The sequence below is a fragment of the Sphingobium sp. MP9-4 genome (assembly GCF_005281675.1).
GTDB classification, from domain to species: Bacteria; Pseudomonadota; Alphaproteobacteria; order Sphingomonadales; family Sphingomonadaceae; genus Sphingobium; species Sphingobium yanoikuyae.
This window is the reverse complement of sequence record NZ_LUFI01000027.1, coordinates 1-56,400: the sequence shown is the minus strand read 5'-3', so window position 1 is coordinate 56,400 and position 56,400 is coordinate 1. Positions and strand designations below refer to the sequence as shown.

General features: G+C 62.3%; 54 protein-coding genes and 1 tRNA gene (1 of these 55 only partly in view). 13 read left to right on the top strand and 42 right to left on the bottom strand.

Annotated elements, in window-relative coordinates; genetic code table 11:
• The 8 genes from A0U87_RS08000 to A0U87_RS07965 all read right to left on the bottom strand — a co-directional run.
• Positions 1-558, bottom strand: the 5' portion of a protein-coding gene (locus tag A0U87_RS08000; RefSeq protein ID WP_048937802.1) for a pyrroline-5-carboxylate reductase dimerization domain-containing protein. Its footprint begins 258 nt before the window's first position; 558 of the gene's 816 nt are visible here — the first part of the coding sequence; it begins with the start codon at positions 556-558; its stop codon lies beyond the left edge, outside the window.
• 23 nt (positions 559-581) lie between these two features.
• Positions 582-1,088 (bottom strand): YbjN domain-containing protein, encoded by a 507-nt coding sequence (locus A0U87_RS07995; protein WP_004211091.1) that lies wholly within the window; start codon positions 1,086-1,088, stop codon positions 582-584.
• A gap of 42 nt (positions 1,089-1,130) precedes the next feature.
• The gene (locus A0U87_RS07990; RefSeq protein ID WP_004211090.1) at positions 1,131-1,442 is read right to left on the bottom strand and encodes an accessory factor UbiK family protein; all 312 of its coding nucleotides are present in this window, start codon (positions 1,440-1,442) and stop codon (positions 1,131-1,133) included.
• Positions 1,443-1,482: 40 nt separating this feature from the next.
• Entirely contained in the window at positions 1,483-2,031 is a 549-nt protein-coding gene (locus A0U87_RS07985) for a TspO/MBR family protein (protein ID WP_048937801.1), read from the bottom strand.
• An 18-nt stretch (positions 2,032-2,049) separates the two neighbouring features.
• Positions 2,050-5,154, bottom strand: coding sequence for an efflux RND transporter permease subunit (locus A0U87_RS07980; protein WP_048937800.1), 3,105 nt, complete (start codon positions 5,152-5,154; stop codon positions 2,050-2,052).
• Between the two features lie 4 nt (positions 5,155-5,158).
• The gene (locus A0U87_RS07975; protein ID WP_048937799.1) at positions 5,159-6,223 is read right to left on the bottom strand and encodes an efflux RND transporter periplasmic adaptor subunit; all 1,065 of its coding nucleotides are present in this window, start codon (positions 6,221-6,223) and stop codon (positions 5,159-5,161) included.
• An 88-nt stretch (positions 6,224-6,311) separates the two neighbouring features.
• Entirely contained in the window at positions 6,312-7,049 is a 738-nt protein-coding gene (locus A0U87_RS07970) for a TlyA family RNA methyltransferase (RefSeq protein WP_048937798.1), read from the bottom strand.
• A complete protein-coding gene (locus tag A0U87_RS07965; protein WP_122928223.1) occupies positions 7,049-9,091 on the bottom strand; it encodes a protein-disulfide reductase DsbD domain-containing protein in 2,043 nt (680 codons plus the stop codon). Before A0U87_RS07965 ends, A0U87_RS07970 begins: the two co-directional genes overlap by 1 nt.
• Positions 9,092-9,166: 75 nt before the next feature.
• On the opposite strand from A0U87_RS07965, the gene A0U87_RS07960 reads away from it, so the two are divergent.
• Positions 9,167-10,834, top strand: a complete 1,668-nt coding sequence (locus A0U87_RS07960; RefSeq protein ID WP_137405430.1) for an alkaline phosphatase family protein — start codon at positions 9,167-9,169, stop codon at positions 10,832-10,834.
• Between the two features lie 37 nt (positions 10,835-10,871).
• Here A0U87_RS07960 and epsC read toward each other — a convergent pair whose 3' ends face one another.
• The 9 genes from epsC to A0U87_RS07915 form a co-directional block, all read right to left on the bottom strand.
• Positions 10,872-11,873 (bottom strand): serine O-acetyltransferase EpsC, encoded by a 1,002-nt coding sequence (gene epsC, locus A0U87_RS07955; RefSeq protein WP_004211082.1) that lies wholly within the window; start codon positions 11,871-11,873, stop codon positions 10,872-10,874.
• A 115-nt stretch (positions 11,874-11,988) separates the two neighbouring features.
• Entirely contained in the window at positions 11,989-13,323 is a 1,335-nt protein-coding gene (locus tag A0U87_RS07950; RefSeq protein ID WP_010337002.1) for an ATP-binding protein, read from the bottom strand.
• On the bottom strand, positions 13,320-14,030 hold the full coding sequence (locus A0U87_RS07945; protein ID WP_004211079.1) for a response regulator transcription factor: 711 nt from the start codon (positions 14,028-14,030) through the stop codon (positions 13,320-13,322). Before A0U87_RS07945 ends, A0U87_RS07950 begins: the two co-directional genes overlap by 4 nt.
• 194 nt (positions 14,031-14,224) lie before the next feature.
• On the bottom strand, positions 14,225-15,073 hold the full coding sequence (locus tag A0U87_RS07940; protein ID WP_010337000.1) for a TorF family putative porin: 849 nt from the start codon (positions 15,071-15,073) through the stop codon (positions 14,225-14,227).
• A 285-nt stretch (positions 15,074-15,358) separates the two neighbouring features.
• Complete coding sequence (locus A0U87_RS07935; RefSeq protein WP_004211076.1) at positions 15,359-16,855, bottom strand: SulP family inorganic anion transporter; 1,497 nt, start codon at positions 16,853-16,855, stop codon at positions 15,359-15,361.
• A gap of 3 nt (positions 16,856-16,858) precedes the next feature.
• Positions 16,859-17,557: a carbonic anhydrase gene (locus A0U87_RS07930; protein WP_004211075.1), complete on the bottom strand. Its 699-nt coding sequence runs from the start codon at positions 17,555-17,557 to the stop codon at positions 16,859-16,861.
• 183 nt (positions 17,558-17,740) lie between these two features.
• Positions 17,741-18,451 (bottom strand): response regulator transcription factor, encoded by a 711-nt coding sequence (locus A0U87_RS07925; protein ID WP_004211073.1) that lies wholly within the window; start codon positions 18,449-18,451, stop codon positions 17,741-17,743.
• Positions 18,451-18,888 carry a hypothetical protein gene (locus A0U87_RS07920; RefSeq protein WP_004211071.1) on the bottom strand — a complete coding sequence of 146 codons (438 nt, stop codon included), beginning with the start codon at positions 18,886-18,888 and terminating at the stop codon, positions 18,451-18,453. Before A0U87_RS07920 ends, A0U87_RS07925 begins: the two co-directional genes overlap by 1 nt.
• 126 nt (positions 18,889-19,014) lie before the next feature.
• Positions 19,015-19,539 carry a hypothetical protein gene (locus tag A0U87_RS07915; RefSeq protein ID WP_048938346.1) on the bottom strand — a complete coding sequence of 175 codons (525 nt, stop codon included), beginning with the start codon at positions 19,537-19,539 and terminating at the stop codon, positions 19,015-19,017.
• Between the two features lie 262 nt (positions 19,540-19,801).
• On the opposite strand from A0U87_RS07915, the gene A0U87_RS07910 reads away from it, so the two are divergent.
• From A0U87_RS07910 to A0U87_RS07900, 3 genes are read left to right on the top strand one after another with little or no spacing between them, the layout of a single operon-like run.
• On the top strand, positions 19,802-20,488 hold the full coding sequence (locus A0U87_RS07910) for a DUF969 domain-containing protein (RefSeq protein WP_048938340.1): 687 nt from the start codon (positions 19,802-19,804) through the stop codon (positions 20,486-20,488).
• Complete coding sequence (locus tag A0U87_RS07905; RefSeq protein ID WP_137405429.1) at positions 20,485-21,423, top strand: DUF979 domain-containing protein; 939 nt, start codon at positions 20,485-20,487, stop codon at positions 21,421-21,423. Before A0U87_RS07910 ends, A0U87_RS07905 begins: the two co-directional genes overlap by 4 nt.
• Positions 21,420-22,409 carry a DUF2891 domain-containing protein gene (locus A0U87_RS07900; RefSeq protein WP_137405428.1) on the top strand — a complete coding sequence of 330 codons (990 nt, stop codon included), beginning with the start codon at positions 21,420-21,422 and terminating at the stop codon, positions 22,407-22,409. Before A0U87_RS07905 ends, A0U87_RS07900 begins: the two co-directional genes overlap by 4 nt.
• Before the next feature lie 8 nt (positions 22,410-22,417).
• On the opposite strand, the gene A0U87_RS07895 is transcribed toward A0U87_RS07900, so the two are convergent.
• Positions 22,418-23,584: a cellulase family glycosylhydrolase gene (locus A0U87_RS07895; protein WP_048938337.1), complete on the bottom strand. Its 1,167-nt coding sequence runs from the start codon at positions 23,582-23,584 to the stop codon at positions 22,418-22,420.
• A gap of 264 nt (positions 23,585-23,848) precedes the next feature.
• Between A0U87_RS07895 and A0U87_RS07890 the strand changes: the two genes are divergently transcribed.
• Complete coding sequence (locus A0U87_RS07890; protein WP_048938336.1) at positions 23,849-24,184, top strand: GIY-YIG nuclease family protein; 336 nt, start codon at positions 23,849-23,851, stop codon at positions 24,182-24,184.
• Between the two features lie 19 nt (positions 24,185-24,203).
• Here the strand turns inward: A0U87_RS07890 and A0U87_RS07885 are convergent, their stop codons facing one another.
• Positions 24,204-25,490: an HD-GYP domain-containing protein gene (locus A0U87_RS07885; RefSeq protein WP_048938335.1), complete on the bottom strand. Its 1,287-nt coding sequence runs from the start codon at positions 25,488-25,490 to the stop codon at positions 24,204-24,206.
• A gap of 247 nt (positions 25,491-25,737) precedes the next feature.
• Between A0U87_RS07885 and A0U87_RS07880 the strand changes: the two genes are divergently transcribed.
• The 5 genes from A0U87_RS07880 to A0U87_RS07860 all read left to right on the top strand — a co-directional run bounded on the left by A0U87_RS07880 (position 25,738) and on the right by A0U87_RS07860 (position 31,863).
• Positions 25,738-26,088, top strand: a complete 351-nt coding sequence (locus A0U87_RS07880) for a YciI family protein (protein WP_048938334.1) — start codon at positions 25,738-25,740, stop codon at positions 26,086-26,088.
• A gap of 171 nt (positions 26,089-26,259) precedes the next feature.
• Positions 26,260-27,510: an NAD-dependent epimerase/dehydratase family protein gene (locus tag A0U87_RS07875; RefSeq protein WP_048938333.1), complete on the top strand. Its 1,251-nt coding sequence runs from the start codon at positions 26,260-26,262 to the stop codon at positions 27,508-27,510.
• Positions 27,507-29,096: a cellulose biosynthesis cyclic di-GMP-binding regulatory protein BcsB gene (locus A0U87_RS07870; protein ID WP_048938332.1), complete on the top strand. Its 1,590-nt coding sequence runs from the start codon at positions 27,507-27,509 to the stop codon at positions 29,094-29,096. The genes A0U87_RS07875 and A0U87_RS07870 overlap by 4 nt, the downstream gene beginning before the upstream one ends.
• Entirely contained in the window at positions 29,096-30,967 is a 1,872-nt protein-coding gene (locus A0U87_RS07865) for a glycosyltransferase (protein ID WP_048938331.1), read from the top strand. Before A0U87_RS07870 ends, A0U87_RS07865 begins: the two co-directional genes overlap by 1 nt.
• Positions 30,964-31,863, top strand: coding sequence for a hypothetical protein (locus A0U87_RS07860; RefSeq protein ID WP_137405427.1), 900 nt, complete (start codon positions 30,964-30,966; stop codon positions 31,861-31,863). The genes A0U87_RS07865 and A0U87_RS07860 overlap by 4 nt, the downstream gene beginning before the upstream one ends.
• 31 nt (positions 31,864-31,894) lie before the next feature.
• Here A0U87_RS07860 and A0U87_RS07855 read toward each other — a convergent pair.
• Positions 31,895-31,971 (bottom strand) — tRNA-Arg (locus A0U87_RS07855).
• Between the two features lie 197 nt (positions 31,972-32,168).
• Here A0U87_RS07855 and A0U87_RS07850 point away from each other — a divergent pair.
• Positions 32,169-32,573, top strand: coding sequence for a hypothetical protein (locus tag A0U87_RS07850; RefSeq protein ID WP_048938329.1), 405 nt, complete (start codon positions 32,169-32,171; stop codon positions 32,571-32,573).
• Here the strand turns inward: A0U87_RS07850 and A0U87_RS07845 are convergent.
• The 20 genes from A0U87_RS07845 to A0U87_RS07745 all read right to left on the bottom strand — a co-directional run bounded on the left by A0U87_RS07845 (position 32,546) and on the right by A0U87_RS07745 (position 54,107).
• Positions 32,546-33,220 carry a heavy metal-binding domain-containing protein gene (locus A0U87_RS07845; RefSeq protein WP_206366586.1) on the bottom strand — a complete coding sequence of 225 codons (675 nt, stop codon included), beginning with the start codon at positions 33,218-33,220 and terminating at the stop codon, positions 32,546-32,548. The two genes, A0U87_RS07850 and A0U87_RS07845, sit on opposite strands and share 28 nt — an antisense overlap.
• A gap of 248 nt (positions 33,221-33,468) precedes the next feature.
• Positions 33,469-33,684, bottom strand: a complete 216-nt coding sequence (locus A0U87_RS07840; RefSeq protein WP_137405425.1) for a hypothetical protein — start codon at positions 33,682-33,684, stop codon at positions 33,469-33,471.
• A gap of 350 nt (positions 33,685-34,034) precedes the next feature.
• Complete coding sequence (locus tag A0U87_RS07830; RefSeq protein WP_137405423.1) at positions 34,035-34,337, bottom strand: hypothetical protein; 303 nt, start codon at positions 34,335-34,337, stop codon at positions 34,035-34,037.
• A 56-nt stretch (positions 34,338-34,393) separates the two neighbouring features.
• Positions 34,394-34,645, bottom strand: coding sequence for a hypothetical protein (locus tag A0U87_RS07825; protein WP_137405422.1), 252 nt, complete (start codon positions 34,643-34,645; stop codon positions 34,394-34,396).
• A 39-nt stretch (positions 34,646-34,684) separates the two neighbouring features.
• On the bottom strand, positions 34,685-42,097 hold the full coding sequence (locus tag A0U87_RS07820; RefSeq protein WP_137405421.1) for a hypothetical protein: 7,413 nt from the start codon (positions 42,095-42,097) through the stop codon (positions 34,685-34,687).
• Positions 42,094-42,555 carry a hypothetical protein gene (locus A0U87_RS07815; protein WP_048938323.1) on the bottom strand — a complete coding sequence of 154 codons (462 nt, stop codon included), beginning with the start codon at positions 42,553-42,555 and terminating at the stop codon, positions 42,094-42,096. Before A0U87_RS07815 ends, A0U87_RS07820 begins: the two co-directional genes overlap by 4 nt.
• A 13-nt stretch (positions 42,556-42,568) precedes the next feature.
• Positions 42,569-43,237 carry a hypothetical protein gene (locus A0U87_RS07810; RefSeq protein WP_048938322.1) on the bottom strand — a complete coding sequence of 223 codons (669 nt, stop codon included), beginning with the start codon at positions 43,235-43,237 and terminating at the stop codon, positions 42,569-42,571.
• Complete coding sequence (locus A0U87_RS07805) at positions 43,234-43,761, bottom strand: hypothetical protein (RefSeq protein WP_137405420.1); 528 nt, start codon at positions 43,759-43,761, stop codon at positions 43,234-43,236. The genes A0U87_RS07810 and A0U87_RS07805 overlap by 4 nt, the downstream gene beginning before the upstream one ends.
• A 327-nt stretch (positions 43,762-44,088) precedes the next feature.
• Positions 44,089-46,458, bottom strand: a complete 2,370-nt coding sequence (locus tag A0U87_RS07800) for a hypothetical protein (protein WP_137405419.1) — start codon at positions 46,456-46,458, stop codon at positions 44,089-44,091.
• A gap of 7 nt (positions 46,459-46,465) precedes the next feature.
• On the bottom strand, positions 46,466-46,708 hold the full coding sequence (locus tag A0U87_RS07795; RefSeq protein ID WP_240700531.1) for a hypothetical protein: 243 nt from the start codon (positions 46,706-46,708) through the stop codon (positions 46,466-46,468).
• 98 nt (positions 46,709-46,806) lie between these two features.
• A complete protein-coding gene (locus tag A0U87_RS07790) occupies positions 46,807-47,223 on the bottom strand; it encodes a hypothetical protein (RefSeq protein ID WP_137405417.1) in 417 nt (138 codons plus the stop codon).
• Positions 47,223-47,642: a phage tail tube protein gene (locus A0U87_RS07785; RefSeq protein WP_137405416.1), complete on the bottom strand. Its 420-nt coding sequence runs from the start codon at positions 47,640-47,642 to the stop codon at positions 47,223-47,225. Before A0U87_RS07785 ends, A0U87_RS07790 begins: the two co-directional genes overlap by 1 nt.
• 70 nt (positions 47,643-47,712) lie before the next feature.
• On the bottom strand, positions 47,713-48,072 hold the full coding sequence (locus A0U87_RS07780) for a DUF3168 domain-containing protein (protein WP_137405415.1): 360 nt from the start codon (positions 48,070-48,072) through the stop codon (positions 47,713-47,715).
• Positions 48,072-48,521, bottom strand: coding sequence for an HK97-gp10 family putative phage morphogenesis protein (locus A0U87_RS07775; RefSeq protein ID WP_137405414.1), 450 nt, complete (start codon positions 48,519-48,521; stop codon positions 48,072-48,074). The genes A0U87_RS07780 and A0U87_RS07775 overlap by 1 nt, the downstream gene beginning before the upstream one ends.
• Entirely contained in the window at positions 48,518-48,841 is a 324-nt protein-coding gene (locus A0U87_RS07770) for a phage head closure protein (protein WP_137405413.1), read from the bottom strand. The genes A0U87_RS07775 and A0U87_RS07770 overlap by 4 nt, the downstream gene beginning before the upstream one ends.
• The gene (locus tag A0U87_RS07765; protein WP_137405412.1) at positions 48,838-49,302 is read right to left on the bottom strand and encodes a hypothetical protein; all 465 of its coding nucleotides are present in this window, start codon (positions 49,300-49,302) and stop codon (positions 48,838-48,840) included. The genes A0U87_RS07770 and A0U87_RS07765 overlap by 4 nt, the downstream gene beginning before the upstream one ends.
• 79 nt (positions 49,303-49,381) lie before the next feature.
• Positions 49,382-50,497 (bottom strand): phage major capsid protein, encoded by a 1,116-nt coding sequence (locus A0U87_RS07760; protein ID WP_137405411.1) that lies wholly within the window; start codon positions 50,495-50,497, stop codon positions 49,382-49,384.
• Positions 50,490-51,209: an HK97 family phage prohead protease gene (locus A0U87_RS07755; RefSeq protein WP_137405410.1), complete on the bottom strand. Its 720-nt coding sequence runs from the start codon at positions 51,207-51,209 to the stop codon at positions 50,490-50,492. Before A0U87_RS07755 ends, A0U87_RS07760 begins: the two co-directional genes overlap by 8 nt.
• 8 nt (positions 51,210-51,217) lie before the next feature.
• Positions 51,218-52,423 (bottom strand): phage portal protein, encoded by a 1,206-nt coding sequence (locus A0U87_RS07750; RefSeq protein ID WP_137405409.1) that lies wholly within the window; start codon positions 52,421-52,423, stop codon positions 51,218-51,220.
• A 7-nt stretch (positions 52,424-52,430) separates the two neighbouring features.
• Positions 52,431-54,107: a terminase TerL endonuclease subunit gene (locus A0U87_RS07745; RefSeq protein ID WP_240700530.1), complete on the bottom strand. Its 1,677-nt coding sequence runs from the start codon at positions 54,105-54,107 to the stop codon at positions 52,431-52,433.
• 82 nt (positions 54,108-54,189) lie between these two features.
• Between A0U87_RS07745 and A0U87_RS07740 the strand changes: the two genes are divergently transcribed.
• Positions 54,190-54,720: a UDP-N-acetylglucosamine acyltransferase gene (locus A0U87_RS07740; protein WP_137405408.1), complete on the top strand. Its 531-nt coding sequence runs from the start codon at positions 54,190-54,192 to the stop codon at positions 54,718-54,720.
• Between the two features lie 15 nt (positions 54,721-54,735).
• Here A0U87_RS07740 and A0U87_RS07735 read toward each other — a convergent pair whose 3' ends face one another.
• Positions 54,736-55,143 carry a hypothetical protein gene (locus tag A0U87_RS07735; protein ID WP_137405407.1) on the bottom strand — a complete coding sequence of 136 codons (408 nt, stop codon included), beginning with the start codon at positions 55,141-55,143 and terminating at the stop codon, positions 54,736-54,738.
• 22 nt (positions 55,144-55,165) lie between these two features.
• Here A0U87_RS07735 and A0U87_RS07730 point away from each other — a divergent pair, with 22 nt between their 5' ends.
• A complete protein-coding gene (locus A0U87_RS07730) occupies positions 55,166-55,477 on the top strand; it encodes a hypothetical protein (RefSeq protein WP_137405406.1) in 312 nt (103 codons plus the stop codon).
• 150 nt (positions 55,478-55,627) lie between these two features.
• On the opposite strand, the gene A0U87_RS07725 is transcribed toward A0U87_RS07730, so the two are convergent.
• On the bottom strand, positions 55,628-56,400 hold a 773-nt coding region (locus tag A0U87_RS07725), incomplete at its 5' end, for an HNH endonuclease (RefSeq protein ID WP_346763658.1).

The window sequence follows — 56,400 nt, the reverse complement described above, 5'->3', positions numbered from 1 at the left end:
CAGCGCATCGATGAAGCGAAACAGGAAGGCCGGGCCGCAGCCCGACAGAGCCGTCACCTGATTGAACAGGGCTTCGCCCCCCATCCATTCGGCCAGGCCCAGCGGCGCGATCAGCGCGGCAATGTCGGCCTTGGCCGCCGCATCCGTCGCCGCATCGGTGTAGAGCGCAACCACCCCCTCGCCCAGCCCGACCGGCAGGTTGGGCATGGCGCAGACGACATCACGCGGCGCCGGGAAATGCCGGCGCAGGTCGGCGATCGGTGTTCCCGCCAGGATCGACACCAGCCGCGTCTCCGCCGTCAGCAACGGCGCAAGCCCGGCCGCGACATCGGCGATCTGATAGGGCTTCATGCCCAGCAGCACGGTGGTGCCGGCCGGCAGCGCGTCGGGATAGGCGGTGACGACGGTCACGCCCTGCGCCACCGGCTTTCCGCTCGGCCGCAGCACGGTGACGCGGGCGGGGTCGAGCCCGCACGCCAGCCAGCGGGTCAGCATCTGCCCGGCCATGTTGCCGCAGCCGACAAGGAAAAGATGTTCGGGCCAGCAGGCAATGGTCATGGTCAGGCTTTCAGGCAGATATGTCAGGCTTCGCCGCGGGTTTCGATCAGGCTCGCGCTGATCGCCTCGCTCGGGCTCTTGCCGCCCCACAGGACGAACTGGAACACCGGATAGAAACGCTCGCACTCGTCGATCGCGGTCTCGATCAGCACCTGCGCCTGGTCCAGCGTCAGCGTGCCGCCCTGCCCCAGCAAGGCGCCATGGCGGAACAGGATGATGCCGCTCGACGACCACAGCTCGAAATGGCCGAGCCAGAGCTGTTCGTTGATCAGGCCCAGCGTCTCGTAGATGACGGCGCGCTTGTCGTCATTGACGCGGATGTCGGGCAGCGCCAGCAGCTGCAGCACCTGATCCTCGTCGCGCCAGATGCCGCGCAGCTCATATTGCGCCCACGACCCCTGGGTGCTCGCGACGATCTCATCCTCGCCGACCTGCTCATAGCTCCAGCCATGCGCCTCGTAAAAGGCCGCCAGCATGTCGATCGGCGCGGCCTCATGGCCGCCATTCTCAAATTCGTCGCTATCCATCATCGGCGCGCCTTTATCACCGCAAGCGGCGAAAGGACAGGGCGCTTACTCGGCGCCCGCATCCTTATCCACAGCTTTCGTCTTGGCGGCGCGCACGGTCTTGGTGACCGGCTCGGGCGCCTTGCCTTCCAGCGCGTCGAGGCGGGCCTTGAGCAGTTCGACTTCCTCGCGCGCGGCGGCGGCCATCGCCTTGACCGCGTCAAATTCCTCGCGGCTGACGAAGTCGACGCCGCCGATCCATTCCTTGGCGCGTTCGCGCGCATTGGATTCGAACTCGCGGGTCATGCCCGCGACCGTGCCGGCAGCGCCGTTCACCAGCTTGGCCAGGTCGTCGAAAAAGCGGTTCTCGCTCTGCATGATCGTCTATCCTCGTATCAGGCGCGTGGATGCGCCGAAATCATATCTGGGTCTGGAGTGCCGGCGCGACAAGCCTGTGCGCATCCGGGTTCAGGCGGCCGACCTCATAGTTGAGGTAGGAGGCAAAGACCAGCCAGACCAGATAGGGCAACATCAACGCACCGGCAAAGGGACGTATCCGCCAGAACAGGGCGGCGGTCAGCGCCACCAGCAGCGCCAGCACCATGATCAGCCCCAGCGCCGCCCCCACCTGATGCGCGCGAAAGAAGAGCGGCGACCAGGCAAGGTTGAGCGCCAGTTGCACCAGGAACAGCGCGACCGCCGCCCCCCGCCCCCTGGCCCCGCGCGCATGCAGCACGATCGCGAAGGCCAGCGCCATTAGTATATAGAGGATCGTCCAGGCGACGCCGAAGGCCCAGCCCGGCGGCATCAGCGCCGGCAGGTTGAGCGAGGCGAACCAGCGATTGCCAAAACCGCTATTGGCGAGCCTGCCCGACAGGAAGCCGAGAAAGACGATCGCGGGCACCGTGACCAACGCCCAGCGCAGATAGGCAAGACGCAACTGACCCTGGGACGCGATCTCGTTCATCGGCAACGCAGCTCCAAGCTATTCGGCGGGTTCGGGCGAATCCTTGAGCGCCGAATCCAGTTTGCGACCAACGGTTTGCGGAGAAACCGTGCGCTTGGCAACGCGCGAATAGAAAATGGGAATGAGGAACAGGGTGATGAGCGTCGCCAGGCTGACGCCGAACACGATGACCACGCCGATCGAATGGCGCGCCGCCGCACCGGCCCCGCCGCGCAGCACCAGCGGCACCGCGCCGATGACGGTCGCTATCGACGTCATCAGGATCGGGCGCAGACGCCGCTTGGCCGCCTCGCGGATCGCCTCGGCAATCTCCATCCCCTCGTCGCGCAGCTGGTTGGCGAACTCGACGATCAGGATGCCATTCTTGGCCGCCAGGCCGACCAGCATGACGATGCCGATTTGGCTGTAGAGGTTGATCGACCCGCCGGTGATCGCCAGGCCCAGCGCACCGCCCGCCACCGCCAGCGGCACCGTCGCGATGATGACTCCGGGATGGATAAAGCTTTCGAACTGGGCCGCGAGCAACAGATAGACGATCAGGATGGTGAGGCCGAAGACGATCCAGATTGACCCGCCGGTCTCACGCAGCGACTGGCTTTCGCCGCGATAGCCGATCGCCAGCACCTCGGGCGACTGACGCGCCTGATCCTCCAGGAAGGCCAGCCCCTGCCCCAGCGACGTCCCCGGCGCCAGCGCGGCGGTCAGGGTGATGGCGCGCAGCTTGTTGTAACGGTTGAGCTGACGCGGCCCGGCCACTTCGCGCACGGTCACGACCGCCGACAGCGGCACCAGCACGCCACTGCGGCTGCGCACCTGGATACGTTCCAGATCAGCGAGCGTCTGGCGCCCGTCCCGCTCCGCCTGCACCAGCACGCGATATTCCTCGCCGCGGTCGACATAGGTGGTGACCCGGCGCGAACCGAGCAGGCTTTGCAGCGCCTGGCTGACATCGTTCACCGACACGCCCAGGTCGCCGGCGCGCTGCAGATCGGTCTCGATCCGCATCTGCGGCTTGGTTTCCTTATAATCGCTGTCGAGGTTGATGAGCCCCGGATAGCTCGCCGCCGCCAGCATGATGCGGTCGCGCGCCGCCACCAGCCCCTCATAGGTGGAGCCGGCCAGCACGATATTGACCGGCAGGCCGCGACCACGGCCCAGGCCCGATCGCGGCGCGGCATTGCCGCGCACGCCCGGCTGGTCGGCGATCACCTTGTTGATGATGGTCGCGACTTCCGCCGTGGTGATGGTCCGGTCTTCCCACGGCCGCAGGAAGGCGATGACATTGCCGTTGTTATAATCGTCGGTGGTGCCGAAGCCGCCGGGTGTGCGGATCACCAGATTCTGCAGCGTGCCATCCTTGCGCAGGAAGGCGAGATCATTCTCGATCTTCTGCATATAGGCCATCATCCGGTCGAAGCCGGTGCCTTCGGGCGCGTTGACATTGGCCTCGACCACGCCGGTATCCTCGGCCGGGGCCAGTTCGGCCGGCAGGCGGGTGAAGAGGAAGAAGGCGACCCCCAGGAAGATCGCGACGCCCAGCAGCGGCATCAGAGGTTTCTTCAAGGTCCAGTCGAGCCAGCGGCCATAGCCATGCTCGATCCGCTGGAAGCGATCATCGACCCAGCGCGCCAGCCGGCCACGCTCGGCATTTTTCAGCAGCTTGGAGCAGAGCATCGGCGCGAGGCTCAAGGAGATGAAGCCCGAAAAGCCGATCGCCGCGATCATCGCGATGGCAAGTTCGCGGAACAAGAGGCCGGTCTGGCCGGCCAGGAACATGACCGGCACGAACACGGCGCAGACGACCAATGTGGTCGAGATGATGGCAAAGCCCACCTGCCGCGTGCCGAGATAGGCGGCGACCAGCGGATCTTCGCCCTGTTCGACGCGGTGATAGACATTTTCCAGCACCACGATCGCGTCGTCGACCACCAGGCCGATGGCGAGGACGAAAGCGAGCAGGGTCAGCAGGTTGATCGACAGCCCCAGCAGCCACATCACCGCGCAGGTGGCGAGCAGGCAGATCGGCACCGTCACGGCCGGCACGATCGTCGCGCGCACCGATCCCAGGAACAGGAAGATGACGAGGATGACGAGCAGAGCCGCCTCGATCAGCGTGTCATAGACATTGTCGATCGCGCGTTCGATGAACAGGGATTCGTCGGTGCCGATGGCCACGCGCATGCCCTTGGGCAGGGTCGGCTCCAGCTCCTTGATCAGCGCCTTGGCCTTCTGCGCCACTTCCAGCGTGTTGGCGCCCGACTGGCGGATGATGCCGATGCCGATCGCCGTGCCCTGGTTGGAACGGAAGCTGCTATAGGGGTTTTCGGCCCCTTCCTCGATCCGGGCGACATCGCCCAGCTTCACCTGATAGCCATCCTCGCCCCGGCCCACGACCAGCTGCGCGAACTGGTCCGGCGTGGCGAAGGGCCGCTCGACGCGCAGCGTCTGGTTCTGATCCTTCGATTCAAAGCGGCCGGCGGGCAATTCGACGTTCTGGGTGCGCAGCGCCGCCTCGACATCGGCCGGGGTCAGGCCGAAGGCGGCCAGCTTTTCCGCGTTGAACCAGATACGCGTCGACGGACGCGCCTCGCCGCCAATGGTGACGCGGGCGACGCCGTCGATCGCGGCGAAGCGGTCGGCAATGTTGCGGTCGAGATAGTCGCTGATCTGGATCGGCGACCAGCCGGGGCGCGAGAAGGCGAGGAACAGAATCGATCGCGCGTCGGAATCCACCTTGCGGATCTCGGGCGCCAGCGCATCCTCGGGCAGATCCTGCGTCACCGACCCGACACGGTCACGCACGTCATTGGCGGCGCTGTCGATGTCGCGCGAGGGATCGAACTCGATATTGATGTTGGACGTGCCGTCCTGCGAGGTCGAGGTGATGGTCTGGATGCCCTGCACGCCGGCGACCGCATCCTCGATCTGCTGGGTGATGCGGGTTTCCACCACCGACGCGGCGGCGCCGGTATAGGTGGTTTCGACCGAGACGATCGGCGGATCGGTATCGGGATATTCGCGGACAGACAGGCTGAAATAGCCGACCAGGCCGACGATGCACATCAGCACCGCAACCACCGCCGAAAAGACCGGCCGGCGGACCGAAAGATCGGAGAGCTGCATCGGCTTAGCCGGCGGCCTTGGCGGCCTTGCCGCCCTTGTCGTCATCACCCTTCTTGTCGCCGGCCAGGCGCACCGGCGCGCCGTCGGTCAGCTTCACCACGCCTTCGGTCACGATCTGCTGGCCCGCCTTCACGCCGCCCAGAATTTCGACCAGGCCGTTCTGGCGGATGCCGGTTTCGACCTTGGTCCGCTTGGCGGTGCGACCGTCCAGCACGAAGACGAAGCGTTCGTCGCCATCGCCGATCACTGCCAGTTCGGGCACGCCCAGAGACTGGCGCTCTCGCGAGAAGACGCTGACGGTCAGCAGCATGCCGGGCTTCAGCGCCTTGTCGGGATTGGGCATGATCGCCCGGACCCGCACGGCGCGGGTAGCGGGATCAATCACCGGGTCGATCGTTGCGATCGTGCCATTGAACGGCCGGTCGGGCCAGGCCGCGGACAGTGCCTTGATCGGCATGCCCTCGCGGATCATCGACAGCCGCGTCTCGGGCACGGTGAAGTCCAGCTTGATCCGTGAAATGTCGCTGACCGTGGCGATCGCGGTGCCGGCGGTGATGACCGCGCCGGGCGAGACCGTGCGCAGGGAAACCCAGCCGCTGAACGGCGCGCGGATGGTGCGGTCGCCGATGCCCGCGCGGGCGAGGTCGGCATTGGCGCGGGCGCTGCTGGCGAGCGCGATCTGCTGCTCGACCGTGGCACCGGTGGCAAAGCCGCGCGACTTGAGCGCCTGGATGCGCTTCAACTGCTGGTCGGCCTGTAGCGCGGTTGCCTCGGCCGCAGCCAGCTCGGCCTTTTCCTGGCCCACGGCCATGCGGGCGATCACCTGCCCCTTGGACACGAAACCGCCATCGGTGAAGTTCAGCAGGTCGATCCGCTCGGTCACCGGCGCGGACAATATCACCTGCTCATTGGCGAGTGCGGTGCCGACCGCCTCGACATTGTCGGTGAAGCGGGTGGGCGCAATCGCCACCGCCTCCACCAGCGCCGGCGGGCGAGCTTTCTTTTCCTTCTCTCCGCCGCAACCGGCAAGACAAAGGGCAACGAGAATGACAGGCAGGGTCGAGCGCATGACGAGGGGCTAACGGGCCTTTGTGACGGACACAACCGCATGGAATGTGTCAAAATGTATCGCAGGGCGGGTAACGAAGCTGGCGCGATTATCCGCCAAGCCGCGCGTGAATCAGAAATTCGACATTTCCTTGCGGTCCGGTGATCGGACTGGTCGTGATTCCAAGCACTTCCCAGCCCTTCTCACGAACCCAGGCAGCGACTTCGTCGCAGACGCGCTGGTGGATGGCGGGATCGCGCACCACCCCGCCCTTGCCCACTTCCTCGCGCCCTGCCTCGAACTGCGGCTTGATGAGGGCGACCAGTTGCGCGCCGGGCCGGGCGAAGCCGATCGGCTTTTCCAGCACCTTGGCCAGGCTGATGAAACTGGCGTCGCACACGATGATGTCGACCGGCTCAGGGATATGGGCGTCGGTCAGGATACGCGCGCTGGTCTGTTCATGGACGATGACTCGATCGTCGGAGCGCAGCTTCCAGGCTAGCTGGTTGGTGCCGCTGTCGACGGCGTAGACCTTTGCCGCGCCCTTGGTCAGCAGCACGTCGGTGAAGCCGCCGGTCGAACTGCCGACGTCGATCGCGACGAAACCGGTGACGTCGATGCCATATTCGTCGATCGCATGGGCCAGCTTGATGCCGCCGCGCGAGACCCAGGGATGGTCGCGGCCGCGCACGTCCAGTTCGGCGTCGTCCGGCACCTGCTGCCCCGCCTTCTCAACCTTCTTGTCGCCCAGATAGACGAGGCCGGCGAGGATCAGCGCCTGCGCCCGCGCCCGGCTTTCGGCGAGGCCATTGTCGACGAGCAACTGGTCAGCGCGAATCTTGGCCATCAGCGCACCAGTCCGGTGAGGGTCGACGGGGTCAATAGCTGCGGCAATGTCTGGGCCTCCTTGCCCGGTGCGTACCAAAGGTAGAGCGGCACGCCCGAACGGCCCTGCGCTTCGAGGAAGCGGGTAATCGCCGGATCGGCATTGGTCCAGTCGCCCATCATGACGGTGACGCCCGCCTTCTCGAACGCTGCACGCACCTCCGCCCGCTCGATCGCGGCGGCCTCATTGGCCTTGCAGGTCAGGCACCAGTCGGCGGTAAAATAGAGGAAGACCGGCTTGTTCGCGGCGCGCAGCCCGTCGAGCTTTTCCGCGTCGAAGGCGACGACGCCCCCCTCTCCCGCTGCCGCAACGGCCGGCGCGCGCGCGGGCAATGCCATCGCGGCACCGACCAGCAGGATCGCCGCGCCGACGCCGACCTGCAACCAGCCGCCACGCCCCGTGCGCTGGCGCATGCCCAGCCACCAGAGCAGCAGCACCAACGCCAGCGCCGCGCCAAGGCCGATGGTCATGCCACCGACCCCGCGTTGCTGACCCAGCAGCCAAGCAAGGCCCAGCGCGGTGAGGAACATGGGGATCGACAGGATGCGCTGCAACCGGCCCATCCATGCGCCGGGACGCGGCAGGCGATTGCGCAGCGCAGGCAGATAGGCAAGCAGCAGGAAAGGCAGCGCCAGACCAAGGCCAAGGCCGGCAAAGATCGCCAGCGCTGCGCCCAAAGGAAGCACCAGCGCCGTGCCCATCGCCGCGCCCATGAACGGCCCGGTGCAAGGCGTCGCGACAAAGGCGACCAGCGCGCCGGTCCAGAAGGCGCCGACCATGCCGCCCTTGCCCGCCAGCTTGCCACCGCCGCCAAAGGCCGGCAAATCGAACAGGCCAGCCAGGTTGAAGGCGATCGCGCTGACCAGCAGCAGCAGCGCCAGGATGATGCGCGGATCCTGCAACTGGAAGGCCCAGCCGACCGCGCTGCCCGCCGCGCGCAGCCCCAGCAGCAGGCTCCCCAAAGCCAGACAGGCGACGATCACGCCAAGGGTGTAAGCCAGCGCCTCACGCCGCGCCGCCCGCTCGTCGCCACCTGCCTTGGCCAGGCTCAGTGCCTTCAACCCCAGGATCGGGAAGACGCAGGGCATGACGTTGAGCAGCAGCCCGCCCAATATCGCCCCGCCCAGCGCCAGCAATATCGTGCCCGCCAGCCCCTTGGCCGCGATCGCCGCGACCTCGCCGGGCTTGGCGCTCAGCAGGAAGCCGACATGGTCGCCGGTCCGCAGTACCGCCTGCGCAGCGCCGCCCTTGAAACCCTCGCCCGCCTGCGTCTCGACCAGCAGCCGGTCGCCCTCGCGGCTGACCTTCTGCGCGGCGGCGAACCGGGCCAGCCCGTCGCTCAGCGGGAAGAGGTGAACCTCGCGCGCCTGCGCATCGGCGGGGAACGGCACCGACAGGCGCAGCTTGCCATCGACGATCTGATAGATAGCCTCGCTGCCCAGCGGCCGGGGCAGATGGCCGCGCCAGCCATCGAAGCGTGCCTGCATCGCCGGCACCACCTTGCCATCGCCCGCAACCAGTTCCAGCGCCAGTTCACCACTTTCGGGTACGCAGATCTTGTCGGTGCAGGCCAGCCATTCCGCCTTCACCCGGATCGGCAGGCGGGTGCCGGCCGCCACGTCCGGCGCCACGCCCAGATTGGCGAGCACCGCATAGGGGCCTTCATAGACATGGTTCATCAGGCCCGAAATCAGCAGCGTCTCGGGCACCGGATAGCGCAGCGCGCCAATCGTCACGCCCTTGGGCAAGGTCCAGGTCACGGTCATGCCCAGGCCCGCATCGCCCGGATTTTCCCAATAGCCGTGCCAACCCTTTTCCGGCTTCATGGCAAAGGCGATGGTCGTGCCCTTGCCGGGCGCAGGCGCTGTGCTTTCGGCCATCAGCAGCGCGGCGATATGCGCCGGGCCGCCGCCAAAGGCCGCCTGGGCCTGCACCGCGGGAGATGCGATCGACAGCCCCGCCAGCATGGCGAGCGTCACGAATATGACTTGAAAAATCCGCATCGGGCCTCTGGTCGGGTGGATGCAAGGGGGCTAGGTCGCTCCCTATCCGCCGTCAAGGCATGAGAAGGTACCCATATGTTGAAACACGTCGCCGCTGCCCTGTTGCTTGCCACCGCCATGCCCGTCGTGGCGCAGAGCCCCGCTCCTGCACCGGCCGCCCGCAGCATTGCCGCGACTCCGCCCAAGCTGATCGTCGCCATCTCGGTCGACCAGTTTTCGGCCGACCTGTTCAGCGAATATCGCCAATATTATACCGGCGGCCTCAAGCGCCTGACCAGCGAAGGCGCGGTCTTCCCGCGCGGCTATCAGAGCCACGCCGCGACCGAGACCTGCCCCGGCCACTCGACCATCCTGACCGGCAGCCGCCCGTCGCGCACCGGCATCATCGCCAATAACTGGTTCGACCTCGACGCCAAGCGCGAGGACAAGAATCTCTATTGCGCCGAGGATGAAAGCCAGCCGGGCAGCAGCAGCGACAAGTACGACGCCTCGCCCCTGCACCTCAAGGTGCCGACGCTGGGCGGCCGGATGAAGGCGGCCAATCCCGCCACCCGCGTCGTGTCGGTCGCTGGCAAGGATCGCGCCGCGATCATGATGGGCGGCGCGACAGCCGACCAGGTCTGGTGGCTCGGCGGGCCGCAGGGCTATGTCAGCTACAAGGGCGTCGCCCCCACCCCGCTCGTCACCCAGGTCAACCAGGCCTTTGCCCAGCGCCTCGCCCAGCCCAACCCCGGCTTCGAACTGCCCGCCCAGTGCGTGTCGAAGGATTTCCCGGTCCAGGCGGGCAACAGGACGGTCGGCACCGGCCGCTTCGCGCGTGAGGCCGGCGACTATAAGGGCTTCCGCATCTCGCCCGAGCAGGATGCTATGACCCTGGCCTTCGCCGCCGCCGCGATCGAGAGCATGCAGCTTGGCAAGCAGGCGCAGACCGACATCATCTCGATCGGCCTGTCGGCGACCGACTATGTCGGCCACACCTTCGGCACCGAAGGCACCGAAAGCTGCATCCAGGTCGATCGTCTCGACACCGAACTGGGCGCCTTCTTCGACAAGCTCGACAAGGACGGCATCGACTATGTCGTGGTGCTGACCGCCGACCATGGCGGCCATGACCTGCCCGAACGCCACCGCATGAATGCGATGCCGATGGAACAGCGGGTCGACATGGCGCTGACGCCCAAGGCGCTCAACGCCACCATCGCCGAGAAGGCCGGCCTGCCCGGCAAGAAGGTGATCTGGAGCGACGGCCCGTCGGGCGACATCTATTATGACAAGGGGCTGACTGCCGCGCAGCGCGCCAGGGTCGAAACCGAGGCGCTCAAATATCTGCGCGCCCATCCGCAGGTGCAGACCGTCTTCACCAAGGCGGAAATCGCCGCCACCCCCTCGCCCTCGGGTCCGCCCGAAAGCTGGAGCCTGATCCAGGAAGCGCGCGCCAGCTTCTATCCCGGCCGTTCGGGCGACCTGCTGCTGCTGCTCAAGCCGCGCGTCATGTCGATCCCCGAACAGGCGGTGATGGGCTCGGTCGCCACCCATGGTTCGCCCTGGGATACCGATCGCCGCGTGCCGATCCTGTTCTGGCGCAAGGGCATGCAGCATTTCGAGCAACCGCTGGGCGTCGAGACGGTGGACATCCTCCCCAGCCTCGCCGCGCTGATCAAGCTGCCCGTGCCCAAGGACCAGATTGACGGCCGCTGCCTCGACCTGGTCGCCGGCCAAGGCGACAGCTGCGCCGGGCAATAAGCCCTTGCCGATCCTCCCCCCGTCAAAAGGGGGAGGATCAGATATTCTCGCCAATCCCGTCCGTGCTTTCCAGCAGGGCATGAACTCGGTGCGGGGCCGACACCTCGACCCGGCTGGTCACTTCGTGCCGGGCCTTGGCCTGGCGCACATTGCTGTCGGCCGGCACGCTTTCGGTCAGCCAGACATTGCCGCCGATGACCGATCGGCTGCCGATGATGATCCGGCCCAGCACTGTCGCGCCGGCATAGATGACGACATCATCCTCTATGATCGGATGGCGCGGCTGCGCCTTTTCGAGCGCGCCCTTCTCGTCCGAGGGGAAGCTGCGCGCGCCCAGCGTCACGCCCTGATAGAGCCGCACCCGATCGCCGACGATCGCCGTCTCGCCGATGACGACGCCGGTGCCATGGTCGATGAAGAAGCCGTGGCCGATGCGTGCGCCGGGATGGATGTCGATGCCGGTATGGGAATGGGCGATTTCGGAAATGATCCGCGCCACCAGCGGGGCGCCCAGTTCATAGAGGCGGTGCGCCAGCCGATGATGGATGATCGCCAGCATCGAAGGGTAGCAGATCAGCACCTCGTCCACGCTGCGCGCGGCCGGATCGCCCAGGAAGGCCGCCTCGACATCGCTGTCGAGCAATGTGCGCAGCGCCGGCAGGCTATGCGCGAATTCGCCGATGATCCGCGCCGCCGCTGCGTCGACTGCGGCAATCGGGTCATCCTTCATCGCATAGATGAGTTCGAGCCGGATCTGGCCATAGAGGCGGCTGAGCACGGTCTGCAGCGTCTCGGCGACATAGGCGTCCTCATTATGCAGTCGCACGAAGCTCGGCCCCAGCCGCAGCGGGAACAATGCGCCGCACAGCGCGCCGGTGATCTTCACCAGATTGGCGCGCGACGGGAATCCTTCGGCGCCATATTCGGCATGATGCTGCTGTTCCTGCCGCCAGCGACTGCGCGCGGCGGCCAGGTCCGTGACCAGCCGGTCCAGATCCCAATAGCCCACGCCTTCACCCTGCATATCGCCGTCCGCCATTCCCTGCGCCTCTTGTCCGATGGGCAACCGGAATAACCCGCGTCTGCGCGCCAGGATAAACGAGTTTTGCTTGGGGGTAGCGAGATTCTCTTTGCCGAACGCGCCGGAAGGCCGATCAGACCTTGGCTTCCGGCCTGTTCAGATAGAGGCAGATTTCGACGCGCAGCCCGCCCTCGGGCCGATTGGCCAGCGTCAGGCGACCGCCCTCCTGCTCCACCGTCTTGGCGACGATGGCCAGGCCCAGCCCCATGCCCCGCGTGTTGCGCTGGCGCGCCGTATCGAGCCGATGGAAGGGCTTCAGCACCTCCTCCAACCGGTCGCGCGGAATGCCGGGGCCATCATCATCGACGCGGATCAGCACCTCATTGTCATGCCGCGCCACGCTGACCCGCGCACGCACCCCATAATGGAGCGCATTCTCGATCAGGTTGCGCACGGCGCGGCGCAGCGACAGCGGGCGAACCTCCATTTCCAGATGATCGGGCCCGTCATAGATCACATCGTCGCCATGATCTTGGAAGGCGTCGACCACCGTCGCGATCGTGACCGCCACGTCGATCCGCACCGCCGGCTCGGGATTCTTCTCACCGCCCAGAAAGGCCAGCACGGACTCGATCATCTCGCCCATCTCGGCCAGATCCTCGCCCATCGCCTCGCGGATTTCGGGGTCGTCCACCGCTTCCAGCCGCAATTGCAGCCGGGCGAGCGGCGTGCGCATGTCATGGCCGACCGCCGCCAGCGTCTCGGTCCGCTCGTTGATCAGGCGATGGATGCGGGTCTGCATCGCATTGAAGGCGCGGATCAGGTTGCGTACATCATTGGTGCCCGCTTCCGCCACCGCCACCTGCTGCGCGAGGCCGATCCGCTTGGTCGCATGCGTCAGGTCGCGCAGCGGCGCCAGGGTCCGCCGGATCAGCACGCCGCCCGCAATCAGCAGCGCCAGCACCGGGATCAGCGCCAGGCCGAAACGGCCGAAGGTGAAGGCCCATTTGCCGCCGCTATGATGCATGCCGAAATAGAGCCAGCTGCCGTCCGCCAGTTGCAGCCCGCCATTGATCTGCGAGGAACGGCCGGGCGAATTGAGCCGCAGCCACAGCCGCGATTCATGCAGGCTGGGTTCCCAGTCGACGATCTGCTGCCGCATCCGCGCCAGTTCGGGCGACAGCGGCGGCGGCGGCGGCGCGGCCAGCGTCCAGTGGATGTCATAGCGGTCGGTGGTCAGTTGCGCGCTGACCCCGCCGCGCTGGCTGACCGGCGCCTTGGCCACCAGCTTGCGCGCGATCACCAGATGCTCGGCCAGGCGGCGCGCTTCGTCATCCTGCAGTGACAAATGGCTGGCGCGCTCATAGATGAGCGTGCCGACCACGAATTCCAACAGGACGGTCAGCAGCAATATGCCAAAGATGCGGCCGACCAGCCCGAGCGACCGGCTGAACCGCTGTCGTCTCAAGCGCGCGCGACTTCCGCGTTGAACATGTAGCCGACGCCGCGCACCGTGGTGATCGGCGCGGGCCGGTCCTCGGTCGACAGCTTGCGGCGCAGGCGGCTGACCAGCACGTCGATGCTGCGGTCACTGCTGTCACCCATGCGGGTGCGCGACAATTCGATCAGCCGCTCGCGCGCGATCACCCGCTGCGGATGGCTGAGGAAGCTGCCCAGCAGGTCGAACTCGGCGCCGGTCAGATCGACGATCGCGCCGGTCGGCGACCGCAGTTCACGGCGCGGGAAGTTGACGATCCAGCCGTCGAAGCGCGCTTCATTCTCGCGCTGCTCGTCCGGGCCACGCTCCACGCCGACGCGGCGCAGGATGGCGCGGATGCGGGCGATCAGTTCGCGCGTGCCAAAGGGCTTGGGCAGATAATCGTCGGCGCCCAGTTCCAGCCCGACGATACGGTCGGTCTCGCTGCCCTTGGCGCTGATGAAGATGATGGGCACGTCGCTCTTGCGACGGATCTGGCGGCACAGGTCGATGCCGTTGGTGCCGGGCAGCATGACGTCCAGAACGACCAGGTCGACCGGGCCGGCATCGAAGGCCACCCACATTTCCGGACCGGACGAGGCCGGACGGACCTGATAGCCATGTTCCTGCAACGCGCGCGCCGTCAGCGTGCGGAGCGGCGGATCGTCTTCGACAAGGATGATCGAGGGGGCGGTCATGCGCGGAGCAACATCAGGCTGTTCATGATGTTGGGAGATAAGCAGCGACCGGTGGAGGGTCAACCGCAGCTTGCTGCCGAAACAGTTGACGGGGGCCACAGCAACAATTTGTCACGCCGGCGACAGCTCGGCACAAGATAAGGCCCGGAAATACAGCAGATCGGGCCCGCGCGAACGGGCCCGATCCGTAAAGATCAGAAAGCGGCCGAGATCGAGAAGACGACCGTGCTGCGCGCGATCGACTTGCCAAAATTATCGCCGTCCGCGACCTGGAAGTTGGGACGCAGATAATTTTCCTCGACGCGAGCGATGTCGGTGTCGACATAGGCGATGCTCAGCGTCAGCGGCGTGCCCGGCACGGCCAGGTCGGCTCCGACCAGCCAGTCGAGATATTTGCCGGTCGGCGCGACCGACGTGCCGTTCGGGCCCAGGCCGCTATTGCCGTTCGACCAGCCCAGATGCGCCTTCAGGCTAACCGGGGTGTTCGGGATCGCACCGCTGACATCGCCCCAGATGTAGAAATTATCTTCCTTGTCACCCGGCTTGTAGATGGTGCAATCAGCGTCGCTGCACCACTTGCCCAGCGCTTCCTGCTTGGGGGCATAGGCCACGCCGAGCAGCCCCTTGACCGGGCCGACCTGGCTCGACAGCTTCACATAGGGTTCGGCGAAGTCGGTCTTGTCGGCGCCCGACGGGTACATGTACCAGGTCAGGCCGAGGTCCAGCGTCGCGCCGCTGTCGCCCAGAGGAATGGCATAGCCTGCGAACAGGTCCAGTTCCATGTTGGCGCCGCCAAAGGTGCCCCAGCCCGACAGGTTGGAACCCCAGGTGCCGACATAGACGCCGCTTTCATGGGTTGCGGTCAGGCCACCCTGGATCGCCATGCCGCGATCGGACTGCGAAACACCACGGAAGCGATAATCGGAAACCAGGCCGACGCTGCCGGTCACGGTGACCGGGCCTGCGGGTTCTTCCTGGGCGAAGGCCGGCGCACTCGACATCAGAGCCAGAGCGGCACAAGCGATTTGATACTTCATGAACATTCCCCTTTTACGAAAGAATGTTCCGTCCTGCATCCGCGGCCCGAAGATCTGTTGGAATATCGTCTTCCGTACCGGCGGATGACTACTCGACTATTCTCGCCAGCCGTCGGCGCAAACCTCTATCTTCGCATCTGCACAAGGGAAGAGAGGCGCTGTGATATAGCGATCACGGTTTTTTTCTAATTGCCAGCGATATTGTTTCTATTTGATGTCTGAATTGCATCTGAACATGAAAAAGCCGCCGCATCCGGGGATGCGGCGGCTTTTCTGTCATGCTGGCTCCTGTCAGGCGACGAGCTGGCGCATCCGTCCGGTCGCGCCGAACAGCTCCACCTTGGCGCCAGCGCCGGTGCGGCGATCGGCCCATTCGCGCACCATTTCGGCGCAGGTATGGTCGATATGGGTCAGGCGCTCGACATTGAGGATGACCAGTTGCCCCGCCGGCACCGATTCCAGCTTGGCCGACAGCTTGGGCAGGCTCAGGAAGCTCGCCGTGCCGTGCAGCGCCACTTCATGCGCATCGCCGCGGCTGGCTTCCTCGACGCCCAGGCGCAGGCGGCTGGCATGGGGGATCAGTTCGATCAGCGACAGGCCGATGCCCACCAGCACGCCGGTCAGCAGGTCGGTCGCGACGACGCAGATCAGCGTCGCGGCCCACACGATCGCCGGCAGCGGACCATAGAGGTGGAACAGATGCTTGACGTGCGACAGGCTGACCAGACGGAAGCCGGTCACGACCAGAATGCCAGCCAGCGCCGCCATCGGCACTTCGCGCAGCAGCCAGGGCAGCAACGCGACGAAGCCCAGGATCCAGGCGCCATGCAGGATCGCCGACAGGCGGGTCTTGGCGCCGGCCTGGACGTTGGCGGACGAGCGGACGATGACGCCGGTCATCGGCAGCGCGCCAGCCACGCCGCAGAGCAGGTTGCCCACCCCCTGCGCGCTCAGTTCGCGGTTATAATTGGTGCGCACGCCATCATGCATGCGGTCGACCGCAGCGGCCGACAGCAAAGTCTCGGCACTGGCGATGAAGGCGATCGCGATGGCGGTGGTGATGATCGTCGGGCTCATCAGCTGCGCCAGCAGGCCCTGCTCGGGCAGGCTGATGGCAGACAGGATCGATTCCGGCACGACAACACGGGCGACCGGCAGGCCGAGCGCGAAGGCGACCAGCGTCGCGGCGACAACGCCGACCAGCGCCCCCGGCACCAGCTTCATCGATGCGGGGCGGAACTTCTCCCAGCCCAGCATCGCGCCGATGGTGACCAGGCCGACAGCGAAGGCGGTGGCCGCATCCTGATTGGTCAGGCCCAATATCTGGCCCGGCATCGCGATCAGATTGTGCAGACCGCTCGACAGCGGCTTGTCATCGAACAGCACATGGAACTGGCCGACGACGATCAGCACGCCGATGCCCGCCAGCATGCCATGCACGACCGCCGGCGAAATGGCGCGGAACCAGCCGCCGACCTTCAGCAGGCCGGCGACGATCTGGATCGCGCCTGCCAGGATCAGGATGGGGCCAAGGGCGGACAGCCCCTGTTCCCGCACGATTTCGAAGACGATGACCGCAAGACCGGCCGCCGGACCGCTGACCTGCAGCGGCGAACCCGCCAGCAGGCCGACGACCAGGCCGCCGATGATGCCGGTGATCAGGCCTTTTTCCGGCGGCACGCCGGAGGCAATGGCGATGCCCATGCACAGCGGCATGGCCACCAGGAACACGACGATCGACGCCGTGAAGTCGCGGCTGAACGTGCCGCCGGAAAAGGCCTTCAACATGATTTACTCCGCAGCTTGTGCGATGAGCGATTCGCCGGCCAGGCGACGCCCATGCGGCAGCGCCACGGGCAGCTTCTGCCCTTCGCGCAGCACCGAGAAACGGCCGGTTTCACCGTCCAGACCCAGGACCTGGCCGGCATGGATGTCGACATACCAGCCATGCAGGGCAATCTCGCCGCGGGCGATGCCCGACGCGACCGACGGATGGGTGCGCAGGTGCGACAGCTGTACGACGACATTTTCCAGCGCCATGTTGCGCAGCTTTTCGGCGGCATCCAGGTCGGCAGGATAGGATTCGCGGCACAGCTTCTGCGCGGCATGACTGTGGCGCAGCCAGGCGGCGACATTGGGCATGCCGGTCAGGTCGGCGTCGGTGGCCAGCGCCTTCATCGCGCCGCAGTCGCTGTGACCGCACACGATGATGTCGCGCACGCCCAGCACCATGACGGCATATTCGACCGTGGCGGTCACGCCGCCCAGCTGGCTGTCATGCGGCGGCACGATATTGCCAGCATTGCGGCAGACGAACAGGTCGCCCGGCTGGGCCTGCATGATGTGCTCGGGAACGATGCGCGAGTCGGCGCAGGAGATCATCAGCGCCTTGGGGCTCTGACCATGGCTGGCCAACTGATTGTAGAGCGTGCTTTCGTTCGGGAAGACCTTGGTCTCGAAACTGAATACACGACCGATAAGCTCGTTCATGGCTTTCATCCTCTTATTGCTATTGCGTTGCCGGTCAGGGGGCGGACCGGCCTAGCTTGCAAAATACGCAGCAGATTTTGCTGCGGCGCAGCGGAATTGTTAAAAATCATGTCTGGGATGCAAAGCGCCCGACAGGCGCGCCAAATGGCGGAAAACCGCCATCAGCGCGCCTTTTCGGGAGGGTCAGCGCCGGTCGACGACCGCGCTGAACATGTATCCGACGCCACGAACAGTCACGATCGCGGCGGGCCGTCCCTCATGGGACAACTTGCGTCGCAACCGGCTGATCAGCACGTCGACACTGCGATCGGACGAGGGCGCATCGCGCACGCCCGCCAGTTCCATCAGCCGCGCACGGGCAATCACCGCCTGGGCATGATCCAGCAACACGGCGAGCAGCGAAAATTCCGCCGCCGTCAGTTCGACCAGCGCGCCGGCCGGGTCGGTCACTTCGCGCCGGGCGAAATCGACCACCCAGTCGTCGAAGCGCGCCTGGGTCTGACGCCGCAGGCCCAGCGCCCGCTCGCTGCGCCCGCGCCGCAGCACGGCGCGCAGCCGCGCCGCGAGTTCGCGGGTCGAATAGGGCTTGGCCATATAGTCGTCGGCGCCCAGTTCCAGGCCGACCACCCGGTCGACCTCGCTGCTGTCGGCGCCGACCAGGATGATCGGCACGTCGCTACGCTCACGCACGTCACGACACAGGTCCATGCCGTCCGGCCCGCGCAGTCCTGCATCCAGCACGACCGCGCCGACCGGCATCCGGTCCATGGCACTGAATATATCGCTCGACGAGGCCGCAGGCAGAGCGCGAAACCCGCTCTGCTCCAGAAATTCGCGCACCTTGTGCCGCAAATCCTGCTGCGTCTCGGCGACCAGTATCAGCGGTGGACTCATCAGCCCTTCACGGTCAGCGCGCGTACGCTGTCCAGTTCATTCACCAGCACGGCGCGGTCCTGCTGCGCGACCGACACGGCCTCGGCATTGCGGGCGCTGGCATAGCGGGCGACCTCGGCATCCACCTGGCTGCGGGCGGCGGCACAGGTGCCGGCATAGCTGCCCGACAGCGGGGCGAAGCGATGGACCGCCTTGCCGAAGGCCGGCACCGACTGGCCCTGGGCCGCGACGGCGCGGTCGACGCGCACATCGGCCTGCCAGCGGCAGACCGGAATGGCATTGCGGTTGCCGAAGCGCGGCTCGACCTGGGTGAAGCGCACCGACGATGCGGTGTGATAGCTGGCCGTATAGGCCTGGGCGCCGTGAGTCAGTTCGGCGCTGTGGATCGGGGTGGAGGAAGCGGCGAGCGCCGCGACACTGGCAAGGATCGGCAACATGGATGGCTTCCCTTCGAAACAGACAATATCCAGCAATAAGCGGGATCCTTCCGACGGGTTTAGGCAGGGAGAATGTCTCCCCAATATGCCGAACGTTACAAATTATTGCTGTGCCGCAGCATGTCGTCAAGCGACCCTTGCGATTACCGGGCTGGCCTGAAGCGGCCGCGCCGCCCCCGACAGGGCCTCGATCAGCCCGGAAAGCCACAGTGCATCGGCCACGGCGCGGTGCCGCGCGGTATGCAGCGCATCGGCATGGGCCATGGCGGCCGCGATCCGCGGCTCGTCCGCGCCCCACTCATCCAGCAACAATGAGACATGATCGATCGCGAACGGCGCCACCACGGCCTCCGTATCGGCCAGCGTCTGCAGCCAATATTGATCGATCACGCTGTCGGCGACCACGCGGCAGCCGGCAACCGCCGCCGCCAGTTGTGCCAGCACCACGTCCGCCGGCTCGCCCTCCGCCTCGATCCGCGCGCGCGATAGGCCGTGCAGCGCCTCGGCTTCGGCGGTCCAGTCCCAGCCGGCCCAGGCTGCATGAGGTCGAATGATCCAGCTGCGGGCAATGCCGCCGCCCGCTATGCCCACTTCGATCGGGAAAGATCGTCCGTGCCGGGGCAGGCACGACGCCTCGAAATCGATCGCCATGATGGTCAAAGGCTCTCTCCGAATAATTCCACGTCCGCCCCATTTTTGGGTCTGGCCGTCCACGTCTGATACGCCCCTGTCTCCTCCAACTATGTCAGGCCGATGTCATTGGCCATCAGGATTTTCGGAAAAGATGTGAACCGACGGTCCGGTGCGACCGGTGCGACCATCGCACCGGATTTCAACCGCCTATGGCCAGCGGCCTGCATTGCCGCTACCCCATGGCGATGACGGACGGACGACTGCGGGACGCGAACGACTAATGTGGGTGTTGCTGGGCATCGCCCTGATCGTCGCGGGCTTCGTGCTGCGCTTCAATCCGCTGCTGGTGATCCTGGCCTCGGCCATCGCCACCGGCCTTGCCGCCGGGCTCGATCCGCTCACCATCCTCGCCGCCTTTGGCAAGGCGTTCAACGACTCGCGCTATGTCTCGGTCGTCTGGGTGGTGCTGCCGGTGATCGGCCTGCTCGAAGCGCATGGGCTTCAGGAACGGGCGCGCGGCCTCATTGACCGGATGCGCGGCGCTACCACCGGCCGCTTCCTCCTCTTCTACCTGGTCGCCCGTCAGATTTCGGCCGCCATGGGCCTGATCTCGGTCGCCGGCCATGCCCAGACCGTGCGGCCGCTGGTCGCCCCGATTGCCGAAGCCGCGGCCGAGAAACAGGCCGGCGCGCTCGATGAGGAGCAGCGCGACGAGATCAAGGCCTGGGCCGCCGCGACCGACAATGTCGGCGTCTTCTTTGGCGAGGATATCTTCCTCGCCATCGGGTCGATCCTGCTGATCAAGGGGCTGCTGGAGCAATATGGCATATTGCTCGAACCGCTCCAGCTCTCGGTCTGGGCAATCCCGACCGCGATCGCCGCGCTGCTGATCCACGGCTTTCGCCTGTGGCGGCTCGACCGCCGGCTGAACGCGCAGGGCGCCAAGGAAGCGGAGCACACCGCATGATCACCCTCCACTGGGTCTACGCGCTGATGGGCGCGGTGTTCGCGGGCTATGCCCTGCTCGGCGCCGCCGACCGCAGCAACCCGCGTCGATTCACCACCGCCGCCTTCTGGGCGTTGCTGGCGCTCAGCATGTGGGCGGGCGACCGGATCGGTGAGATCGGCAATGGCGTCCTTGTCCTCGGCCTCGTCGCCATCGCCGGCTTCAAGGGGCTGGGTCGCGGCAGCGGCGGCGTGCCGCTGGCGGAGCGGCAGGCGCGCGCCGACCGTCATGGCAATGGCCTGTTCGTCATCGCCCTGGTCATCCCCGTCACCGCGCTGGCCGGCACCTTCCTGTTCAAGGCGTTCCCCGCCTGGATCGATCCCAAGCAGACCACCCTCATTTCGCTGGCGCTCGGCGTCCTGATCGCGCTCGCCATCGGCTGCACCTGGCTGCGCGCCCGGCCAATCGTCGCCCTGCAACAGGGGCGGCAATTGATGGACTCGGTCGGCTGGGTGGGCATATTGCCGCAGATGCTGGCCAGCCTTGGCGCGGTGTTCGCGCTCGCCGGCGTTGGCGATGTCGTCGGCGGCATCGTCCGCCTCGCCATTCCCGATGGCAGCCTGCTCGGCGCAGTGATCGCCTATGGCCTGGGCATGGCGCTCTTCACCATCGTCATGGGCAATGCCTTTGCCGCCTTCCCGGTGATGACTGCCGCGATCGGCATCCCGCTGCTGATCCACCACTATCATGGCGATCCGGCGATCATCTGCGCGATCGGCATGCTCGCAGGCTTCTGCGGCACATTGCTGACGCCGATGGCCGCCAATTTCAACCTCCTCCCCGCCGCGCTGCTGCAGCTCAAGGATGAATATGGCGTGATCCGCCGCCAGGTCGGCACCGCCCTCCCCCTGCTCTGCGTCAACATCCTCCTGATCTATTGGCTGGCCTTCCGATGACCCGACTGACCCAAGATATTGCCGACCGTTTCGCCGCCCTCACCCTGTCCCATCTGGGGCGGCAATATCCCTACAAGATGGACCTGACCTATCAGGGACCGGAGGATGCGCGCATCCCGGCGGACCATCATCCGATCTTCCATGGCAGCTATGACTGGCACAGCTGCGTCCATGGCTGGTGGCAGGTGATGCGCCTGCGCCGCCTCTATCCCGACATGGCCCAGGCCGATGCCATCCGCGCCCGCGCCGACATGATGCTGGTCCCGGACAAGGTTGCGGGCGAACGCGCTTTCCTCACCCGCCCGACCGCCGGCGGGTTCGAGCGCCCCTATGGCTGGGCCTGGCTGCTCGCGCTCCATGCCGAACTTGCCCGGCAGGACGGGCCCTGGGCCGCCGCGATCGAACCGCTGGCGCTCGATTTCGCCGCGCGCTTCCACGCCTTCCTGCCGAAAATGACCTATCCGCTGCGCGTCGGCACCCATTTCAACAGCAGCTTCGCGCTGATCCACGCTTATGACTGGGCCAAGGACCGCGATCCCGCGCTCCAGGCGCTGATCCGCGAGCGTGCCCTTGCCTGGTTCGGCCAGGACCGCGCCTGCCAGGCCTGGGAACCGGGCGGCGACGAATTTCTCTCCTCGGCGCTCACCGAAGCGCTGCTGATGAGCCGGCTGCTCGCGCGCGATGAATTTGCCGACTGGTTCGGCGCCTTCCTGCCCGATCTTCTGACCGGCCAGCCGGCCACCCTGTTCACCCCGGCCACTGTGTCGGACCGCAGCGACGGCAAGATCGCCCATCTCGACGGCCTCAACCTCAGCCGCGCCTGGTGCTGGCGCGGCATCGCCGCCGCGCTGGGTGCCGACACGCCGATCGCGCCGATCGCCGAGCAGGCGGCCCTCGTCCATCTCGACGCCGCGCTCCCCCACATAGCCGGCGACTATATGGGGGAACATTGGCTGACCAGCTTCGCCCTGCTGGCATTGGAGTAGCGCCAGCCTCAGGGCATGTTGGCGAGCAGCAGCTTCATATGTGCCGTCGGCGTGGTCGTGCGCGACTGGAGACGGAACATATAGTCATAGGCCCACCAGGCGCCGCCGCCCCAGGCGGTCCAGCCCAGCACCGCCGACGACGTCTTCAGACGGCGCAGCATGTCGGGATATTCCTTCGCGCATTGCGGCTGGCCCGACGCGGCAATCTCGCCGAAGAACAGCTTCACCTTGTACTTCTCGGCCCAGGTCAGCGCCGCATTCACGCGCTGGCCGGCCTTGACCTCGCACTTGTCGGTGGTGCCGGTCGACCAGGCATCCAGATATTGATGCACTTCAAAGGCGTAATTCTTGCCGGGATCGACGAACTTCACCGCCTGCGCGGCATTGCCCGAACTCACCCAATTATGCGCCCCGGTCCAGGCCGTGCCGGGAATCAGCAGCTTGTTGCTGATCTTCTGGGCACGGATATCCTTGGTCACCTGCCCGGCGATCGCCCACCATTGTGTGACATTCTGCCGGTTCGGCTCGTTCATCAGGCCGATCCAGACATTGGAATTGGAGCGATAGTCCTCCATTATCTTGACCCAGGCGTCGGTGAGTGCCGTCGTCGCCAATGTGCCGCTGCCGACAAGAGCGGTGGCACCCTTCACCTGGCGCGCACCATAATTATGCATGTCCAGGATGACGGTCAGGCCCAGCGCATTGGCCTGGGTCACGACCGACTTCAGCGCCTTGCGATCGACCTCCGACAGAGGACCGTAAAGGTCGGGCTGCAACCGTTCCCAGCGGAACGGCACGCGCAACAGCTTGAAGCCCTGCGCCGCATAGCTGCGCATCTCGGCCGTGCTGGGATAGATATAGTTGCTGCCAAGCTTGCCGCCGGTGCCGCCAAATTCGCCGCCGGAGATATTGATCCCAGGCAGAACCTTGGACGTGCTTGTCGTCGCACCGGCAGGCCCAGCGGCTATCGCAGCGGTAAAGGCCTGCGCCGCCGTTGTCGTCGGCACCGTCGTGCTGCTGCTGACAACCGGCATCGAGCTGGCCGATGACGGGATGGTAATCACCCGTGCTTCGGGCGTACCGGCATCTCCGCCCGATAGCGAAACGGCCGCAAAAACACCCGTCGCGGCAATCGCAACCCCTGCGGCTGCAATGCCGCCCCCCATCTTTTTCATGAAATTATCTATCCTGTCAGACCCAAAGGAGGCGGGCCCTTAGCCAGCATAGTCAGGCAATGTCTTCACCCCGGTTGCACGATTTGGTTAAGCCTCCGGCAGGTTGTTCGAATAATGCGCCATATGGGTTTTCCCTTATGCGAAGCTCTCCATCCGCCAGAGAAATGGGGGTAGACCGACGTTCCCACTACCGTCGAATCGAGCCAAATTGAACCCGGACAAATATCGTTTGAAAATATATCCGGGTAATATTAGACTTATTCCATGACCGAAGAGGAAAAGCGGGCCGCGATCGCCGCCTACAGGGAGCAGAAAGTCGAAAGCGGCATTTACACCCTATATTGCGCGCCCTCGGACCAGCGCTGGGTTGGCAGCGCGCTCAATCTCGCCACGATCCGCAACCGGCTCTGGTTCACCCTGCGACTGGGCAATGATCGGCATCCCGGCCTCCAGGACGCCTGGAATACCCATGGCGAAGACGCCTTCGGTTTCGAGATTCTCGAACGGCTGAAAGCGGATGATCTCGGGGCCGGCCGCGACCGCCGGTTGAAGGAGCGCCTGCTCCAATGGACGGAAGAGTTGCAGGCGACGCGGATCTGACCGAGCCGCCTGCCCTGGTTCAGCTTGCGACTGCCAGCAGCTTGGCACTCATCGCCGGCCATTCGCTCATGTCCCATCCTTCGGGCGTCTCGCGGGTGATGATCTGGTCCGCGCCGAAGCAATTGCCGAGATCGATATCCTCGCTCTTCTCGAACGCCCGGTCGGCGAGCGAATAGAAGGGGCGGACCTTGGGCAGGGTCAGGTCATCGGGATTCTGCTCGACCACGATCGCCAGCCGGTGCGATCGCAGCCGCACCAGCGACCCGATCGGATAGATGCCGACCGCGCGCTGAAACGCCTGGAAGATTTCCGCGTCGAACAGCGCGCCGCCATCCTCGTCGATCTTCAGCAAGGCGCGCGACGGGTCTTCGCCACTGCGGTGCAAGCGATTGGACGTCATGGCGTCATAGCTGTCGCAGATCGCGGCCATGCGCGCGAACATGCCGATCTGCTCGCCGGCCAGGCCATTGGGATAGCCGCTGCCATCCAGCCGCTCATGATGGTTGAGGCACACGTCCAGCACTTCCGCCGGCATTTCGCCGCCCAGGGTCAGGAATTCATGCGCCAGCGTGGTGTGGCTCTTGACCACGTCCCACTCCTCCGGCGTCAGCGGCGCATCCTTGTCCCACACTTCCTGCGGCACATGGGCCATGCCCATGTCCATCAGCAGGCCGGCCAGGCCAGCCTTGCGGATATCGTCGGGCGACAGGTGCATCTGCTGGGCAAGGCCGATCATCAGCGCGCAGACCGACAGCGCATGCTGATACAGATATTCGCCACTATTCTTCATCCGCGTGATCGCCATGAAGGCGTGCGGATTGCGCTGCACGGAACTGGAAATCTCGTCGACCATGGTTTCCAGCTTGGCCGCCTTCACCGCCTTGCCCAGCCGCACATCCTCATAGAGCTTGCGCATGGTGCGACCCGACTTGCGCGCCAGCCGCTGGGCATGGACCATCTCGGCGCGGATCGGCAGCTTGTCCTTGGACAGCGGGTCGAAGGGACGGTCGACCGGCTGGGGCGCGGCGCGGCGCACGATCGTCGGCCCGGCACGGCCGAACACCCGTTCGCGCGGCTCGGCTATCGGCACCACGCGGGATGGCACCGGCTGGGCCGGGGCCACATCCGCACCGCGCGACACGTCGATCGTCACCCACTCGACCTTGCTGGCATGCAAGTCCGCCAGTTGCTCGGGATCGTCGAGCAGCATCTTGCGCTTCCAGAAGGGGTGGGAAAACCACGACCCGTCCAGCTTGTGCAAGAACATCCCCAGTTTCACGTCCTGGGTGCGGATTTTTTTCAGCATTTATACGGCCCCGTAGTCCCCGCTTTCATTTCGCAGGTCGTGCCTTTCCAAAAGGTTAAGATCCCCCTTCCAGCCGCGAAAGTGCAGCTTCGCTTCGTCGCATGCAGGTGCGGCAACTGCTTGAAAGCCGGCAATTCTCTTCCCGGTCGCGGGAGGCAGCCTCCTGTACCGGCCGATGATGTCGCTGCGCCTACCGCAATCGGCCATTTTCGCTTATCCTCCTGCGGTCCGGACAGGGAGGCGATCGATGCGCGTGATGGTGCTGGTGAAGGCGACGCGGGACAGCGAGGCAGGCGGCCCGCCCGACCCGGAGATGATGGCGGCGATGGGCCGCTTCAACGACGAACTGGAAGCGGCCGGCATATTGCGCATGGCCGACGGCCTGCTCCCCTCCTCTCATGGCAAGCGTATCGCCTTCGACGGCGCCGATCGCCGCGTCATCGATGGCCCCTTTCCCCAGGTCGGCGAACTGGTCGCGGGCTTCTGGCTATGGGAAGTGGCCGATATGGACGAAGCCGTCGCCTGGGTGAAACGCTGCCCCAACCCCATGCCCGGCCCCAGCGAAATCGAGATCCGCCCTTTCCACGAATGGGCGTAGCGCCCCTCATATCCTTGCATTGCATTGATCTGATGCCGTTTTTCCCGGCACTCGGTATTTACCCCGATAGCTCTTGGGCCGACTAAGCGGGATCATCCGACCTCCCTTCTTCTCGATTGCCGGCCGCCGCGCACATTTCCGGTGCGGCGCGCGCCAAGGACAGGAGATCGTGTGGCGAAAAAGATTTTCGTGCTCGGCGGCGACGGCTTTTGCGGCTGGCCGACAGCGTTGCATCTGTCCGAACTGGGCCATGAGGTCGTCATCATCGACAATCTTTCGCGTCGCCGGATCGACGCGGAACTGGGCGTCCACAGCCTGACGCCGATCGCCATGGTCGACCAGCGGCTGGATGCCTGGCACCAGGTCAGCGGGCGGACCATCCGCTTCCATTATCTCGACGTCGCCCAGGATTATGCCCGCCTCCTTGCCCTGCTGGCGGAGGAGCGCCCCGACGTGATCGTCCATTTCGCCGAACAGCGCGCCGCCCCCTATTCGATGCGCGGACCGACCGAGAAGCGCTATACCGTCAACAACAATGTCGGCGGCACCCACAATGTCCTGACCGCGCTGGTCGCCTGCGACCTCGACGCGCATCTCGTCCATCTCGGCACCATGGGCGTCTATGGCTATGGCGGTGCCGGCTTCGAAATCCCCGAAGGCTATCTGACCGTCCAGATCCACGACGATGCCGGTGCCCCGCATGACTGGGAAATCCTGTATCCGACCCGGCCGGGCAGCGTCTATCACATGACCAAGTCGATCGATCAGCTGCTGTTCCAATTCTATGCCCAGAATGACCGGCTGCGCATCACCGACCTGCACCAGGGCATCGTCTGGGGCACCCAGACGGCGGAGACGCGACGCCACCCCGCGCTCATCAACCGGTTCGATTATGAGGGCGAATATGGCACCGTGCTCAACCGCTTTCTGGTGCAGGCGGCGCTCGGCCATCCGCTGACCGTCCATGGCACCGGCGGCCAGACCCGCGCCTTCCTCAACATCCAGGACACGGTGCGCTGCATTGCGCTCGCCGTTGCCCATCCGCCGGAGCGCGGCGACCGGGTCAAGATCATCAACCAGATCGCCGAAAGCCTGCGCGTGCGCGACCTTGCCCTTCTGGTATCCGACCTGACCGGCGCGGCGATCGAATATCTGCCCAACCCCCGCAAGGAAGCGGCAGAAAATGACCTCGACGTCAGCAACGCCACCTTCCGCGCGCTGGGCCTCGACCCGATCCTGCTGACCGACGGCCTGCTGGCCGAGACGCTGGAAATTTCCGCCCGTTATGCCGACCGCGTCGACCAGCGCCACATCCCGGCACGCACGGCCTGGACGCGCGAACAGCAGGCGGCGCTCGACCAGGCGGGGTCGATCGAGACGGTCCATCCCGCCCTGTCCGGCGTGGCGGGAGCGGGCCGATGAGATTATGGGTCATCTGCCTTCAGGCGCTGTTGTTCATCGGCCTGCTGATCGCGATCGGCCAGAGCGGCCTGTTCGACACGGTCATGGGCCGCAACGTCCGGCTGGGCGACCCTCTGTTCGAGGATTATCAGCGCGGCTCCATCCCCTTCATCGACGTCGATGGACGCGACGTGTTCGTGGCGCAGTCGCACCCGGACAATCCCCTGATCCTGTCCGGCTTTCCGGCCTATGCCAGCAAGCTCTTCCGCCTGCCGACCGATAGCCGGCCGCTCAGCGGCACCTATAATATCGCCTTCGCGACCGACGCCGTGCCCGATGCCGAAGGTGCGCTGCGGATCAGCATCAACGGGGTCAAGCGCGCCGACGTCGTGCTGAACCAGGGGCGCTTCAAACGGCGCGCCAAGATCGAACTGACCCCCGCCGAACTGGCCTCGGGCCAGTTGGAGGTCAAACTGGCGCTGGTCGGGCGTGGCCCGATGGCCGAATGCACGCCCAATGAAGCGCTGGCCGCCGTCGTCACGATCCTGCCGGAAAGCGGCCTGCACCTCAAACTGGACAAGGCGCCGTCCACCACCCGCGACCGGCTCGCCTTGTGGGGCGACCTGATCCCGGTCAAATGGGACGAGGATGACAAGGCGGCGGATCTCGCCACCCTGCTCGCCGCCGCACGGCTGAGCGAGAAAGGCTATGGCATCTATTTTGGCGAAAGCGGCTATGCCGCCCAGGCGCTGACCGACATCGACAAGGGCGCAGCGATCCGTCCCGGCCGGACGCAGGCGCTGCGCTATCCGGTTAGCCTGGTCAGCGCGATCGAGAATGGCGGCGCGCGCCGTTTCGATCGGGAAACCACCTGGCGCTATCGCTATGATGTCGGGCAATTGCCCAATGGCGAGCTGCCGTCCGCGCTCGACCTGCGCCTGCTGCTCGGGCCGATCGCCGAAACCCGCACCGCGCTGTTCGTGACGCTCAACGATCATCTGCTTTTCACCCGCACCCTGACCGACGAGGATCAGCGCTTCAGCCATTCGATAGCGCTGCCGACCGCCGATCATCTGGATCGCAACCAGTTGGAAATCACCCTGACCGCGCATGAGCGGGAAGAAATGCGGTGCGGCGCGCGCCGTCTGATCGCCGCGGAAATGCTGCCGGAAACCATCTTGCGGGGCGGCGGCGAACGGCTTGTGCCGGCGATCGTCCAGTTGCGGGGCCTGCTTGCGGCCAATCGCCCGGTCGCCTTGAAGGCCGGCGCACTGACCGCACCGCAGGGACAGGCCACAGCCCAGTTGCTGGGTCAGATGCGGCCCAGCGCCCTTGCCTTCGGCACCCAAAGGCCGGGCACCACGATCGAGGTGCTGACGGGCGACATTGCCGGCGCGCTGGCACGGGTCCGCCCCGCCGGACGGCAATGGCTGGTCCACTTCCCCGATGACCGGCGCGAAGGCGTCATGGTGGAACCCTTCGCGCGTGGTGCATCGGCGGCCGGGGCCGCCGTGGCCCTGCTGGTGACGGTCCATCGCCCGGTTCCCGTCCCGCCGCCCGCCACGCCGGCGACCACCCCGCTGCGCGCAACAGCCCCTGCCCCCTGATGCCGCCGCCCCCGGATTATGACCGGACCCAGGCCAATTTCCAGTCGACGGACAGTTTCGCCGGCGGGCTGGCCCGCCCGGTATCGATGTTGCGCGCACCCGCCCTGCTGCTGACCTTCACGACCATCGCCCTGTTCCAGCTATGGCTGTTCGAACTGGGTTTTCTCGACCGCTTCTTCCGCACCCATGATTATGTGTTCGGCCCCTATCTGGGCTTCAGCGCGATCTCGATCCGGACCTTCATCTATTCCTATTTCATCTCCTTCTCGCTCTATGCAGCGGGATCGGTGCGGGCGCGCATCCTGCTCTGCCTCGACCTGTGCCTGCGCTACATGGCGCTCTGCACCATCCTTGACCTGGGCAGCGTGGCGCTGTTCGCCTATGTCGGCACCCCCTTTTCGCTGGCCGCGATCCAGATCATGGCGGGCCTTGCGGGCATGGCGGTCTTCGCCTTCGTCATCATCCGGCGCGGCACCATGCCTGCCCCGGTGCCGGTGCTGCGCGGCCCCCAGCCCAAGGGCCGCGCCCTCTACCGCCTCGCCATTGCCGGCACGATCGCGGCGATCATCGCCATCTGGGCGGCACAGCAACCGATCCTGCTGTTCGAGGAGATGCGCGACATCAGCCTGCTCGGCGGCATCGGTCCGGGCGTCATCCTGTTCGTGCTGCTGACCTTTGCCCAGCTCTACATCGTTGCCGTCGCGGAACGCTATCGCCTGTCGCGCCCCGACTTCGCCGCCCCGGTCAGCGTCATCGTGCCCGCCTTCAACGAACAATATGTGATCGGCCAGACGATCCAGCATATCGACCGCGCCGCCGCCCATTATGGTGCGGAGGTCGAACTGATCGTGATGGACAATGGCTCGATCGATGGCACGGCGGACATCGCCCGCGCCGTGATCGACGCCTGCTCCGCGCTCAAGGGGCGGGTCGTGCATGTCGCGACGCCCGGCAAGGCCCATGCCCTGAACGAAGGCGTGCTGCATGCGCGCCATCCGTTCATCGTGCGGATCGACGCCGACACGCTGGTGGGCGAGGATAATCTGACGCTGGCAATGCAGAATTTTGCCGATCCCGATGCCGGCGCGGTCGGCGGCGTGCCCTTGCCGCCAGGCGGCGCGATCTTCGATGCCGGGCGCCTGGTCGAGGTGATCGTCAAGCATGGCTATTATTCGCCCGCGCTCAGCGTCATGGCCGGGCTGGTCGGCATTCCCGGCATGTTCGTCATCTATCGGGCGGACGCGCTGCGCCGGGTCGGCCAGTTCGCCTCCGGCATGAATGGCGAGGATACCGACATCTCGCTGCGCATCGCCGAACTGGGCTATCGCACGCTGGTCGATCATCGGGTCAGCTATGTGTCCGAAGTGCCGACCAGCTTCGCCCATCTGCGCGAACAGCGGCTGCGCTGGTTCCGGTCGGTCTATCATGTCAGCGCACGCGCCCATTCGCTCATCAGCGCCCCGGACTTCAGCATCCGCGGCAAGCTGGTCCTGCCCTATATGCTGATGAACACCGCGCGCCGGGCGATGATGATCCCACTCGTCATCTTCGGCCTGCTCGAACTGTTCATCACGTCGAGATCGATCGCCTTGCCCCATTGGCAGGCGATCGTCGCCGTTCTGGTCGGATCCCCCCTGGTTGCCGCGGCGATCGCGATCCTGGCGAATAACCGCCCGCGCGCCCTGCTGGCGCTGCCTCCCTATATCTTCTTCCGCGCACTGCGCGCCTGGTACACGCTCGAATCCGCGCTCACGATCCCGATCACGTCGATGTCCACGCGCATCCAGATCGGGCGCGACCCCTGGCCGCAAAGCCCGCCGCCCGATCCGCTTCCCCCGCCATCCCCCCCTTCATCGCCGGAGGTCTCATGAAACAGATCGTCATTCCCGCCGCCCTGCTGGGCCTCGCCGCCATGCCTCAGGCCGGCTGGGCAAAGCCGGGCGACCTGTCGGTCGAGGGTGAACTTTCCTACGGGCTCGACGTGGTGCCACCCGACGTGGTCGACAACAGTCCCGATCAGGATGGGATCAAGTCGCTGTTCACCGGCGAAGTGGGCCTGGCCTATGATGCCGGCCCGGCGATCCTGCGCGCGTCCGCGGGCGCCCACATCTATCCGTCGGAAGCCGATTATAATCGCTATCCGCTGACCGTCGGCGCGCAGATCGACTGGCCACTGGCGGCCAGGGGGCGGACCAGGCTGCGCTTCCAGCCCAGCTATGAATATGTGTTGGGCGATGATGGCCGGGTGTTCGATCGCGCGCGCATGGATATGCAGCTCATCCACCGCCACAATCCTGCCCACACCAGCACGGTGCGCCTGCGTTACGGCTATCGCAACCAGAGCGAACAGCGCTTCCAGGGCTATGACCAGAGCGAGTGGCTGGGCGAACTGCGCCATCTCTGGCGGCCGGGCGGCGGGCAGACCCGCATCATGGGATCGCTATTGGGCCTGCATGCCAATGCGCAGGCCAACCGCTTCAGCTATAATGGCTATGGCACGATGCTGATCGCCCGCACACCGCTGCGCGAGGGGCTGGAAGTCTATGGCCGGCTCTATCTGGTCCATCGCAACTACAAGGCGGCCTTCTCCAACGCCTATCCCTTCAAGCGGGAGGATACGCAATTGCGCCTGACCGGCGGCGTCGAACAGGCGCTGACCCGGCGGATCAACCTGTTCGGCGAGGCCGGCTATGCCAGTAATGATTCCAACGTCCCCACCCGCGACTATAGCGGTTTCGTCGGCCGCATCGGCATCCGCTTCCATTAGCCACGGCGCGCCAGTCTAACAGGCAGGAAAATGGTGCACCCGACGGGATTCGAACCCATGGCCCTCAGATTAGGAATCTGAGCTAGTCTGTTACCAGACGTCGCATGCTGTAACGCTGTCTCCAAAAAACCGCGGATTTCCGCCATTCCTTGTTACATGTTGTCTTATGTTGTTAAGCCCAATCACGCAACAGCGTATGCCACGCGTATGCTACGCGTATTATGTGGAGCGTATCATACGCCCCCGGTGAGCATCAGATTCTCAGGCTGATTGGATAGGTTTTAACCGATCCAGATAAGTAGATCATGAACACCCACGATCCCCTTCACATGCTTGCTGGCACAGGCTGCGACTGGTCCACCGTCGACGCCTCCGACCACGACCTCAACGATCGCAGCGACCTTTCCCCTGCCGATCTGGCCGAACTGGGTCTGACGCTTCCGCGCAGCCCCTTCCCCGCCGCATGGTGGCAAACGACCGATGGGCAGGCAGAGCATCTGGACCAGCCCACCTTTACGTCATCGTTCAACAAAGTTCTTTGGTTCGCACTGCGCGGCCTTGAGGATCAGGCAAGCCTGACGAACGATCGGGCCGAACTGGCTCGCATCGAGGGCGAGCGGGATTATTGGCTAGGAAGAACGGAGACTGACCATATTACCGAGACGTTCCGCCTAGCCGATGATCAGGCAGCAAAAGTGGCCAATATTTGACCAGCGCTCCAACGCCTCAATTCCGCCACGCGATCGTAAGCTTGCTGAAGTTCGTGCGCTTTCGCGAGTTCGTCGATATGCACAAGGGCTTCAAGGTTTGAGACCAGCGCAGCGGTGCCCTGCATGTTTATGGTCGCAGCGTGGTTCGCCGTCGTTCCGTAATCGATATCGACGCCGATGATGCAATTTGCCCCCAAAGCCATTGCCTTTTCAACAAGGATGGAGCGGGCTGCGGCCTCTCCCTTGTTGACCTTGTGGCTCATGCCCGACTTGACGTTCACCGCCCCAGTGAAATCAGAGAATCCCTGACTGAATTCGCTGAAAAATCCCGTTCCGACGGTCACATTTGCGGTGATCATCCCCTTGAAACGGACGTCAATCGATGCCGGAAGCCATGACATCGTGAACATGGGATAATCGACGATCCGCGCTTGGATCATCTCAAGCTGCTCAGAAATTTTGCGGTCGATAATGATGTAAGCGTCTTGGATCAGGCCGGGACCGCACTTTTCGCAGAGATCGGGATAATTGGCTTCGTGAATAAAATTTACATAGGCGACCGTTTCAGGTGACTTGCGGGGATTTGGAAGCTTGAAAGTGGAACCCGGCGTAATCGTCGCGTTACAATTCAGGCAAACGTCATTCATCACTACCCCCATACCTTCTAATGTGCAAACATGCTTAAGCGATTATTGTCACATCGAAAATGTTTATTTCGGAATATCGCGACCATGCCGCGCATAATGATAGAATCGGAGGCCGAACCACGTGATCGCCATCACGGCGCTGATTGCGGTCAAAATTGGCGTGATCGCACCAGCCCAAGACGCGAACGACATCAATATCGGTCCAGCGCCCGCAACGTGATCGACAACCGTCTTCCCGTGGCTAAACATCACAGCAGGTCGCCTGCGCTTTGCTCAATACCCATGGGTGCAAGGATGACATTTCTGATTTCCGTTGCACGGTCCGGCGCGACCAGCCCGAAGAGCGAAGCAATACCCAACATGACGGAAAGGTTCCGGCGATTGACGAGCGGCCAGACGCGCACGGCAATCTCGGTGAGAGCATGAAGGGCAGCCTTGGCCCAATTGATTTGCTTGGTAGTCATGCTGGTATTTATGCCGATCCGCCCGAAAGGTAAGGCAAGACGAACTGAGTTAGGTTGACCGGCGGACCCATCCGGCTACGCTGATGGTGATCCCGGCGCGCACTCCTTATTCCCCCCCGAATTTTGGTGACGCCGGGATCACCTATCCAATGAGAAAAGGGTGGGTCGCAATGCCTTCTAGGAAATCGGAATATGCACGTATGCTCCGCCTCGCAGTGGACGAAGAAACGGCTGCCGATGAAGCCCAGAAACGCGGTGATGACATGATGCTGATTGATGCACACAGGAGTCGCGCAGCTTATTTTAAGCGACAGGCCGACTTGCTTCGAACCGATGCAACGGATTAGTTATCAAGTCGACGGGTCGATCAAGGCAGTCATGATTCCATACATCGAAGTAATGGCATCGATCGCCTGATCCCGGGATTCTTCCCAGTCCCTCCCGTCACGCGCAATGCCCTTTGCCACTTCCTCAATGATCCGCTCATCACGACTATCGAGCGCGGTGCGCAGTATATATTCGGCCACCCTTGCCATCTTGAAGCTGCCGTCCACCTGCACACGCGTGCCATGCTGGTCGACCGAGCCATCGCCCAATTGGTGGCGCAGTTCGCGAACCGCTGCATCAACTACCTGCTGGCGAAAATCATCCATGGCTGATCCTCCGATGTTCGCCCGCCATTCAAACGGACCTGCATCGGAGGCGCAAGTCAGTCAGCGTCCCAAGCAGCGATGATACCGAACAGCCGCGCCCTTTCTTGCTCAAGCTGGATGTTGCTGCCGGTCATGATCGAAACATGCTGGGCGATGATCTGCGCGGTCACATAGTCCAGTGCATCAGCGGTGTGAGCGTTGGCCGCATCAGCGGTTTCGACCACCTTGGCCTGCATGGCTTCAATTGCGAGCAGGCTGGTTTCGACGATTTCTCTCTGCGTAAGATTTGGGTTCGAATAATTTGTCATGCATGTATTTAGGCGGGCACGCTTCCGCGCCCGCCCAATTCAGATGAAGGTCCATTTCAGCCGCAGATTGCTGAAGCTGAAATTGGTATAGCTGCCGCTGATCGTGCGCGTGTAATAGTCGCCCTGATTGACGATACCGGTATCGGTGCTTCCCTTGAACGCCACGACTTCGACAGTGACATTCCCTGTATAGGTGTCGCTTGCGGGTGCGTCGAAGACGGTAGTCATCGCCGATCCATACGCAAGCGAGCCGTAATTGGTTAGCAGATTACCCGACCACCCGGTGCTTGCGATGATATTGCCGTTCTTCTTCAACAGGACATTTATGCCGCCGTCGTTCGCATAGTCGGTGTAGAGCGGCTTGCCATTATATGTCGTGGTCGACCGGCCACTGGAATATGTGAAGCCCACCGTCCCTTCGAGCACATAGCTGCCGTTACCCATCGTTTCGCCCAACGGCGACGAATAGAGCGTGCCAGTTGAGTTGCTCGGCGAAATGCTGACCGGCCCAAGACGCTTCACAAAGCGACTCAACGCCAACGCTTCAGGGTTCACAGTGCCAGTGATTAGCGCGTTTCCAGTCACGCGAAGGTCGCCCACGATGTCAACGCCCCCGCCCCCATTAGCATCGGCAACCAAGCGCATTTGCGCGCGACCATCACCCGCGACCGCCTGCACCTGCCAATAGGCGGTCGTCCGCCCTTGGAGATCAGATACTGCACCCATCGTTTGACTGACGTTGGTCTCAGCAGCCTGAAGGCGCGTTTCGTGGGAGGCGATAGCCGCGTTGGCGGTCGCGACCGTGTTCTGCGTGGTGGAAATGCTGGCCGACATGTTGGACAAGACCGCCCCTGCCCGCCCCGGCGCATAACGTGCGGGTGTAGGCGCATCAGCGTAGGTTTCGCGAACTTGCGGACGACAGAACCAAGCCCAGCTATCGGTCTGTCCAGACAGGGTCGGGAATTTCCGCAGGATCAGGTTGGCGCGAACTGCATTTGCCGGAGCCTGCGCTTTGTAGCCGTAGTTGGTCCAATCCTGAATCTTGTTGCCGCCCGTGCCCGGCGTAAATTGGCCTGTCGACGGCGCGGCACCAGCGGAACCGTTGCCGTCCACCCATTGAAAATAAACCTGCACGGTGCAGCGGTGTGCTGCTGCCAAACCACTAACGTCATACCATTGGTTCGGCTTGACGTTGATTACCTGCGTCCACTCTGCGTAACCGCTGCTGCCATTGTTGGGCTGGACGATCGAGAGCGTATGTTCACCGGTCAGCACCCATTCTGCGCTGGGCTGCGAGCGCCCATGTGTGGCGACCATTCCGACCGAATTATTGGCCCAACCGCTAGTGTCCGGCACGATTTCGGTATTGACCAGCAGGTTTCCACCGGCTGTGGAATAGGTAGCCGCCAATGATGCGCTAGTGGATGCCGCTGACGCCTGACTGCTCGCTGTCGAAGCTGACCCTGCCGCCGCTGATGCACTAGACGATGCTTCACCGGCTTTGGTCGATGCGGTGATCGCGCTGTAGCTGGCCGATGCTGCGGACGATCCAGCCGCAGACGAACTGGTCGAGGCGCTAGAGGCACTTGCCGCCGCAGCGTTCGCAGAATTCGAGGCATTGCTGGCTTGCGTAGCGGCGGTATTGGCCGAGCCGCTTGCCGACGACGCCCGTTGCGCGGCCAGTGTGGCTTCATAGAGCGCGTTGCTGTAGCTAGTTGACGCCGCCGCCGCCGACGCTGCCGCCGCGACCTCAGATGTGACATCGCGGAAGTCGATCGACTGGACGTAATAGACTCCCTGCGATTCCAGTCGTAGCAGCGGTCGAACCCAAGTGCAGCCCTGATCGATCAGGGTGTTCGCATCAATATCAAGAACGTGGGTGGCGAAATTTGACCAGCCCCACCCGACATTACCGGGTGCGATAGAGGCATAGAAGTTAATGTTGTTCCACTGGTTGTTGTCCGGCTTCAAACCGATCGCGAAAAGGCTGGCATTGACTGCCACATCGCCATTCTGCTGGCCGACGAGACACCATTTCACGCTCATTCGGTATTTGTGATCGCGCACCAACGCGACACGGCCTTTCGACGCGATATGTGGGACGAATGTTGGATTGTTGGTGATTTCCATCACCCTGCCGTGGGTCGAATGGTCGAAAGCCCGAACGCGGCTGTCACCACTCCAGTCGGAGGTTCCGTTCGAATAGTCCCAAGTCCAGTTTTTGAGATCGCCAAAAGTGTTCGGCATTATCGCCTGCGCCACGCTGGACGCGGTTACCGAGGCGCTCTGAGCCGCATTGGCTGATTGACTAGCTTCGCTCGCCTTCGTGCTGGCGGTGGAAGCTGAACCGGCCGCAGCACTTGCGCTGCTGCCGCTATTGGCTGCCGATTGTGCTGCCAGACCTGCTTGTTGGCTGGCAGTGTTGGCACTGCCAGCGGCATTTGACGCGCTGGTTGAGGCTTGCGAGGCCGAAGTGGATGCTTCGCCTGCCTTCGTAGCAGCCGTTGTTGCACTGGACTGGGCCGATGAAGCTGACGATCCCGCCGAAGACTGGCTCGCGGATGCCTGCGATGCGCTATTGGCTGCGGCATTCGCCGATCCTGCCGCGCTAGTGCTTTCGGTGATATCCTCGATGCGGATGTATGCATAATCGACAGTGACCGTGGAAGACGCAGCCAAGAGGCGTAGCAAGCAACGAATGCTGGACGCGCCAGCCGCGATCATCGCGTTGGTCGTGGAGGCCGGAACCGTGCCGGATAGTTCAACCCACTGGTTCAGTGCGGTGAAGGTATAAGTCGACTGGACTGTGCCATTTGCAGTCGTGCCGCCGGTGGTCGTGACACCGATCCGATACAACTGAAGCTGGGCAAAAGCAGAACCCGACTGCTGACGGACTTTGGCGGTGATCCGATAAACGCGATCCGCTTGCAACGGCAACATACCGATGTTTCCGACGTCGATCTGTCCACTTGCGGTGACGCGCATCGATCGACCGACGTCGGTGTTGCTAACGAACGAGAAGGTCGAATTCGCAGTGATTGAGGCTAGCGCAGAAGGCAAACCTCCAAAGCCCTGCTGCCAGTATCTGCCGTCCTGTTGAAAATCCGACGGCATCTGAGCAGCCGCGCTTAGCGTCGCCGCGACATTGCTCGAATTGGCGGCCGTAGCGCTATTCCCAGCATTGGTTGATGAGGACGCGGCATTAGACGCGCTAGTCGCCGCAGACGATGCGCTACCAGCGGCTTCACTCGCCTTGGTCGACGCGGTGTTGGCCGACTGTGTGGCGCTATTGGCGCTGTTACCTGCTGCGCTTGCCGAGGTGCCCGCAGCACTTGCCGAAGTCGCCGCAGCCGATGCGCTTGCCGCAGCGGCATCAGCGTCCGTGATGTCCGATATGGCAATGCTGGTTGCCCGAACGTCGTGGCCGGTCGCGTTATCTGGGCCGTCACTCACGATGAATGCACGAAGACCAACGATATCAGCCGGGACTGTGACGATTCCATCGACGGTAGTCCAACTGGACGATCCCGCGCTTGATCCGGTGACGAAATACCAGAAGTTGGTCCCTGCCGCGTTGACGGCGTTTATGCCGATCCTGCCTAGATACGAGCCATAGGCAAGAACATATCCGGTGATCCGCAGCTTCCGCGCCGTGGTGAAGGGCCATGCGATCAGGTCACCTTCTGCTGAGTTACGGTTCGTCGTGCGCAGGACGCGCGACGCGCCATCCGGCGGCGTAATCGTCGTCGTGATAGTGGTTACATTACCGGACCAAGTTCCGGTCGAACCATCGCTGAAAATTCCTTTCCGGACCAAATTGCCGGTTGCATGGCTGGCCGCAACGATAGCCTGTGCCGCCGCCGCGCTAGCGCTATTGCCAGCAGAGGAAGCGCTGGTCTGAGCGTTATTGGCGCTTCCCGCAGCAGCGGTGGCACTTCCACCGGCCGCGTTCGCGCTGTTTGCCGCATTGTTCGCTGATGTCGCGGCAGCATTTTTGGATGCGTTGGCGTTAGTCTCGCTCGTGGCCGCCTGACTGGCGCTAGCGCTGGCCTCGCCTGCCTTGGTAGCTGCGCTGGTGGCCTGCGTAGTCGCCGTCGATGCGGACTGATTGGCCTCAGTGGCCTTGGTCGATGCCGTCGAAGCGGACGTCGCTGCCGCCGAAGCGGAATTACCCGCGCTCGTTGCCGATCCTGCCGCCGCCGTCTGTGACGTTTTGGCAGCATTTTCCGATCCCTTGGCATTACTCTCACTGGTCGCGGCGTTGGTCGCAGAAGTGCTTGCCTCCCCAGCCTTTGTTGAAGCATTGGTCGCGCTGGTCTGCGCCGCCGTGGCCGATGTGCCCGCTGCGCCTGCCGACGTTGCCGCCCCCGACGCGCTTGTGGCTGCCGCCGTGGCCGATTTTGACGGAGCAAGACCATCAGGCCCCACGACCCGGATCGAATGGATTAGGAACGAGCCGCCAGACGCGGAATCAAGATCGAAGCGAAGCGCCGAAATGGTGCTGCCGAGCCAGTCAGCCGAACCGATTGCGGAAGTCAGATCGAACGTCAGTTGCGTGCGCTGATTGAGCGGCGGGTTGACGACCGCCATCGGCGAACACCTATAGCCTGCCGCGTAACTATGGCCTGCGGTGGCCCAGAACATCATTAGATCAGCGGCATTGCTTGTGGAGGCCACTGTGCGCGTCAAATCCACTATGACGCGCGTGTAGCGTGATCCCGCGATAGAAAGGCCGGTGCGGATCAACTGGGGGTCGCCACCAGTCTGCGCATATAGCAGCCCATTTGACTGACCGGTCAGCGAGCCACCAATAGCTGTGAAGCCATTGACCGCGTTGTTCGCAAAGTCCCATGCGTGGGCGACATCGAGATAGGCTGCATTTTCAGCGCCAGCCTGTGCGGTGACGGCCGAACCGGATGCGGCTGACGCCGAGTTGCCCGCTTCGGTCGCCTTCGTCGCTGCCGTCGTCGCGCTCCCTGCGGCAGCCGTAGCCGAATTACTCGCGTTGGAAGCAAAGGTCTGCGCATTGTTTCGAGCGCTTTCCGCCGCGCCTTGCGCCGCCACCGCCGCATTTTTGGCACTGGTTGAATTTGCAAATGCAGCCTCTGCGTCGGCCTTTGCTGTCTGCGCGGCGGTCTTTGCTGCATTGCTATCGCTCAATGCGGTTCCCGCATTTGCCGCTGCCGTCTGGGCTTGATTGCGTGCCGTTTCCGCCGCTGCCTTGGCCGCTGCCGCAGCGCTATTTGCCGTTTCCGCCTGCTGCTTTGCTGTTGCCGCGTTTGAAGCCGCACTGGCAGCGTTGGCCTCATGCTGGGCCGCTGCATCAGCGCTGGCCGCCGCCGATGCGGTCGAACCGTATGTGTCGACAAGCTCGTCGATCAGTCCTTCGGCCGCAACGACTGCTGCGGATATGTCGCGAGTTCGAATGATCTGGCCATCGCTTCCCGTGATGGCGTCGACCACGTTTTCGGCGGGCTGACTACCGACATAAGTGCCCTCCGGCGCGCCTTCAGTCGCACGATCATCGGGCTTGTTTTCACCAACGATGACATTGCTGTCCCACTCGATGAACGCCGACGATGCATCGACATCATTGACGACCCAAGCGCTGTAAACGCCACTGTCCATGCGATATCGCAGCCGAACGTTGATGACCGCAGCAGGGACATTTGACGTAAAAGTGAAGGTGCCAGCGCTCGCGGCATGCCGCGCCGCCTGCTCGGTCCAAGACGAGGTTGTAGACGGCTTGGATTCAATCTGGACGCCACGAACGCGCCCCGAATTCTCCGCCGTCCAAGTGACGGTGATCTCGCTGACCGGATAGCCATCCGCGCCCTTTAAAGTCTGGCTGGTGACCGCCATACCTTCCGGCGAAATGGTGGCAGATGGATCGTAACCCGGCGGCCGGATCGAAGCAGGAAGCGGCTTTTCCTCCCGATCCCACGCGTAAATCTCGCTGCTCTCTTCCCGCAGCACCATCTGAAAAAGCAGGTCATGATTTTCGGTCTGCTCGAGAACGCGGAATAGCTTCCGGTTCCAACCTTCCTGCGGCAGCGACAAGGTGACCAACGACCCCACGGTTGCGGCGAAAGCCAACGGCCCAAATGTCGCGCTGAAGACGCCGGGCGTCTTTGCCTCACGAAGGAGGAACTGCTTGGCGATGCGCTGGCAAGTTTCGGCCCGTGATACCAGACCGAGGTCAATGGTCATGGTGCGCGGGACGCCATCGTTCAGCGCATCGGTTTCGATCGCGCCCCAGTCTGATAGCTGATACTGGTTATTGGGATCGGAGAACCGGCCACGCGCAATATTGTAAGTCTCGCGCGCAGGCGGGACCGGTATCCATGAATATGGTGCGGGAGAACCGGGCGCTGCGACGAGGTGATCAGCGGTGAAATCGACAGTCGGACCGAGCGTGTCATCAAAACCGCCAATGATCGTGTATCGACCACCAACGTCAGTCAGCTTGCACGACCCCATCGCAGCGGTCAGCGCAAGAATGATCGTTTCGTGGCTATCGGCGGTCGAGAATGATCCGTCAGCGGTGTAGCGCTGGACGGTCGTGCCATCCTGAAGAGCAACACGTTCTTCGCAAAGATTAGCGTAATCGCGAAAGTTATCCCAGTCGATGCGGTCAGATGGGACGCCCATCCCCCACACCAACTTGCCGTTGATCCGATAGCCGGTCAGATACGTCGCGAGAGCAAGCGCCGGGTTGCGCCCTATCTCGACAGAGCCATCATAGAAGGACCATGTCGCCTGATTGGCGATGCGGTGCGCACCCGTACCGCCATTACTGCTATCACGACGCGGATCATAAAGCGGGCAACCGTCGACGACGAACGTGGTCTTCGAAGGAAGGCCAGATTCCCATACATCGCCATCGAGTTTGAACGTGATCGCCGCATAGGCACAGCCCGTGAAAGTTGCGGTCGAGGTCCAATATTGCCCAGAACCAATGGCAGAACCGTTGGTGCTGGTGCCTTCCAGAACAGCACAGAATGACCGGACACCGGCGCGATATTTGCCGGTGATTGAACCGGCCCACGTCAGTTGCTCCTCGACATACCATGACCGCAGGGCATGGATGCGGTGGGATGCCAGCGCGACAATCTGGCTGTAACCATCCTTCTTCGTCGAAGGCAGGTCATGCTCTTCAAAGAAGCGGATATCGTTGCCCGCTGCCGTGCGACCAAAAATAATCTTACGCGGCGCAGTTGGATTGATGCTGCTATTGAGCCGTTCCGCCATCGATTGGGAAAGTGAAGGCGGCTTTACGAACAACGTGGTGGCAATCGCCATCGCCGCGCTGATCGCCAAACCGACACCTGCGGCAGCAACCGTGCCTGCCGTAATTGCCGCAATTCCGAGCGCGCCCGCAATCGGCGCTGCGAAAACAATGAGGGCAGCCGCGACCACGACCATCGCGGCAATTTTTACGACCTTGCTCATGCGGCCACCTCGGCGGCGGCCACAGCCTCAAACGGGACAGAAAAGGCGTATTTGCAATCTGCGGTGGGAAGCGCGGTCAGGCCCTGATGGCCAAATATTTCCCCGACAAACCAGCTAAAACGCCCCACGCAAACGCCGACCGTGGTCCGATCGAGCATGACGATGTCGCCGCGCTGCGCCTGCGCGACGGGTTTTGGATCACCCAGCCACGCGCGCACGGTTTTGAGAAGCGTTCCCGCACCGTGCTGACGCAGGGCCTCCATTGCCCCCTTTTCATCGGAATATGCGCCGCGCAGAGCGCCCGCCGGATCAACGCCGCACATGGCTTTGATGGCGCTGGAGGCGAACAGCGCGCAGTCATTCTGCCCCCACTTGAATGGTTCATCACGAAGGCGATCGATGAGGGTGCGCAGCCGATCTTCCCAATCGGCCGCGCGAGAGATGGTGGAAACTTCCATCCCATATTTAGCATCAGCGTATCTGGTCTATGACCGCCTGCGACTGCTGCATCGCCGGAAACAAGGCAGCCCAGCCAGTTGGTTTATAGACGGTTACATCACCGTTCGCGATAGCGACCGCGTGCTTCTGACTGGTATCATTCGGATCAAAACGCGGCTGATCGAGATATGTCGAATTGGTCGCTGTGCTGATCAGGCTGGCATGACCTTCGATAGTTAGCGTCAATGTGCGCATGGTGCCATCGGCTTGAATCTCCAGCTTATCCATTGCCCCCGATCGGACTCGGCGGAATATCCAAGCAGGTTCGGCCAATGGATCGCTTGGCTGAAGCATAATCGCGCGCCAGAATGTTGCCGGGCGCGCGCGCCATTCATCCGGGTAGGCGGATGCGATAGCGATCTCGTCCGATGGCGCAGATGGGATTGCCAAGCTAATCGTGAGAGCTTCCGACCCAGTGTAGGAAAAGCTGTTATCGCCAATTTGAACGACGACGCCGTTGGCCAGCGGTTCGAACATATTGTTATCGAGCAGACTGTCGCCCGAACCTTTGACCAAAATCGGATGCGATCCAGTCCAGAGGAAAGCCGGGCCTGTAGAGAAATCGAAGCGCGCGAGAAGCGCAGTGCGGATACCGGCTGCTTCCAGCGCATCGAGAAACTGTTGATTGGAGCCGGGTCTCATTCCACCGCCTCCTTGGCGACGATGGTTCCGAAATCTGGAAGACGATCTGGGGTAAGCGTGTATCCGTTGCCCTCGCTTGCCGAGAGGCGGAAAAGTCCTTCCGGCGAGGTAAAATCAACGGCGGCACCGGCATTGAAGTTTGCTCGCAATGGCGTCGAAAATTCTACGATGCATCGACCGTTCGCGTCAGCTTGACTGGGTGCAGTGATAATCCGCAGCAGTTGAGTGCCAAGCTGGAAAAGCTGCCCAACCCGCAGCCCGGATGCGGAATTTGCGGGCCATCCCGCCAGCCTGACCGCTGACGTATCTGCAAAAGCAGCCTGCGCAAGCGTTCGTCCAGCGAGCGCACTGGCACATGCTTGCCGTGGTGAATATCGGAACGTTCCAACTTGACCGCTAAGACTGTCCAACCATGCAGCGCACTTTTCGGCGTCAGCCGCAGTCATTCGTGGCCAAGTGAATTCAAGTTGCCATTGGCTGGCGGTATTAACGGTTTGCTGCTTGAGCGTATAGGGCGACGCCATCGCCGCCTGTCGAAACAATGGCGTAAGTCGTTCGGTAGCCGGTGCCTTTGGCGGCGGCGCAATCGGATAGGTTGGCATCCGATATTTAGCTGAAACCTTGACCTACATCGCGTTCATGCTATCGGCACGCCGATCCTGACCGGCGTTTGCAATCGGTTGGCCGGTCAGGATCGCCCACGTCTGACATTAGAACGGAGGTTGATAGGTCAGATGCATGAGACTGCTCTGGACTTCATAATATACGCGATCGTTCTCATTATACTTGCGCTTGCATTCAAGCGCCTCAAGCACATCGATTAAGCATATCACATAATTTTCAAATACTTATTACATGCCCGGACGTCGCAATTTCGTAAGTGTTGCTGATGTCGCCTGCTGCGTTATGAGCGGCATCGCATCCATAATAGCCTGACTGGCCATCAGCCGCACCCCCGCTGGATCGTTGCTGGTGATCGATCCAAAATTGATCGTCGGCCCGGATCGCCCGCCACCACGCACGCTTGCAAGAGCATGATTTGGGATCGTGTTAGCTGTATTGCCCACATTGACAATTTCCGGCCCACGCTCGCCAACCAAATAGGCACCTGCGCGGGTTAGGCCGCCATTGGCGCGCGCGCCGCTCATGAACGATGTAAAGCCGCCACCCATCACGATATCGCCACCACCGGTACCACCTGCGATCGATCCGGTGATCGAGCCAAGCAGCGATCCGAACAGGCTGCCGATTGGTGCCAAAATTGCCTGCTGAAGCGCGATATCCATGATCTTGTCGATGATCCGGTCACCCATCGCATCGAAGGCGTCGGCCAGCGACCCTGCGCCCTTCATCGCCTCTCGTAGTCCATCGTTGAGCGAACCCAGCCCATCAACGGCCGCACTTTCCATGCTCTCGCGGATTTCATCGCCCGTGCGCGGAATGCCGTCGAGATAGACGCCCAGCGGCCCCATCGTGTCACGCCTGATACCCGCTGCATCGTTGGCCTTGAGGCGATCCAGAACGCCAAGACGCGCCTGCGCAATCTGCTTTTCCGCATCGGTGCTGGTCTTGCTGGCAAGGATCGCGTCGAGCGCCAACCGCTCTTGCTGATACTGGAGATCGAGCAGGCGTAGACTGATTGCACGGCGATCGGCCTGTGACCGGGCCAGACCCGATTGCGATGACAACAGGTCCATATCATTGGACAGGCTGGACTGGCTAATCGCCAACTGCTGGCGCGCCACCTCCTCGTTTTCGCGCAGATTGACGAGGTCGAACTTGGCGTAAACCACCTTATCTTCGAGCGCCTTTAGCGCATCTGCCTGTGCCTGCGTGTATTTGCCATCGAGCGCATCCTGATCGATTGCCGCCTTGCGACGGTTGCTTTCGATAGCCAGCATCTCGCGCTCCAACGCAGACTGCTCAACGATATCACTGGTTAGCGCCTGCTTGGCCGTCAATAGGCTGACATTGGCTGCATCGATATCGCTGTCGTAAGCAAAAAGGGCCTGCCGCGCTTCCTTGGCGAGATCGGCGGCCGATTTACCACTGGACTTCTTGCCACCAGCGATGGGCGGAAGCGTGCCCGCGCTATCGCCCCCACCGGCCAGCAGTTTGGCCGCCGCCGCCTCTTCCTTGTCCAACGCAGCAAGCCGCGCATCGATAACCTTGATCCGCGCTTCATTCTTTTTCCATTGGGGCGATCCCTTCCCGATCGCGTCGGCATCAATGCCAACCGCCGCCAGCAGCGGGTTCTTGCCATTATTCTGGTCGATCAGACCGGCGCGTTCGCTTCTAAGGCGCTGCCGTTCGCCTCTGCTGTTATAGCCGATCAGCGCCCCACCAATGCCGCCTGCAATAGCGCCCGCCCCCGCACCGGGGAGACCACCCGCCAGACCACCAGCAATGCCGCCGCCAAGAGCGCCCATGATCGCCATGGCCGCTGTTGGATTCTGCCCCCAGAATTGCGCCATTGCGCCCGCGATCTTGATGACCTGATCGGCCAGATTGCCAATGGCGTCGGCGTTCTGGATAATTGCGGATGCGAAACGGGCGTCCAACGTCATCTTTAGCGTGTCGAGCCTATCGTTGATCTGACCGGCATTTCGCAACAGGTCATCACCGAGCACGATGCCAAGATCGTCGGCCGCGTCGGCGAATTCGTCGAAGCCCTTCGCGCCTTCGCCCATCAGCGCGGTCAGCGTTCCGGCGCTTTTGCCAAAGACCTGCAACGCCGCTGCATTCCGCTGCGAAACGGTCGGCAGCTTGCTGATGCCGTCTATGGTTTCGCGCAGCGCGGTGTCGAAATTGCTGGAGGTGACGCCAAGGTCGCGGAACGTCTCCCCCATCGCCTTGCCGCCGCTCTGTGCGGTGCCGAGGTTCTTTGCGAATTTCTCCAGCGCACCATCCGCAGACGCGAAGTCACTTCCCGTCATCTGGGCGGCGTATCGGAGTTCCTGAATGGATTTGGTTGTCGCGCCGGTGCGGTCGGCAAGGTCAACGATATCATCGGCATAATCGAAGGCGGCTTTGGAAGCGGAGACGAAGGCGTCGACCGACATGACCGCGATGAGGCCGCCGACCGCCTTCTTTGCGCCATCCATCGCTGACGCTATCGCCCTGTTCGTGGCCTGAGATTGCGCGGCCGCCTGCCGCATACCATTGATGAATTGCGCCGCTTCCAGCGCCATATTGACGGTGAGTGTGCCGAGGTCTGCCATCGACTATTTAGGCAGCGTCCCGGCTATCCCGACCGGTCAGCTTCGCCGAGAAGAAGGCATCAATCTTGTCTTCCAGTTCATCAGCCGTAGGCGCGGCACGGCGGCGCAACTCAGCGGTCCAGTCGGGATCGCGATCAAACCAATCCGGTTCGTTTTTGCCATCATAGGCGTTGAATAGGATGGACACGATATGGCGCGCACGATCGTCCTCAACCGCGCAACCGAATGGCTCCACATCATAGAAAGCCATCCATTCGGTCAGTTCGTCATCGGATAGTGAGGCGGACAGTTCCTCGACCGTCCGCCCCAGCGCCAGAGCAAGGCGGAAAAGAAACCGCCGCTCAGGATTTAGTCGGAATTTTTTTTTAGATCGGTGAAGCTGACCGGTTTGACCTCGTTGACCTGCTGGATCGCCATGTGGATCGCAACCAGTGTGGCGTAGGACAGGTCACGAAAGCGGTCATGATCGCTGAGGTCGAAAAGCTGATCGCCATTGTCGTCGACGATAGAGTGGATGAAGTTGATGATCGCAGCGTCAAAGCGCTCGACCTTCTCGACGCCGGTTCGCTCATCGTCGGGCAGCGCCTGATCGCGCTCATACTCCTCGACTGCATCGGCATTGATCGTATCGGCGTCGAGCAGTGCCATCCGCGACCGTAGGGTGTGCGCCCGCACATTGAGACGCACACCCCATTCCTCCACTTCAACCTCGCGAACCTTCGGCTTGGCCGCCGCAAAGATCGCTTCCTTGTTCAACTTTGCCATTAGGGGGTGACCGTGATCTTCTCGACGAGGCCGCTGATTTCCATGCCAACCGTCGCACCCATGACAGCATCGACACCACCGCTCTTTTCGAAGGTCAGAACAGCAGCGCTATAGGCGAAGGCCTTGTTATTGCGCATCACAAGGCGAGCATCGATCAGGTCACCGGACAGACGCGCCTCTTCCAAAAACTGCTGCCCCGGATCGCTCTCGATATAATTGAGGGTCAGCGAAATCTGCCCCTCATCAGGCAGGCCGATCAGCTTTTCCTTCGCATCACTGTCGAGGTCGGAGACATCAACTACAGCGGCCGAACCTCCCCCAAGGCCTGAAAAGTCCTTAAAACCTTTGACCTGAATCCAGTTCTCCCCATCCTTCACTTCAAGCCGCGTTTTGCGCGCGAGCATTACGCCATTAGCCATCTAATAAACTCCATAATGTGCGCAAATCTGCGCGTTACGGAGTATTTATTCAGGCAGTCATAAGCGCCGGTCAGATGGCAGCGAAGAACAGGAACGTCATCATGACGCGATACAAAGTTGCTTCCGTTGTTTCGTCGACCATATCGGTTTCATTGACGAATGTGACGGAATGGACCTGTTCATCATCCCAAATCGCCAGATGATCGCGGATATCCTGCGCCAATTCTTTTGCCGCCAAATAGGACGGGTCATAAACATCGATCTGCATGACCACCCAACCCATATCACCAACGCCGTCGAGGTCGTCCTCCATCTGGGTGGACAAGCGATTATAGATGACGGCGGGCGTGTCATAATCGGTTGGGGCGCGGCCCGGATATAGCTGGGGTGCAAGATCAGCCAGTCGGGTAACGAGAGCGGTTTCCAACATTACACGCCCGCCTTCGTCAGGCGACGATCCAGAATGGCCCGCACGCGATCCACCGCATCCTCGCTCGCAAGCGCAAAGCCAGTGCGGAAAAATGGATTGGGCGCATTATGGATCGAGCCAAATTCGACCATACTGGCGTGATACGCATCGCGGCTGACCACGACCGCGTTGACGACCTTGCCCGCCTCCGCCTTGACCTTGCGAACCTTGATGTTGTTGACGATCTTAGTGTGCGCCTCCTGCACAACCGTGCCGTTTTTGCGCCTGCGGTTACGTGTCGAACCCTCCGCATCAGGACCGATCGGCGCACCCTCCTTAATTTTCTTCTGGATCACGACCGCACCCGCACGATTGGCCGACTGACCGATCTTCGTGGCGATATCGTTGGACAGCGACTGCATCCGCGCTTCCAGAGCGGTGAAGCCTGTGGTGGTGACGCTGATGGTCATGTGCTCACCCCCTCGACGGTCAGAACCATCGTGGTGCGGCGATCAGGCTCATCAATCGTCGTGATCGCGTAGGTCTGACCATCGATCTGGACACGATTGGCGGTCGACAGGCCGGTGCGAAAACGAATGAGATAGCGCCCCGTCGGGACCGTCTCTTTGCCAGCGTTGCGGGCAACATCCGTGGTGCGCAGTTCCAGCCGTTGACCATAGGTTGAGGCAGTCACGGTCCATGTCGAACGCTGCTGCCCAGCGGCATCCCGCGTGACGGTCTGGGCCATAATGTCGATGCGTCGATCCAGCGCGCCCGCGTCGATCGTCACAGCGCCACCCGGATAAATGGGGCGCATAGGCGCTTGATCGTCTGGAAAGTCGCGTCACTGATTTCGTTGCGACCATCATAGGCCGCACCAACATAGACTGCGATCGCGTGACGCAGGGCTGTCGGGATGGCCTCTTCGCTGGTCCAACCAGCTTTGATCGACACGACCAGCGGAGCCACCTCGACATTGATTTCGAGGTTGCCGCCGACGACCGCACCAGCGTCTGTCTGCGTGATATTGCTGATCGGAACGGAATAGCAGCCGGGAGCGGTGAAGCTGAATTCATATTCCGCCGACACGACATACAGGCCGGTCAGCCCAGCGATATGGTCGACGGCCGCGCCAAGCAGCAGGTCTAGGGTTGCCTGATCGACATCGGCATCCAGCCGCAGCCATTCGCGAAGCTGGGCCGACGATACCGCCGGAAATGAAGGGGGGGAGATGCGGACAACAGTGGTCATCCAATATTTATCTGCGCACAAAAAAGCAGGGGCCGGAACGCGTCCGACCCCTGCCCCATCCTTGGAGAATGTTCGCCTCTTACGAAGCGGCGATCTTGAGGAACTTCACGGCTTCTGTGTCCATGAAGGTGCCGCCAACGCGCTTGGTGAAGTAGAAGCAGACCGAAGGCTTGTTGGTGTAGGGGTCACGCAGAACCGTGGTCCCGGTAACATCCGCGATGAGATAGGCCTTCTTCAGATCGCCGAAGAAACCAGCAATTGCTCCAGCGGCGATATCAGGCGTGTCTTCCAGTTCGTTGACCGCATATCCCAGCAGGGTAGACGGCTGCCCCGCCTGATAGCTCGGCTCCAGCATATAGCGGCCGTTGGCATCCTTGAACGAGCGGATCACGCCAATGGTCGAGCGGTTGAAGCCCCAGCCAGCATCAGGACGGTAGCCCGCTTTAAGCGACTGCGTCATTTCGATCAGCTTGTCCGGGTTGGTCAGGGCCGCAGCAGCGCCAGACGCGATATGCTGGACGGTGCCGAAGGCGCGAGCAGAATCCTTGGTAGCTGCTGTCGGTGCGGTCAGAAGACCCTTGGGCTTCTTCACGCCATCACCGATCAGGAAGGCAGAGCCTTCCGCGCGAGCGAATTCTGTTGCAGCTTCGGAAGTGATGAACGCTTCGGCGTCAAACATCGCGTCATGCAGGTAATACTGCGTGATGAAGGCATTCGCATAAAGTTCGCCGAACGACGGGGTCAATTCCACGAACTTCGGAGTTGCGGTTTCGGGGCGCGCATCGGTTTCGCCAACCCAGCCAGAGCCAGTGCCACCGACATTGTGCAGCTTCGAATACTTGTCCGAACTGACGCTAATGACGGTTGCGAGCGAACGCATATCGCTCACTTCCACCAGACGGTTGGAAATGACATTGTCGACGACCTTCGACACAGCGTAGCCACCATTGGCGTTATCAGCGACCGACATCGACTTGGTTTCGCCCGATCGCAGGAACGAGTTGAAAGCACTCTTACCCTCGACGGCTTCAGCGTCGATTTCAGGGCGATTGCCGGTCTTGAACATGTCGCGCATCTTGGCCTCAAGATCGCACATCGCATCATTCAGGCGGGTCTGCGCAACTTCATCGTTGCGCGTCAAAGCGGACTTGAATTCATAGTCCAGCTTGTTCAGTTCATTCGTAAGATTATCCATGGTTCTCCTGTTGCAATTTCAGACGCAAGGTTTTTACGGCCTCAATTGCCGCAAGATATTTAGCTTCCTTCTCGGTTTCCTCGGACGGTTCCTCGATATCCTCTTCGATATCGTCGACTTTCGACTCCTCATCCGCATCGGCAGGTGAAACGAGACGCAACTTGAGCGTCTCGACCTGTTTCATCAGCGCATCAAAAGCCGCACCAATATCATTGTCATTTTCGGGCAAAATATTCTCCTTAACTTCGGAAATTCGGGTTAGTGGATTTGCGGGAAACGTCACGACACTGACCTCCCAAAGGTCGACCGCCTTGAGGTGGCGGATGGTGCGACCATCATCGCGAACAATCTCGAAATCGACGGTCGTGTATCCGATCGACAGACCATTAACCGCGCCGGACTTGACCGCCTGATAGGCATCACGCCCCGCCTGCGTATCAAGGAAGCGGCCGGTCATCTTTAGACCTTGGTCGCTGTCCTCCCAGTCGATCCAGACACCAATCGGCAGCGCTTTTGCGTCATGGTTCCAGAGCATCGCGGGCTTCGTTGCGGCGGCGTCATGCTCGGTCATCGTGGCGGCGAAAGCACCCGGCAGCACGATATCGCGGTAACCGTCGACATTGTTGTAATGGGCAGCGAGACCAGTGAAGGTCATCTCGCCATCATCGACGGCTTTGATTTCGATCCGGCCCGAAAGCGTTTTGATTTCCATGATGGTATTTATGCAGGCGGCCGATCTGCGCCGCCGTCGTTGCCGCCAAAGAGATTGGCCGCTGGTGCAAGCTGATCGGCTGCCGGATCGGCGCTGCGCTCGAAACCTTCCATCTCGCGGATTTCGTTGGCGGACAGGACACCAATGGCCCGCCCGATCTGGTAATACTGCATCCGCTCGACTGCCGTGCCACGCAAAAAGTCCCGATTATCAAGGATAATCTGATAACCTTTCGCGCGCTCCTTCTGTGTCAGCAGCGTCTTGTTGGCTGACTGGACGAACCGGGCGTGCCAGTGCGCGTCGGTGTCGGCATCATGGGCGATATGGGCCTGCTCGACGCTGGCATAGGACTGGCTGCCAGCATTGTGGAATAGTTTGGTAGGACTAACGCGAAAGAACCGACAGATTTCCTCAATCTGGAACTTCCGGGCTTCGATGAACTGGGCCTCATTGGCGGTGGACCCGAGGGGATGATACTGGAAATCACCCGTGAGCAGCGCTGTTTTATGCGCATTGCCGGTGCCGCTATATTGTTGCTCCCATGACCGCTTGAGGTCGGCGCGCTGTTCCGGTGTCAGGGTGCCGTTCGTGGTGAGAAGGCCCGCTGGGCGCGCGCCATTTTCGAACAATTTCGCCCCATATTCTTCCTGATGGCGCGCCAGTTTAATCGCAGACCGGGCCTGATCGAGCATCGATAGACCAGTATAGTCTTTCGTAGCCGGGCCTTTCTGATGCCAAATCTCGTCGGCGGGCATCTCCACCCCAAAGACGAAATATTTGACCTGCGTGCCCAGCCGGGACGAGGTCGGCACGACTTGCACATAGTGCGGATCGAGCGGCAAGATTTCGAGGATACTGCCGTTCGGTGCGCGATTGAGCCAGCTATAGGCATTGCCATCGAGAGCCATATGATAGCCCTGCATTTCCCGGAATTCATATGCGGTCTGGAGATCGTTGGGAGAGGCGTTGAGCAGATAATAGAGTGGATGAGTGGCAGCATGTTCGCCATCCCGCGTCACATAACATGGAGGCAACGCCAGCCCCTCAGCGATGACCCGCGCACATCCATAAACAGCGCTGACCGCCGCGTTCAAATCGATGCGCTGGTCAGCAATGATGTCTTTGCGAATATCCTCCGCAGAACGCGCAGTTGGCAGTGACGATTTCGCTTCGACGTCGGTCAGCCAGTCCCAAGTTTTTGTCCAAAATCCCATCCCATATTTAGTCGAACCATTCGATGGTCGGCGCTGTTACTGGCGCTGGGATGATATTGGATGCAGCAAAAGCCATCAGCGCCGCGACCATAGCGTCGATCTTTTGTTCGCTGTTCGGGGCGGGTTTGACTGGAACGCGCGTCACACCTCTATGGTGCGCGCAGATGTTCGCGGCGCACCAATTCAGCACCGCGTTATCGGGATGGACTAGCTTCCCGTTTTTCAAATCTGCTTCGAAATCATCCATGGCGATGGTCCATTCGCCACGGTTGTTCGCCTGCCAGATTGAAGTCTCATAACCCTGCGCGGCAAATTTCTGACGGCTGTTTTCACCCTGCCAAGGATCGAACACGATCATCTGAATATCGAAATGCTCGACCAATTTCGAAAGCTGAGCTTCGATTTCCGCAAAGTCACTGGCATTGCCATCGGTGACGATCAGTTCCTGCGATGACATCCAGCTTGCATAGGCCGTCGCATTGCGGCCACCGTCGATTGCGCCCTGCGGTAGAAAGCTGAATGGGAAGATCGCCCGCTTTCCATCATCGGTTTGAACGACCACGCTGATGGCGGTCAAATCCTGTTTGGTGGACATATCGACGCCGATCCACGCGGGGCGGCCTTCAAAATCTTGGTAGTCCAGCGAAGGGGTAGCGGCATTGGCCCAATCGTTTTGGTTGAGCCACCCAGCCGCCGATGCGATCCATTCGTTAAGATGCTTGGTCCGCATCGCGGCGGCATTGGCCGGTGACTGGATCGCCTTGGCCAATTGGATGCGAAGATACTTTTCCCCGACAGATATGTTCAAACCGGGGTTGGCTTTGATCCAGCTATCGAAGTTGCGCCAGTCATCACCGGCATCGATGGTGTAGATGGCCACGAACACGGTATCATCGACAACATCGCCGCGAAGGATGCCTTCAGCCGTCAGTTGCTCTGTGCGGCAGACACCGGCGATGTTGAAGCCAGCGGTTGTAATCATCAGCAGCAACGGCTGCTGTCGCGCGCCCATGCCGGTGCGGAACGCCTGAACTTGCGTGTCGTCCTTGGCCTGATGAAGTTCGTCGGTGATGGCGCAATGTGGGCTGGAACCATCCTTGGTCTTGCCGATCACTGGTGTGAATGACTGGCCGGTAGCTTCGACAAAGATGGACTTGGCCATCACTTCGACACCAAAGGCGTCAATGAAGCCGGGTGACTGCTTGGCCATCAGCCGCGCCGGTCGAAACACCTCATTTGCCTGCGCCAGATTGGTCGCGCCACAGTAGACTTCCGCGCCTGCCTCACCGTCCGCAAAGCACATGTAGAGGCCGACGGCGGACGCGAACGCCGACTTGCCCATCTTCCTTGGCAACAGGCAGAATGCTTCACGGAACCGGCGCAGCCGGTCATCAGCGTTGAGGAAGCCGAACAGGTTCGCGACGATCCAGACCTGATAATCGGCCAATAGGAATGGCTGTCCAGCCCACTGACCCTTGATATGGACGAGCGCTTCGATGAACGCGCAGGCATGGTCGATATGCTCGACGCTGAAAATCAGGTCGGTTCGGTTGAGGTCATCTAGGGTGCGCTGACATGCTGCGCGCATCTGCCAGCAGGCCGGAATTTTGCCGGTGGTGACGCGCTTGGCATAATCGATCGCGCGCCCCGCATATGAGCCTTTTGGATAACGTTTAGCTTTCACCCATTATTTAGGGCGAAGGCAGTTGCGATCGTAACATGGTTATGCAATCCGACCCGTGGTTACTTTACCAATTGGGGGGATTATGAAGTCCAGTCTGAAGATTTTTAGCGTTGCAAGTGCAGTTTTTCTGACCGGCTGCTCGGCCGCGCCGCTCAACTTCACGCCGTCCAACGTGGCCCGCAGCACGCATAGGCTCGACGCTGCACTGATTTCGACTAATGTGACTGTGGCATCCAAAGATGAGCAAACCGGCAAGATGAACACCGCAGGCGCGGAAGCCGACGTTGCCAGCCTTTGGAAAAGCACACTGGACGATGCGCTCGTTCGCATGGCGCTGTTCCGGGACGATTCCCCGCGCAAGCTTTCCCTGATCGTCAAAATCTTGGAACTGGATATCCAGAGCTTGGGATACAAAGCTGCGACCACGGCAACCTACGAACTGGTCGACCGCAACACCGGCCAGACCGTCTACTCGACCAAAATCCAGACCCATGGTGGCGCGTCGGACTATGTAGGCGTAAACCGTTCGCGCAAGTCGGGCAGCCGCTCTGTTCAGGCGAACATCGAGGAATTCCTGCGGCAAGTTGAAAACGCACAATTGCCACAGGTTTGAACGGGCGCAGCCCCTTTAGCGTGGCCGAACGCTGAAGGGGCTGGCCTTTGCCGCACCATCCTGCGCGATCTTGGCCAACCGGGACTTAGCTCCAGCGATCGACAACAATTCCATCTGCTTCCGAAGTTCGGATCGATAGGCCGCGTTCATCGGCGCGCCTTCACGCACTGATTGGATGAACACCGCCATGGTTTCACAGTAGAGGGCAAACGCCCCGGCATCGATGCTGGTCGCTCCGGTCGCGACGACCTTCTCTAGATCGGCTGCCCATACCGCCCTACCGGCTTCGCTCATCCAATCGGGCTGGATCGGGATGTCGCGTTCAACCGCTGCGATGGTCGTTGTCTTACCGTCGACGCACTGTTTGAAAGTGCCAGCCAATTTCTTGCGTTGAGGGTCAGTCAGTTTTTTGCCACGCTGCATCAGGTATTTATGCGGGGGACGTATGGACGCGGAGACAATCACTCGGAGATCAAAAGCAGGGACCGCGCTGATCGGCTTTATAGGCGCGGTCGCAGGGACGATCATCACTATTGTTATTGGGTATGCGGCTTACGGTGCAAAGGTGGACACACTTGCTGCGCGGGTGGAGGCAATGCAGAAAGTCACCACTGTCGATCCGATTGTCAAAAGTTGCGTCGGCATGGCGGAAAAGGCGGCAGGCCTTCACTACTCGGACGAGATCGACCGTGTAAACGATGCCATGAAATCAATCGGCTGCGACAGGCTTGCTACTGAAAAGCCAGCCGAATTTTAATTCGGAAACGTGAGAAAAAACTTGATCGGCGGCTATCCCCTATATTGGGATAATATGATTTCACCCGCCCCTATATGTGGGGCACGAAGAGCCGGGGCGACCACCTGATCGACCCGGCATTCGCGCTCGACATTATTTATCCAAAGTCGATCAGACGGCGTTCCGGCTTTGAAATTCCGACCAGTGAGTTGCAAAGTCCGACAGCGATGCAGCGCCCTTGGGAAGCGCGATGGTTTTGCCGTGATAATCCTCATAGCTGTCCATGCAGTCGGGCGAGATATGGACACGACCGTCACTCGGATCGATCGACAACAAAGCCTCATCGAACAGCCGATGAAGGTCCGTGCGGATAATCCAGCCATTGGTCACATGATCTTCGCCCTTATCAGCCACCGAGCAGATATGGGACGCATCGATAGCGTCAAGCACCTTGCACCCGCTGATCACACAGGTTGAATCGAATAGATCAAGCAGCGCGGTCCTGAACTTTCCATCCCGCTTCCAACGCTCCACGCTTTCGCGCTGACGATCCAACCGTTCCTGCTCAACCTCGACAACCGAATGACGGATAGTGAAGGCGCTGCGCAGTTCATCAGCCACAGCGCGGGACTGTGGACCGTCCCATTTCTTCTTGGCTTCGATATAGGCAAGCCGCACGATCGCCTTCATGGGAAGGGGCCGATTCCGGTCCATGATGAAATACGACCGCGAACGGCCGCTCTTTGCCTTTAACCGTAATTCGTCATCGGTGAGGCCACGAGCAATTTCTACAGCTTTCTGAACCTGAGCATGAGTAACGAGTGTGAATCGGCGTGCAAAAAGAACCCCGTTAGCGGGGTGATCGGCGTCTAAAAGGGACCCCTCATTTCGATAGCTTACACAGTCGCGTGGAAGTTCATGCGGCGAGATCGGGATGTTGGTTT

What these genes read in the sequence shown, in the direction of transcription:
- A0U87_RS07995 (WP_004211091.1), bottom strand. Translation starts at nt 1,088, where the DNA reads ATGATGGATAGCGACGAATTTGAGAATGGCGGCCATGAGGCCGCGCCG.
- A0U87_RS07990 (WP_004211090.1), bottom strand. Translation starts at nt 1,442, where the DNA reads ATGCAGAGCGAGAACCGCTTTTTCGACGACCTGGCCAAGCTGGTGAAC.
- A0U87_RS07985 (WP_048937801.1), bottom strand. Translation starts at nt 2,031, where the DNA reads ATGAACGAGATCGCGTCCCAGGGTCAGTTGCGTCTTGCCTATCTGCGC.
- A0U87_RS07980 (WP_048937800.1), bottom strand. Translation starts at nt 5,154, where the DNA reads ATGCAGCTCTCCGATCTTTCGGTCCGCCGGCCGGTCTTTTCGGCGGTG.
- A0U87_RS07975 (WP_048937799.1), bottom strand. Translation starts at nt 6,223, where the DNA reads ATGCGCTCGACCCTGCCTGTCATTCTCGTTGCCCTTTGTCTTGCCGGT.
- A0U87_RS07970 (WP_048937798.1), bottom strand. Translation starts at nt 7,049, where the DNA reads ATGGCCAAGATTCGCGCTGACCAGTTGCTCGTCGACAATGGCCTCGCC.
- A0U87_RS07965 (WP_122928223.1), bottom strand. Translation starts at nt 9,091, where the DNA reads ATGCGGATTTTTCAAGTCATATTCGTGACGCTCGCCATGCTGGCGGGG.
- A0U87_RS07960 (WP_137405430.1), top strand. Translation starts at nt 9,167, where the DNA reads ATGTTGAAACACGTCGCCGCTGCCCTGTTGCTTGCCACCGCCATGCCC.
- epsC (WP_004211082.1), bottom strand. Translation starts at nt 11,873, where the DNA reads ATGGCGGACGGCGATATGCAGGGTGAAGGCGTGGGCTATTGGGATCTG.
- A0U87_RS07945 (WP_004211079.1), bottom strand. Translation starts at nt 14,030, where the DNA reads ATGACCGCCCCCTCGATCATCCTTGTCGAAGACGATCCGCCGCTCCGC.
- A0U87_RS07940 (WP_010337000.1), bottom strand. Translation starts at nt 15,073, where the DNA reads ATGTTCATGAAGTATCAAATCGCTTGTGCCGCTCTGGCTCTGATGTCG.
- A0U87_RS07935 (WP_004211076.1), bottom strand. Translation starts at nt 16,855, where the DNA reads ATGTTGAAGGCCTTTTCCGGCGGCACGTTCAGCCGCGACTTCACGGCG.
- A0U87_RS07930 (WP_004211075.1), bottom strand. Translation starts at nt 17,557, where the DNA reads ATGAACGAGCTTATCGGTCGTGTATTCAGTTTCGAGACCAAGGTCTTC.
- A0U87_RS07925 (WP_004211073.1), bottom strand. Translation starts at nt 18,451, where the DNA reads ATGAGTCCACCGCTGATACTGGTCGCCGAGACGCAGCAGGATTTGCGG.
- A0U87_RS07920 (WP_004211071.1), bottom strand. Translation starts at nt 18,888, where the DNA reads ATGTTGCCGATCCTTGCCAGTGTCGCGGCGCTCGCCGCTTCCTCCACC.
- A0U87_RS07915 (WP_048938346.1), bottom strand. Translation starts at nt 19,539, where the DNA reads ATGGCGATCGATTTCGAGGCGTCGTGCCTGCCCCGGCACGGACGATCT.
- A0U87_RS07910 (WP_048938340.1), top strand. Translation starts at nt 19,802, where the DNA reads ATGTGGGTGTTGCTGGGCATCGCCCTGATCGTCGCGGGCTTCGTGCTG.
- A0U87_RS07905 (WP_137405429.1), top strand. Translation starts at nt 20,485, where the DNA reads ATGATCACCCTCCACTGGGTCTACGCGCTGATGGGCGCGGTGTTCGCG.
- A0U87_RS07900 (WP_137405428.1), top strand. Translation starts at nt 21,420, where the DNA reads ATGACCCGACTGACCCAAGATATTGCCGACCGTTTCGCCGCCCTCACC.
- A0U87_RS07895 (WP_048938337.1), bottom strand. Translation starts at nt 23,584, where the DNA reads ATGAAAAAGATGGGGGGCGGCATTGCAGCCGCAGGGGTTGCGATTGCC.
- A0U87_RS07890 (WP_048938336.1), top strand. Translation starts at nt 23,849, where the DNA reads ATGACCGAAGAGGAAAAGCGGGCCGCGATCGCCGCCTACAGGGAGCAG.
- A0U87_RS07885 (WP_048938335.1), bottom strand. Translation starts at nt 25,490, where the DNA reads ATGCTGAAAAAAATCCGCACCCAGGACGTGAAACTGGGGATGTTCTTG.
- A0U87_RS07880 (WP_048938334.1), top strand. Translation starts at nt 25,738, where the DNA reads ATGCGCGTGATGGTGCTGGTGAAGGCGACGCGGGACAGCGAGGCAGGC.
- A0U87_RS07870 (WP_048938332.1), top strand. Translation starts at nt 27,507, where the DNA reads ATGAGATTATGGGTCATCTGCCTTCAGGCGCTGTTGTTCATCGGCCTG.
- A0U87_RS07865 (WP_048938331.1), top strand. Translation starts at nt 29,096, where the DNA reads ATGCCGCCGCCCCCGGATTATGACCGGACCCAGGCCAATTTCCAGTCG.
- A0U87_RS07860 (WP_137405427.1), top strand. Translation starts at nt 30,964, where the DNA reads ATGAAACAGATCGTCATTCCCGCCGCCCTGCTGGGCCTCGCCGCCATG.
- A0U87_RS07850 (WP_048938329.1), top strand. Translation starts at nt 32,169, where the DNA reads ATGAACACCCACGATCCCCTTCACATGCTTGCTGGCACAGGCTGCGAC.
- A0U87_RS07845 (WP_206366586.1), bottom strand. Translation starts at nt 33,220, where the DNA reads ATGAATGACGTTTGCCTGAATTGTAACGCGACGATTACGCCGGGTTCC.
- A0U87_RS07840 (WP_137405425.1), bottom strand. Translation starts at nt 33,684, where the DNA reads ATGACTACCAAGCAAATCAATTGGGCCAAGGCTGCCCTTCATGCTCTC.
- A0U87_RS07830 (WP_137405423.1), bottom strand. Translation starts at nt 34,337, where the DNA reads ATGGATGATTTTCGCCAGCAGGTAGTTGATGCAGCGGTTCGCGAACTG.
- A0U87_RS07825 (WP_137405422.1), bottom strand. Translation starts at nt 34,645, where the DNA reads ATGACAAATTATTCGAACCCAAATCTTACGCAGAGAGAAATCGTCGAA.
- A0U87_RS07820 (WP_137405421.1), bottom strand. Translation starts at nt 42,097, where the DNA reads ATGAGCAAGGTCGTAAAAATTGCCGCGATGGTCGTGGTCGCGGCTGCC.
- A0U87_RS07815 (WP_048938323.1), bottom strand. Translation starts at nt 42,555, where the DNA reads ATGGAAGTTTCCACCATCTCTCGCGCGGCCGATTGGGAAGATCGGCTG.
- A0U87_RS07810 (WP_048938322.1), bottom strand. Translation starts at nt 43,237, where the DNA reads ATGAGACCCGGCTCCAATCAACAGTTTCTCGATGCGCTGGAAGCAGCC.
- A0U87_RS07805 (WP_137405420.1), bottom strand. Translation starts at nt 43,761, where the DNA reads ATGGCGTCGCCCTATACGCTCAAGCAGCAAACCGTTAATACCGCCAGC.
- A0U87_RS07800 (WP_137405419.1), bottom strand. Translation starts at nt 46,458, where the DNA reads ATGGCAGACCTCGGCACACTCACCGTCAATATGGCGCTGGAAGCGGCG.
- A0U87_RS07795 (WP_240700531.1), bottom strand. Translation starts at nt 46,708, where the DNA reads ATGGCTTTCTATGATGTGGAGCCATTCGGTTGCGCGGTTGAGGACGAT.
- A0U87_RS07790 (WP_137405417.1), bottom strand. Translation starts at nt 47,223, where the DNA reads ATGGCAAAGTTGAACAAGGAAGCGATCTTTGCGGCGGCCAAGCCGAAG.
- A0U87_RS07785 (WP_137405416.1), bottom strand. Translation starts at nt 47,642, where the DNA reads ATGGCTAATGGCGTAATGCTCGCGCGCAAAACGCGGCTTGAAGTGAAG.
- A0U87_RS07780 (WP_137405415.1), bottom strand. Translation starts at nt 48,072, where the DNA reads ATGTTGGAAACCGCTCTCGTTACCCGACTGGCTGATCTTGCACCCCAG.
- A0U87_RS07775 (WP_137405414.1), bottom strand. Translation starts at nt 48,521, where the DNA reads ATGACCATCAGCGTCACCACCACAGGCTTCACCGCTCTGGAAGCGCGG.
- A0U87_RS07765 (WP_137405412.1), bottom strand. Translation starts at nt 49,302, where the DNA reads ATGACCACTGTTGTCCGCATCTCCCCCCCTTCATTTCCGGCGGTATCG.
- A0U87_RS07760 (WP_137405411.1), bottom strand. Translation starts at nt 50,497, where the DNA reads ATGGATAATCTTACGAATGAACTGAACAAGCTGGACTATGAATTCAAG.
- A0U87_RS07755 (WP_137405410.1), bottom strand. Translation starts at nt 51,209, where the DNA reads ATGGAAATCAAAACGCTTTCGGGCCGGATCGAAATCAAAGCCGTCGAT.
- A0U87_RS07750 (WP_137405409.1), bottom strand. Translation starts at nt 52,423, where the DNA reads ATGGGATTTTGGACAAAAACTTGGGACTGGCTGACCGACGTCGAAGCG.
- A0U87_RS07740 (WP_137405408.1), top strand. Translation starts at nt 54,190, where the DNA reads ATGAAGTCCAGTCTGAAGATTTTTAGCGTTGCAAGTGCAGTTTTTCTG.
- A0U87_RS07735 (WP_137405407.1), bottom strand. Translation starts at nt 55,143, where the DNA reads ATGCAGCGTGGCAAAAAACTGACTGACCCTCAACGCAAGAAATTGGCT.
- A0U87_RS07730 (WP_137405406.1), top strand. Translation starts at nt 55,166, where the DNA reads ATGGACGCGGAGACAATCACTCGGAGATCAAAAGCAGGGACCGCGCTG.